This is a genomic window from Rubrivivax benzoatilyticus JA2 = ATCC BAA-35 (genome assembly GCF_000190375.1).
Lineage (GTDB): Bacteria > Pseudomonadota > Gammaproteobacteria > Burkholderiales > Burkholderiaceae_C > Rubrivivax > Rubrivivax benzoatilyticus.
In genome coordinates this window covers 1-47428 of sequence record NZ_AEWG01000021.1, presented here as the reverse complement: position 1 = coordinate 47428, position 47428 = coordinate 1, and the positions used below count along the sequence as shown (strand labels likewise).

Here is a 47428-nt window from a genome sequence, read left to right as displayed (position 1 = left end):
CGAGCCGGTCGGCTGACACGCCGCGGGCCGGCAGGCCCGGGGCCGGCACGCTGACCGGCAGCGCGGCGCGGCCGGCACCGTCGCCGCCCGGCGGCGTCTTCCTACAGGCGCACGGCGCCCGGCTGCCGACACTGGGGCAGCCCCGTTGCCGCTGCCCCTCATGAACCGTCCGCCGCCGATCCGCGTCCTGACCGTCAACACCCACAAGGGGTTCACCGCGCTGAACCGCCGCTTCGTGCTGGACGAGCTGCGCGACGCGGTGCGCGACGTCGACGCCGACCTCGTCTTCCTGCAGGAGGTTCACGGCACGCACTGTCGCCAGTCCGACCACGTCGCACGCTGGCCGCAGGCACCGCACTACGAGTTCATCGCCGACGCGCTGTGGCCGCAGTTCGCCTACGGCCGCAACGCCGTCTATCCGCACGGCGACCACGGCAACGCGCTGCTGTCCAAGTACCCGATCGTCGCCCACGCCAATCACGACGTCTCGGTCGACGGCCACGAGGCCCGCGGCCTGCTGCACTGCACGCTGCATCGGCCGGCCGACGGCATGCGCGTGCACGCGGTCTGCGTGCATCTGGGTCTGGCCGAGGCCCACCGCCGCCGCCAGCTGGAACAGCTGTGCGAGCTGGTGCGGCGCGAGGTGCCCGACGACGCGCCGCTGGTCGTCGCTGGCGACTTCAACGACTGGCGCGACCGCGCCCACCCGGTGCTCGAACGCGGCCTGGGGCTGAGCGAGGTCTTCGTGCAGGCGCACGGACGTTCGGCGCGCACCTTCCCGGCACGCTGGCCGCTGCTGCGCCTGGACCGCATCTACGTGCGCAACACACGCGGCCACCGGCCGCTGCCGCTGCCGCGCCGGCCCTGGGCGCATCTGTCGGACCACGCGCCGCTGGCTGCGGAGATCGCGCTGTGAGACGCCGCCCGCGCTGGACCGACGGCAACGCCGTCGAGCTGCTCGAAAACGGCGAGGCCTTCTTCCCCGCCGTCTTCGACGCCATCCGCAACGCCCGCCACGAGGTGCTGCTGGAGACCTTCATCCTGTTCGAGGACCAGGTCGGGCTGGCGCTGCACGCGGCGCTGCTGGAAGCCGCGCAGCGCGGCGTGCAGGTCGACGTGATGGTCGATGGCTACGGTTCGCCCGATCTGTCGGCGGAGTTCACCGGCTCGCTGCGCGCCGCCGGCGTGCGCCTGCGCAGCTTCGACCCGAGCTGGCGGCTGTTCGGGCGGCGCTTCAACGTGCTGCGCCGCATGCACCGCAAGATCGTCGTCGTCGACGGCGAGACGGCTTTCGTCGGCGGCATCAACTACTCGGCCGACCACCTGGCCGACTTCGGCCCGCAGGCCAAGCAGGACTTCGCGGTGCGTCTGCGCGGGCCGGTCGTCGAGACCATCCGCCGCTTCGCGATCGCGGCGATCCGCGGCGGCGCACGCGGCGAGCGCCCGGTGCCGCGGCCCCGGCTGCCGCCGCCACGCACCGAAGGCCCGGTGCGGGCGATGCTCGTCACGCGCGACAACCTGGAACACCGCGCCGACATCGAACGCCAGTACCGCGTCGCGCTGCGCGCCGCGCGCCACAGCGTGATCATCGCCAACGCCTACTTCTTCCCCGGCTGGCGCCTGCTGAAGGAGCTCCGCCGCGCGGCCCGGCGCGGCGTCGACGTGCGCCTGATCCTGCAGGGCACACCCGACATGCCGATCGTGAAGACCGCCGCCAGCCTGCTCTACGACCACCTGCTGCGCGACGGCGTGCACATCCACGAGTACTGCGACCGGCCGATGCACGGCAAGGTGGCGGTGGTCGACGACGACTGGGCGACCGTCGGCTCGAGCAACCTCGACCCGCTGAGCCTGGCGCTGAACCTGGAGGCCAACGTCGTGCTGCGCGACCGCGGCTTCGCGGCGCAGCTGCGCGAGCGGCTGCAGCACCTGATCCGTCACAGCTGCGAGGAGGTGCAGCCCGAGCCGGCGCCGCGCTGGCGGCTGTGGGTGCGCATGCGCAGCTACTTCGTGCTGCGTTTCGTGCAGCGCTTTCCGCTCTGGGCGCGGGGGCTGCCGGTGCATCGGCCGACGCTGCAACGGGTGGACACGCCGCCGAGCGATCCGCCCGGTGCTGCGGCGGTCCGCCCGTCACGCTGAGGGCGGCGGCCGGCAGATCCCGACCATCGCACTGCGGCAGTTGCCGCAGGGCCACAGCACGGGGTCGCTCTGCCCAGGGAAAAGAAATTGTGATTTGTTCAATTCGTCCGAACTTGCGTTGTGTCAGATCGTGACCATCGCCCCAGGCATGGAATGCATCCGTCATCTGGACTGATTCCAGATCGCCCCGGTGCCCGATGGGCCGTCCCGGCCACCGGCAACAGATTCGGACGGATAGAGGAGATTCCATGAACATTCGTTGGACCCCGGTCGCCCTGGCCGCTGCCAGCGTCCTGGTCGTCGGCGCGGCCGTCGCGCAGAGCCAGGAGCCGATCCAGCCGATCGTGCCCCCGCAGCAGGTCAACCTGGGCATGGTCGAGCTCGGCAAGAAGCTCTACTTCGACCCGCGCCTGTCGAAGTCCGGCTTCATCTCGTGCAACTCGTGCCACAACCTGTCGATGGGCGGCACCGACAACATCCCGACCTCGATCGGCGACAAGTGGCAGCAAGGCCCGATCAACGCCCCGACGGTGCTGAACTCGAGCCTGAACGTCGCCCAGTTCTGGGACGGCCGTGCGGCCGACCTGCAGGCCCAGGCCGGCGGCCCGATCGCCAACCCGGGCGAGATGGCGTTCACGCACACGCTGGCGCTCGGCGTGCTGGAGTCGATCCCCGCCTACCAGCGTGAGTTCAAGCAGGTCTTCGGCAAGGACAAGATCGACATCGAGCAGGTCACGGCCGCGATCGCCGAGTTCGAGAAGACGCTGGTGACGCCGAACTCGCGTTTCGACCAGTGGCTGCTGGGCAAGAAGGACGCGCTGAACGCCGACGAGCTCGCCGGCTACAAGCTGTTCAAGGAAAGCGGCTGCGTCGGCTGCCACAACGGCCCGGCCGTCGGCGGCAACTCGTTCCAGAAGATGGGGGTCGTCGCGCCGTACAAGGCCAGCAGCCCCGCCGAAGGCCGCGTCGCGGTGACCGGCAAGGACGCCGACCGCTTCAACTTCAAGGTGCCGACGCTGCGCAACGTCGAGATGACCTACCCGTACTTCCACGACGGCGCCGCGAACACGCTGACCGAGGCCGTGGACATCATGGGCCGGCTGCAGTTGGGCAAGAAGTTCACGCCCGACGAGAACGCCAAGATCGTCTCCTTCCTGAAGACGCTGACCGGCGACCAGCCGAGCTTCACGCTGCCGATCCTGCCGCCGTCGACCGACAAGACGCCGCGCCCGAGCCCGTTCAAGTAAACACCGGCCACGCCGGCGCCACCCGAGCCCCGCTGCCGCTCCGGCACGGGGCTTTTCTTTCGGTCTGACGTCTCGCCGGCGGCGGACATCGCCGCGCTTATCGGCGGATCGAGGCCGCCGCCGGCGCCCGATACTCGACTCGCCGGCCGACGGGGCCGCGCCCAGGAGAAGCACGATGTCGGAAGCCGGCCATCCAGGCCACGGTGAGCGCTGCGCGATCTGTCGCGACGGGGAGGCCTTCGGCGCCCCGCTGGCTTTCGCGTACCAGCCGATCGTCGACGTGCCGGCCCGCAGCGTCTTCGCCCACGAAGCCCTGGTGCGCGGGCCGAACGGCGAGTCGGCGGCCAGCGTGCTGGCCCAGGTGGACGACCGCAACCGCTACGCCTTCGACCAGCGTTGCCGCCGCGACGCCATCGCGGGCGCGGCGCGCCTGGGCATGCGCGAGCGGCTGTCGATCAACTTCATGCCCAACGCGATCTACCGCCCGTCGGCCTGCATCCAGGCGACGCTGCGGGCCGCCCACGACTGCGGCTTCGCGCTGGACCGCATCATGTTCGAGATCACCGAGACCGAGCGCGTGCACGACGTCGGCCACCTGGTGGAGATCGTCACCGAGTACCGCCGGCTCGGTTTCCTGACCGCGCTCGACGACTTCGGCGCGGGCTACTCGGGCTTGAACCTGCTGGCCGCGTTCGAACCCGACATCGTCAAGCTGGACATGGACCTCAGCCGCGCGCTGGACCGCCGGCCGCGTTCACGCGCGATCGTGCGCTCGCTGGTGCGGCTGTGCGACGAACTGGGCATCACCGTCGTCGCCGAAGGCGTCGAGACCGCCGGCGAGCGTGACGCGCTGCTCGACGCGGGCATCACGCTGATGCAGGGCTGGCTGTTCGCGCGCCCGGCGTTCGACGCCCTGGCCACCCCCGCGCCCGGCGCCTGGGCCTGAAGGTCAGCGGCGCGCGGGCGCGCCCGGCACCGGGCCGGGCGTCAGGCGGGCGAGCACCGCCTCGAACAGCCGTGCCGGGTCCACCGGCTTGGTGATGAAGTCATCCATGCCGGCCGCCAGGCAGCGGCCACGGTCCTCGGCGAAGGCATTGGCCGTCAGCGCCACCACCGGCACGTCATGGCCACGCGGCAGCTGGCGCAGCCGCCGGGTGGCCTCCAGCCCGTCCAGGCCGGGCATCTGCATGTCCATCAGCACCAGGTCGTAGGACCGGCGCGCGACGCACTCCAGCGCCTGCAGGCCGTCTTCGGCGAGCTCGACGGCCAGGCCGGCTTCGGCGAGCAGGCAGCTGGTGACCTCGCGGTTCACCGCGTCGTCCTCGACCAGCAGCACGGTCCGGCCGGCGTGATGGCAGCGCAGCATCGCTTCGGCGTCCGCGACCGCCGCCACCGGCGCCGGTGCAGCGGCGGCACCGGGTGCACGCGACAGGCAGGCGGTGAACCAGAAGACGCTGCCCTCGCCCGGGAGGCTGCGCGCCCCCGCCTCGCCGCCCATGCGCCGGGCCAGGCGCCGCGTCAGCGCCAGGCCGAGCCCGGTGCCGCCATAGCGCCGGGTGATCGAGCCGTCGGCCTGCTCGAAGGCGTTGAACAGCCGCGGCAGCACGTCCGCCGGGATGCCGATGCCGGTGTCCTCGACCTCGAAGCGCAGCAGCACGGCGTCGGGGGGCTCGGACTGCAGCGCCACGCGCAGCGTGACGCTGCCGGCGTCGGTGAACTTGATCGCGTTGGCGACGTAGTTGGTCAGCGCCTGGCGCAGGCGCGTCGGGTCGCCGAGCAGCGGGCCGGGCAGCGGCGCAAGCTCGGTGCGCAGTTCCAGACGCTTGGCGCGGGCGCCGTCGGCGAGCATCGCGGCGACGTCGGCGACGACATCGGCGGCCTGCAGCGGCACGTGGTCGAGCGCCAGCATGTCGGCCTCGATCTTGGACAGGTCCAGCAGCGTGCTGATGGTGTCCAGCAGGTGCGCGCCGGCGGCGTCGATGCGCGCCAGCCGTTCCGCCTGCTGCGGCGTCACGCCCGAGCGCCGGATCAGGTGCGCCATGCCGAGGATGGCGTTGAGCGGCGTGCGGCTCTCGTGCGACATGTTCGCCAGGAAGGTGCTCTTGGCGAGGTTGGCCGCCTCGGCGGCCTCCTTGGCCTGGGCGAGTTCACGCGTGCGCTCGGCCACCAGGCGCTCCAGATGGCGCCGGTGGTGGGCGAGTTCGGCGTCGGCGTTCTGCTGGTCGGTGACGTCGACACAGTGGCCGATGTAGCCGACGAAGCGACCCAGGCTGTCGTGGCGCGGCGCGCCGTCGTCGCGCAGCCAGCGGTACTCGCCGTCGGCACGGCGCAGGCGGTAGACCATGCGAAAGCTCTCGCGCCGGTCGAAGGCCTGCTCGTAGCGGCGCACCACCCAGTCGCGGTCGTCGGGGTGCACACCCTCGAGCCACCCGGCCCCCGTCTCCTGCGCCGTCGTGCGGCCGGTGAAACGCAGCCAGACGTCGTTGAAGTAGGTGCAGCGCTTGTCGAGTTCGGCCGTCCAGATCAAGGCCGAGCCGCCGTTGGCGACGTTGCGGAAGTGCTGTTCGCTCTCGCGCAGCGCGGCCTGGGCTTCGTGCTGTGCCAGGCGGGAGCCGACGTGCGAGGCCACCGCCCGCAGCAGCCGGCAGGCTTCCCCGGCGCAGACCGAAGCCGCCGCCTCGACGCCGGCCGAACCGTGGAACTGCACGCCGATGCAGCCGACCGCGACGCCGGCGCGCTGGATCTCGGCGGCGTGGGCGTCAGGCCGGTCGAGATGTCCGCGGCTGGCGTAGCGCACACCGTCCACCTCGACGCAGGCGCTGACGCCCGGCGGGCCACCCCAGACGGCGGCCAGCCGATCGGCGAGCGACGGCCATTGCGCCGACGGCGCACGACCTTCGTCCTCGGTGATCCGGAAGACGTCGTAAAGGCAGTCGAGCACGCGGGCAGCCGAGGAGGCCGAGGGCCCGTCGGGCGGGCCGGCTTGTGCGGGCGCCGGCGTGGTCGATGCGGGAGCGGCCGACCACAGCCCGCAGCCGGGACCGGCGCTCACGCCTTCAGGGCCGGACGGCGCTGTCATCGGGCGCCCATCGCGCGACGCGCAGACGGAAACATGCCACACGCGGCGATGCGGGCGCTGGGCCCGGCGCGGCGCCTCGGCACGACTGCGCGGCCAGGGCGGCTCGACGCGGCACGGCATCCCGGGAACTTCGGCTTCATCACCTTCGACCCAGCCCGACCAGCGCACAACGTAGCACGCCACGCCGGACTCGCCGGGCTTTCCGCCTGAAGGGGTGGGGTATGGAGCGCCCGCACTTCACGCCAACTGGGGACGCGCACGTGTCGCGCCGTGACGCCACCGGGGAGGGCGTGTGTTCGCGAGCGCCGCAAACGACGAAGCCCGCACGAGGCGGGCTTCTGTATTTGGTTGCGGGGGCAGGATTTGAACCTGCGACCTGGGTTATGAGGCTTCCACTTTTGATGGGGGGCCACAGCAGACCGGGTGCAGCTCGCTTGGCTCGAAAAGTGCTCGCTCGAGAGAACATGGGGGAAATCAACTAGAGCCGCTCTCGAGTGAGGTGTTCGGTCATGCAGCGCATCCCCCGGGTCCGCAACAGTGGCAATGTTGCGGCTGACTGCCACGCCGCGGTTCCTCATCGAGCTCTTGACGAGTCCTGTCACGTTGCGATGATCGCGACTAGGAGGCTTCTCATGACCGAGACGACTGCAGTGATCGTCTACGAGCACGGCGGGCGGAAAACGGTTTCGTTCACCACACCTGAAGGCATCCACGCGCTCTTCCCCGCCGACCTGACGCCCCAGGTCGCGGGCGACTTCGCTCGCCAGTTGGAGCGGAGCCTGCGCCGCCGGGAGCGGCGCGTCGCCAAACGGTCCCGAACCAACCCCAAGCTCACGGGCACGTATTGACCCGACCACTCGTCAGGCAACCGCGCGGTCGACCTCAGAACCTCGAGCTCAATATCGAACGAGGGAGCGAGCGCTGAGACACCGAGCGACTCCCCTTCTCATGCCCGATCAGCGCACCGTCAGCGGGTCCTCTTTCAGGCGAGACCCTCGAATCCAGTTTCGGCATCCCCGCTTGGCCAGGTTGGCGTTCTCCGCCAGACGGGTTTGGCGTGCCCTGCGGGTCGTCAAAGGCACGCACTGGGTGCTCGGCCACCAGTACCGACCTTCACGAGATCAGATCGAGATCGACCTGACCTACTTGTGCAATCTGCGGTGCCACAACTGCAATCGCTCCAGCGCGCAGGCACCGGAAGCGCTGCATCTGGAACTCGGGCGCTTGCGCGCGTTCGTCGCAGACAGCCTCGTTCAGCAGCGGGCCTGGCAACGCATCCGCTTGCTGGGCGGCGAGCCGACGCTCCATCCTCAGTTCGCCGACGTCTTCGGCATCCTGGAACCCCTGCGAGCCCTCAACCCCGCGCTGATCATCGAAGTGGTCAGCAACGGACACGGTGAGAAGGTTCAGCGAGCCCTCGCGACTCTGCCGCCCCATGTGGCCGTGGAGAACTCCGAGAAGCAGGGCCGCGTGCAGGCTCACTTCGGGCCGTTCAACCTTGCGCCCCAGGACGCTTGGTGGCATCGGTGGGTCGACTACCGCCACGGCTGTTGCATCCCGCAGATGTGCGGGATCGGCCTGACGCCCACTGGCTACTACCCGTGCGCCGTGGCGGGCGGCATCGATCGCGTCGTCGGGCAAGGACGGGGGCGTGAACGTCTGCCCTCACCCCAGGACGACATGCGCGACCTGATGGACCGTGCCTGCCGCTTGTGCGGCCGTTTCAGGGACGGACACTTCGTTCCCTTCAACCTGCGCCCGCCTTTGCAGACACAGGAAACCTCCGCGAGCTGGCAACGCATTTACGCCGACTGGGCCAGCCGCCGGGGTGAAAGGCCTCAGCACACGGTCGAATGAAGATTGCAACGCTCATCGCAACGCGGCCGCGTGTGGACAGCTTGCTGTCGACCTCCCTGCCCTGTCTTCGAGCCCAGCGTCGTCGCCCCGACCGCGTGGTGATCGTGAGCGACCAGCGGTCGCTCGACGCCGAAGAGGCCGCACGCTGTCTGGCCTGCTGCGAGGGACTGCAGGTCCAGGTCCTGAGAAACACCCGGACGCCTGGCGCAGCCGGCGCATGGAACACCGGGCTGGACTTCCTGGCGGCGCAAGACGCCCCGGACTTCGTGGCCTTGCTGGACGACGATGACACCTGGGACGAGGACCATCTCCTGCGCTGCGAGGCCGAAGCACAGCCGGACGTGGACGTCGTGATCTCGGGCCTGCGCCTGCTGCGAGACGGTGTGGAGGCGCCCCGGGAGCCTCTACGCCAAGTCGCCGCGGAAGACTTCCTGGTCGGCAATCCGGGCTGGCAAGGCACGAACACCTTCGTACGGATGTCGCGCCTGCGGCAAGTCGGCGGTTTCTGCGACGGCCTTCGCAGCGCCAACGACCGTGATCTTGCGATCCGGCTTCTGGACCTTCCCGACCTCAAGGTGGCCTTCACCGGACGCATGACAGCCACCTGGCATCTCGGGCGTTGCGCAGATGCGTTGTCGGCCTGGGGCAGTCCGGACAAGCGAGAAGGGCTTCGCGTCTTCTACCAGCGGTACGCCTCTCGCCTGACCCCGACTCAGCGCCACGAGGCGAAGGTCCGCGCGCAAACCCTCTTCGGGGTTGATCTCACTATTGATTGAACGCCCTTTCTAGGGCCCACAGCACCATGAGTTTCCACGCGCGTGCGCCTCGCGCGCTCCACGTAGGTCTGTCGACGCGCGAACTGCGTTTTGTGCGCCCCCCGCAACCGGCCGCGCTGAAGGCACAAGTCGTCGTGACGATGGCTCTGAGGAATCAGGCCTCGTCGCTGCCGCACGCCATCTTCAGCGTGCTGACCCAAGTGACCGGCGATCTGCCGATGGCACTGCTGCTGCTGGACGACGGATCGACCGACGACTGGCGCCAAAGCGCTGGCGAGTTCCTCGCGGATCCCCGGGTGACGGTGATGGAGGGGAAGTGCGGCAGTGCCGCCCAGGCCCGCAATGCCCTGCTCGACATGGCCGAGCAGCACTTCCCGGAGGTGCGCTGGCTCGCACGGCTCGATGCAGACGACACATTGGCCGATCCGCATGCACTGCGAGCGCTGGTTCAGGCCGGCGACCAGGCGCAAGCGACCTTCGTGCTGGGCAGCAATCACCTGCTGCTCGATGGGCGCCAACTCGCCGACAGCAACATCGCAGATCCCGCACTGCTCTTGGATCGCGGCCGGTTGACGGCATTCATCGACGCGTTCTGCAGTGGTCGCAGCCGCCATGAGTTGCCGTCCTGCAATCTGCTGATTCGTGCACACCAGGGCCTGCGCTATCCGCTGGTGTCCAGCGCGGAAGATCATTGGCTGGTTGCCAGCCTGCTGATGTTTCGGGGCACGCAAGGTGTCGTCGTACCGGCACCGGTTTACTGCCGCTATCGATTGCAGGGCGCTACCACCTCGGAGAACCGACGATCGGAGCGTTGGCAGCACTCCCGTAGTCACTTGGCGGAGGCCGCACGCCTGTGGTCCGAGGTGCTCGACAGCGATGTGGAAATCCTCGGCTTCGGCATGGAGGGCGTGGTGTGGGCCGAAGGCAGCAAGGTCTACAAGCGCTTTCATGCCTGGGCCATGACCCTCGATCGCCTGCGGGAGATCCAGCAGTTGGTGAACCGCTGCACGACCCATCTGGTGGCGTTCGACATCGTCGACGGGGATGACGCCAGGCTCACCATCGCCAGTCAACGACGCGCGTTCCGTCCCCTCCCCGCGCGGCTGACACCGGCATGTGCTGCCGACTTCCTGGCGACGCTTTGGCGCTCGGGGATTGTCGCCAGCAACATCAAGCGGGACAACCTCCGCCTGGATTCGCCCGGACGCCTCGTCTACATCGACATTGGCAAGGACATCTGCCCCTTGAGCGTCAGCCGCTTTCTGGACGCATCGGCTCGCTTGTATGCCACCACCGTCCTCGGCTGGTCCGACTTCGAACTTTCCAGGCGCTCCACCTTACGGCGCGAGGACGAGGTACTGCAATCGCTGCCGGGGTTTGCAGACTTCTACGGCACGCTGATCACGACACTCCATCCCGCCATCGGTCTTCCCCGGTCGGTTCTGCCTCCGCCTTTTGCCCACGAAGACGTCACGCTGCTGATCAAGGCCTGCCCACAGGACGCAGGGTGTCTGGTGGAGCAGGTGCGCCACCTGGTGGGCATGCTCACGGCCCAGACCCGCTTTGCAAAGCGCGTGCTGTTGATCGACCCCCATCTCGGGCCGTATCTGCGGCAGCACGCCTGCGGCGACTTGAACATGCTCCTCCATGAGGCCGACGCCCTTGAGCAGCAGGGCTGGATCGATGCCGTGTGGGTTGCCCCGCACACGGCGGACTGGGCTCGCGAGACCAACGACCGGTGGTTTGATGCGCCAGGTTGCGAACACAGCCATACCGCCTCGGGCGCCCCCGTCACCTCGCAGGTTTGGGCGTTTGATCAGGTGGCCACGCGCTATGTGCTGCAGATGGATGTGGACGTCTGGGTTGGCATGACCGACCCACACCACGACTACCTCGGCGACATGTGTCAGGCCATCCGCCAGGACGGGGTCTGGTGCGTGGGCTTCAACATCCCCCAGTGCGACAAGAGCTTCAAGCCTTATGCGAGCCGACCCGAGGGCTTCGCGCCGGAGGTCCGCATGGGGTTGCTGGATCTGCACCGCATCCGTGCCCATCGACCGTTCCAAAACCCTCGGGAAGGGGGGCGGCTCAGCCTCATGTGGCACCGAGCGCTCGAGCGGGCTCAGCGAGGCAGCGGCATGCGCAGCGTTCGCGGTGGTGATCCACGGACCTTCTACCTGCATCCGATGAACCGGGACAAGGGTGATGAACGGCTGCCCATGGTTCGCGAGCTGGTGGCGCAAGGGCGGTATCCCGCGGCGCAAGGGGGCCAGTGGGATCTGGACCTGTCGCTGGACTGGCGCCCTCCGTTGCGGGGCGAGGATCTGGTCTTCCTGATGCTCGGGAGGAACACCGAGCCGGCGAAGCTCGATCGTTGCCTGGCGTCCCTTCGCATGCAGTCCCGACAGGACTTCGGGGTGATCATGATCGACGACGCCAGCGACTCGCATGCCGCACCCGCATGGCACCTGCGCTTGGGCGACCTGGCACCCCGGGTCACGCTCGTCAGGCGCCATCAGCGGCAGGGCTACCTGGCCAACTTCGAGCTGGCAGTCCGACAACTTTGCGCACGCCCCGACACCTTGTTGGTGGTGCTGGACCAGGACGATGCCTTGATGTCCACCGAGGTCGCTCAGTGGCTGTGGGCAGCTTGGCGCGAGGGAGCAGACTTGGTTCAGGCCCCCATGTGGCGGCCGGACAAACCGCTGAAGCGCTACCCAGTGACCTATCCGCACGCACGCCGCCAAGGCGGCGGGAACGTCTGGTCGCATCTGCGGGCGTTTCGCAAGTCGCTGTACGCGCGGATTCCGCCGACGGAACTGGACTGGCCGATCTCGGACAGCGACCTCGTGAGTGACTACCTGACGATGCTCCCGATGAGTGAGTTGGCAGAGCATCCCGTGGCGTTGGACCTGGGCTATGCCTATCTCCATGAACGCCGCCCCTACCCACCGGAGCGCAAGTCCCGCGAGCACGTGGTGCTGCAGCAGCTCTTTGAACGTCCGTCCCTCGCGTAGCCTGCGCGGCCGGGTCCATCGCTTTCGTGCTCACGGCAGGCCGACAGCGAGAGCTGCAGGTCGGGAGTTCCCGGGTAACGGAAAGACGATCAGCGGACTTGGACGCTCCGGGACGATTGCTGTCGCGACGCCTCAAGGAACGCGCGACGCTGTGCGGCCCTGATCTCAGTTGCGATCCGCTCCACCTGCCCGGAAGCCTCGGCGTCGTAGAGCCACCAGTTGCGCGTATCGGCTCGCTGTCGATCCAGGTGAAAGCACTGCTCCAGCGCGCGGATGGGCTCGCTTGCCTCGAGGAGCATCGGGCTCGGTTGGACACTCGCGCAAGCCACCGCCTCGATGCTCGCCAGCGTCCCCGATCTCGCGGAGATGTTGAAGGCCTCGAGCACCTCCGACGGATGAACTTCACCGCCCGAAGACTGCCACTCGCCTTCGGCAGGTTGCCCCGGGTCGGTCACCAAGGACCAGACCCAGTCGGGACGCGGGTCTTCAAGCCAGCGGGCAAACGTGGTGCGCCGCTCACCGAGCCAGTTGTGAAATGCCTGGGGCAGCGGCTTGCGCATCGGCATCGTCGCCGGCCGAGCCAGGCTCGGGTCCAAGGAGACCCGAAGGACAGTCAGCGTCCGGGCGACCGTCCACAGCGCGTGAATGGTGGCGTAGCCCGTGGAGGGCCAACAGCCCAGCGCCTCACAGCGTTGCGCGAAGCCACAGTTCAACACGGTCTCGATGGCTTCCTTCAACTCAGGCGGCTGTGTCCCAAGCATGCGGACCCGGGGCGATCCATCGGGACACACCGACGTCTCCAGGCTGACCTGGATACCCGTCGAGTCGGGTGCAGGACGACCGTTAAACGTGAAGCACGGTGACGACGCCGTGAACGGTCCGATCGGCGCCTCGGCATTGCCCAGGACCGTAACTGGGGCGGTCAAGAATGAGGTGACGTTCATCTGCACTCGCGATGTCGGGGCGACAGGCCTTTCGTTCATCGTCATCGGCGCAAGGTCACAGCCAAGAGGCAGACTCGTGAAGCATGACCTCGGCTGGCGCTTCCAGCTTGCAGGCCTGAGCTGCACCCGCAAACGTACAGATCAGGTTCCGGAGACAGCAACGATGCGCTGGGCGTCCGCGGACTCGATCAGCAACTCAGACACCCGATAGCCCTCGAAACCGAGTGCACGGCGCAGCCACTCGGGCTGAGGGCCCTCACCGTCCCAGGCATCGCTCGTGACCGGATGCCGATACTTCACCCGACGGGCAGGTTCGGGCGGGAGCCCCTTCTCTTTGACACGGATGAGCTCCTGAGGCGTGATACGCCAGAACTCCACGAGTTGGCGAGCCACGTGAAGTGCCCGGCTACGCGCTCGCTGGAACTCGGCCTCCTCCGCACGCCTCGCTTCCCGGGCTTGCGCCTCCCGCTCGCGTTCGACCTCGGCAAGAAGCCGTCGCAACTGGGTATCGCTGATGCCATAGCGTTCTACCTGTGCGCGGATTTCTCCAATAGCCCGCGCGCGACCTAAGGAGGACACCTCTTCGCCGGACGCACGAAGTCCAACGAACTGTTTCGACGAGTTCATGGATCGATGATGCCATGCACTGCGTACTCAGCGTTCCAGGATCTTTGCCGACTTCACTCGCCGCCGAGGGGCAAAACCGCAGGAGAATGATTAAGACCATTCCGCGAGCGTCACCTAGATACTTGTCGCGAAAGCACGAGAAAATGGCCCACGCAGCACCAGGCACAAAAAGTAGCCGGCGGAAATCGATCATTGAGCCCGCGCTCTATCTATCGACTATCGGCGACGCCCCCACTTGGGCGGGTAGAGTATGAGGGCGACGCAACCGATAAAAAACAGCAGCAGCCCGAAGACAACCGCAACAGCGAAAAGCGACGGCGAGCGGAATAATATCGACAGACCGAACATCGCCAAAAACATGCGCCACCACATACATACCCCCTTTGTGAATCGCTGCCCGCCGGGCGCTCCGTTAAAAAAGTCGAGACACGCTCCGGGTAGCCCGCCGAATCCCGCCGAACTCCGGGCCCCCACTCCTACTGGCTCCGCAACAACCCCTCGAAGTCCACGAAGGAGAACTCCGCTCTCTGTCAACTCGTCGCGGACGACCGGTTTGATCCAGTCGGCCGCCACCGCTGGACATCGGTTCTCGACAAGCTCGCGCGGATCGTCTTCCAGGCCACCGGGTGGTACTCGCTCATCGCGAGATCGATGAGCTCGTACGGATCCACCTCGAGCGCTCGCGCAACGTCCCCCATGCGATCAAGCGGCAGCTTGGTCTTGCCTTGCTTGATCATGGTGACCACGTTTGGCTTCTCGAAGCCAATCTCTCTGCTGATCTGCAGCTGCGTCTTTCCGCACCTTTCGATGGCGTCGGTGATGTAGCGCGCGACTTGCGAATGGGCGGGTTTCCCTTCAGCGGCTTGCGACATGACGATCCTTGCTTCAGTGATGCTTGATGCGCTCGAGGCGATGGGCCGCGGTGATGACCCTGTCGCCTTCGCCCACGACCAGGTAGACGTCGAGGTGCCTCTCCAGCGTCTTGACAAAGCGGGCGCCCACGTAGCGCTCGACTTGCCTGCGCGCTCGCTGGTCGAGGAACACCTTTTCGGCTCCTCCGATGGCCCTCTCTCGACGGCCGAAGCGCATCACCAGGTCGACGACAAGCGGAGGGATGGCGCGTTGCTGGCAACGCTTGGCCGCGTGCTGGGTGAGATCGAGCGTCATGCCTGCCCCCAGATCTGCTTGCCATCGAGGTAGGCGGCGCGAACCACCCGGCCCGCCATCTTGTAGAGGCTCTTGGCGCCGCCCCGCTCGCTCGCCATCCGCACGGCATAGCCCTGCCTGACCACCAGATCGATCATCTGGCTCTCGTCTTCCACCTCCTCGGTGGCTTCCTTGGTGTTGCCGCCCGTCCCGCCGGGCGAGAGGCGAAAGGCCACCTTCTTGGTGTCGCGGTTCTTCATCCGCGTCGGGTAGAGCCGAGTGCCGTCGTGCAGAACAAAGACCAGACGCGAGCTCAGCATGTCGGGGTCGCCCACCTCGGGGTCCACGACACCCGGCGTCGGCGGCACTGCGGGCTCGCCGATGGCCTCCAGCATCAGCTCGACCTCCCGCGGGTACTTCAGTCGCATGACCTGGGCGGTGAACCAGGCAGGACTGACCAGCAGCGTCTTGGCAATGGCCTCGCAGTCACGCGGGTCCAGCAGGTGCGGATGAGCAGGCAAGGCCGTGAGGTAGTCGGCTCGCTCTCCGGTCCACGCCAGTTCGGAGGCGACGGCGGCCACGCTCTTTCCGAGGCCGCTCCATCGGGCGTCCAGGTAACGGCCGAGGTCGAGAAGATTCGCAATCGCCTCCGGATGCTCGCCGGGGACCTCACTGACGTCCGTGAACACGGTCGGCCTGAAGCCGCGCTTGCCCCGGAGCCAACGACGCGCCTCCGAGTTCTCCACCAACTCGTCGCAAGCGCGCAGGCGCTGTTGCTCGTCGGTCGAGGAGACCATGTTGCGCACGCTGCGCTCGTTCAGGTGTGCCAGCAGCGCGATCTCCTTGATGGAGACGTACGTCCCGGTGTCCAGGTTGAGTCGCGCCCGGGTGTGCTCGCACAGCGTCTGCAATGCGCCGCTGGGAGCGGCGCCTCCGTAGAGCGGGTCCGCAAAGAAGAGATCGAACTGATCCGAGGAAAACGAAAGCACGAAGTCCTCCACCAGCTCAACGTCCGCGGAGAACACGTCGGGGCTCATGCCGATGGGGTGCCGAGCTTCGAACGCGTAGTCGTACATCGCGGCCACTGTGAGCCCCACCGGCAGGACGTCAAGGTCGATCTCCTCGAGCCTAGGGTGCGAGTCGGGGCGTCGCATGACGCTTTCAAGGTCCAACGCGACCAAGCCCATCGGCTTGTGGTCCTTGTTGGCCAGCGAGAAGGCGCGCTCGCCGAAGAGGCCCGCGAGCCGCATGACGTCAGCGAGCAGTCGAGCGCGGAGTTCGGTGCGGATGTCTGCCAGGGAAGGAAGGTTCTTGGTGTCCATATTGCCTCGCAAAATGTTGTGTGCACGGCGCATGATCGAACTATAGCATCAACGTGCGCGGTGTGCGCACATTTTTTTGTCAGACTTTGCGGGAACGCGATGACCGAGGGAAGCGAGGGGCGACATGAGGACCGTTGGCTGTCCTTCAGCCTCGGGGCCTCGCGCTGCGGACGCGCGCGAATGCCCACCCTGGGAGTGGTGCTCTCTCTCGGCGCGCCGAACGAGCGCGCCCTGATCGCCGGCCGACTCGGGTCAACGGATGCGGTGTGGAACCAGCCGATGTTCAGCAAGAACCGCGACCGACTCATCGACGATCGAACTGTTCAACGCGGCGATGGAAGCGGGCGATCACGCGAGCTGCTGTCAGGCAAGCAATCCACATCGACGGCGCGCGCGCAGGCAGAAGAACCTGACGCCGCGTATCGCCCAGCACCCCGGGCTCGACACAGGCTCACACAGCCTTCGGACGGAACCTCCGGGCAGCGTCAGCGACATCATCCTCACCGACGCAGCACACGTAGCCTCGCGCCGCGAAGCCGAGCGCCGCCTCGATGAAGAACGCATCCATCGCCGCCCGCGCAGTCGCCTCAAGCTCCGACGAATGCGCAGCCCGCTGCCAGCGTCCGATCGCGTGCAGGAAGGGGTCATCCACCGGGAACTTCAACCGCCCCGGGCCTGAAGCGCCGAAGGCCTGTCGCCACACCACCACGCACACGGCGGGATCCAACCGTGGACCGGCGTCGGGGTCCTGTGAGGTCACGGCGCTGGGCTGAGATGAACGCATCCCCGAAGCATCGGGCCAGGCAGCGAGCTCGAAGCACGCCGACAACGTTGAGACGCCTCGCGACGCAACGCTCGCGACGACGCAGCGAACAGCGCCGGAGATCGCCGCCGGCGCCAGCCGCCGCTGCCACCGAGCTTGCTCAGCACCCTGCGGCCGACATCTCATCCGCACAGTTGACCGTGAAGACCTGGGCACGGCTGCAGCCGCCGAGCGACGAACGCCCACTGGCCGCTTCCGCCCACGCCAGCACCCGCCAGCCGGCCTTTCCCTGCCGGTCCTTTGCCATGCAGACCACGGCGCGAGCCGAGTCCGGCTGCGCCCGGGAGACCGGCTCCAGCAGCGCCGGCGGCACGAAGGCGCGGGTACCGTCGTCGCCCTGCAGGAAGGCGTAGCTCTGCCCGTCGCGCCGGACGAGCGTGCCGGTGACGGGGCGACAGAAGCCGGCGATCGCCTCGGCCTCGGTAGGCCGGAAGCGGATCGAGCGCACGTCACCCTGTCGGAAGGCCACCTCGACCAGCTGGCCCGGCCGCAGCCGTTCCGCGCCGGGGTGCCGGGCGTAGTGCAACGAGGTGCCCTCATCCGGAGCGAAGGCCACATGGGCCAGGGCCTTGCCGGGGTTCTGGTGATCGACGACACCGATGCGGAACACCACCGGCCGCTCGTCCAGCCGGTCGAGCACGCGGCCGGCCTCGCGCGCCGTGTCCGGCTCGGGCGGCAGCCGGCTGGCGTCCTGCCGGAGCGCGAACCACTCCGATGCGGCGAAGCGCGCCAACTCCTGCGGCAGCTTGAAGCCGCTGGCGCGCCGGAACGCCAGCGCCCGGTGCACCTGCAGCGCGGCTTCGTCGAAGCGCTGCGCCTGCACCAGCAATTCGGCCAGCCGGACCCGCGTGCCGGCCACCTCTTGCGGCTGGCCCGCGAGCGACAGCGCGTGGAAATGGCAGACGATCGCGTCGGCGGGGGCATCGAGCTCGAAGGTTCGCCCCAGCGCGTCCCAGGCCCATGCGGCCTGGCGCTGACGGCGAACCACGGCCGCCAGGCGGCCCCGCGCCTGTCCGACCTCTCCCCGCGCCATCAGCCAGCGGCTCAGCGGCAGGTTCAGCCAGGGATCGTCGGGATGCCGGCGCAGCGCGTCGTGCAGCTGTCGCTCGGCCCAGTCCCGCAGCGCCGGCTCGAGCACCAGCCCGCGCTCGGCCAGTTCGCGCCCGACCGCGTAGAACCAGCGCGACTCGAGGCCAGGCATCCGCTTGCCGTTCGGCATCGCGTAGGGCTGCCGGTCCTCGGGCCGGAAGTGGCAGGGGTCCCAGCCGCGCGCGAACTCGAGGAAGCCATCCCACTGGCGATGCGTCCTGACCGCCAGGTTCGTCATCAGCGAATGCAGCAGGTCGGGGCGCTCCACCGCATCGAGCGTCCGGTACTCGGCCAGCCACAGCGGCATGCGCTCGGTGAACTGCGCGGGCGCGATGCGCTGCTGCTCCAGGTCGTCCACCTCGCGCTTGACGATGTCGTAGAGCACCCAGCCGTAGGCGCGCTGGATGTAGACGTCGCCCGGGGAAGACTCGTGAGCGCCACGCGCCCGTTCCAGCGCCTCGGCCAGCTCGCCCGCCTTGCGCAGGCGCGAGATGTCGGCGGCGCCGATCAAGACGCCATCTCCAGGGCCTTCCGAACCTGCTCGAAGATGCCGAGGCTGCTGCCCGGGGCGCCCACCTCCGTCGCCCGCGTCCAGCGCTTCCTGCCGTCGTGGTGGAAGTCGACGCGGCCCCGTCGCCCGTCGCCCTCGATCGTGCAGCGCAGGCGGTAGCTGCCCGGCTCGGTGGCGACGATGCGCAGCCCGATGCCGGCCAGCGCCGCCTGCAACTCCGATCGGAAGTCGTCGTGGAACGGGTCTGCGTCGGCCGGCGCCGCCGCGCCGGGCAGCAGCGCCTCGCTGCAGCGGGCGAGGCAGGTCTGCAGCAGCACCGCGTCGGCGCGGCTGCCGGGGACCGCCTTCACGCTGGAGACCCGCATGTCGCCCTTGTAGTAGTACTGCAGCGCGGCCTGCGCCCCGTCGCGTCCCAGCAGGTAGCGCTCGAAATACTGGCCGTGCTGCACACGCAGCACCTGGACGCCGACGCCGGCCAGCGCATCCCGCAAGCGCCGGTGGTGCGCGAACAGCGGCTCCTGCCCGGCCTGGAAGCCGAACCGGGCCCAGTCCGGGTCCGCGGCGGGCTCGTTCGAAGCCGCGACGCTCGCCGTGCAGCCGGCCACGCGCGGTTCGCCGACGATGCCGACAGCCGCGCTGGGCTCGGGTGCGGTGCGCGCCGGCGTGGCGGCCACGGGCAGCGCGGCAACGGCCGGCGCGCCGACGAAGCGCAGCGCCGACACCGCCCGGAACGACGGCGGGCTGACCAGCAGCAGCCGTCGCCGCGCCCGCGTCACCGCGGTGTAGGCCCAGCGGAAGAACCCCTCGCTGCGGCGGCCGCTGCCGACGCCGCCGAAGTCGACGATCGCCGTGTCCCACTCGCCGCCCTGGGCCTTGTGGCAGGTCAGCGCGTAGCCGTACTTCACCTGCAACGCGTTGAACCACGGATCCTGGCGCAGAGCGGCGCCGAACTCGGCGGTGTTCGGGCGCAAGTGAGGGTGGCGCTGGCGGAAGTCGACCAGCAACGCACGCTGCTCGACCGGGCTCAACTCGCGCTCCGGCGAGTCGAGCAGGTTCTCGAGGATGCGCGCGTCGACCTCGCGCGCGCTGCCGTCCGGGTGCTCGCAGAGCAGCGTCACCTCGCGGAAGGCCAGTCGCACCGCTTGCTCGACGCCGCGGATCGGCACGTGGCGCACCTCGGGCGCGGCGGCCAGCCGCAGCAGCCCGACGATGTCGCCGTTGCGCACATCGTGCAGCGGCGCGTTCTTGTTGACCAGCAGGCGGTCGCCGACGCGCGGCGCCCGGTCCTCGTCGCCCCAGCGGCGCTCGCGGACGGCACGGTTCAGGTCGCGCGCCGCCGCGTTCGCCTGCGTGACCAGCACGACCGAAGACCCGGCGTCCAGCCCCTGGACCACCTCGCCGATCGCCGAGCCGACGGCGACATGCTCGATCTCGCCCGGCGCCGGCGGCAGCGCGAAGCTGTTGAAGTCGCGGCGCGCGATCGCCCCGCGCAGCGTCGTGGCGCGGTCGAGCACCGCGCTGTCGCCGGCCTGGCGCATCACCTCGGTCAGCTCGTGCTCCTCGCAGCGCAGGCCGAAGGTCTGCTCGATGTAGCGGGCCGACAGCGCCGGCGATTGCCGGTCGCCCACCGGCGGCAGCTGCGCCGGGTCGCCGACCAGGACGATGCGCGGGTCGCGCGGCTCCCGGCGCTCGCGTCCGTGGCGGGCGAGCCGGGCGTAGGTCACCAGGTCCAGCAGCACCCGCCCCGAGCCGAACTGGTACAGGTCCTCGCGCGTCTCCTTGTCACCCACCATCGAGGCCTCGTCGACGATGAAGACGGTGTCGGTCGATTCGCTGTCCTTGAGCGGGAAGACGAAGCGCAGACCCGGGTCGTTGCGGTCGCGCGCCTGCTCGTGCACATGGATCGTCTTCAGCGCGTAGAGCTCGCCGTGGACGGTGCCGGCGGAGTGGCCGCTGGCCTCGATCTTCGCGTTCAGGATCCGCGCCGCGCGTCCGGTCGGCGCCAACGTGCGGGCGGAGCGGCCGGTCGCGTCGAGGTGCGCGAGCATCGCCCGGATCAGCGTCGTCTTGCCGGTGCCGGCGCTGCCCTTCAGCAGGAAGCACTCGGCGTCGCCGTCGAGAAACGCCCTGAAGGCGGCCATCGCCCGGGACTGCGAAGGGGTCAGCGTGATGTCGTTCATGCGCGGATCGTCTTTCGGATGAAGGTCGTTCGGGTACGGGGGGCGTGCGCGACTCGTCAGAACGGGATCAAGTCGTCGTCCTCCGAAAGCACCGGCGGCCGCGGCGCGCTACCGCGTGCGGTCGGCCCAGCGGTGCTGCCCTTCGGCACGACCGCTCCCCCGACGGCAGGCGCCACATCTCCGGATCGCGGCCGCAGTGGCGGACCAAAGTCACCTTGTTCACCGAAACCAATGCCGCGCACCTCCCGCACATCGACTCGTCTTGCCGCGCCACCTGCGTCGACACCCGGGCGGGCGCCACAGGGGCTCCTTTTCTCGATGCGCCGGCCGTTCGGGGGCGGCTCATCGAGGGGCCGGAGTGTCTGGTGGCAGTAGCGGCTGCAGCCCGGATCGGCAACGTTGCCGCGAGGGGGCCGTGAAGGCTCGTTCGGCCGCCGGGCGCACGGCCGCCGCGAGGGCGCCGCCGAGGGCGGCGTGCAGCGGCTGCGTGGCGCAGGCCGCGATGAGGCACGAGATGGCGAAGATGGCGCGGGCGGCGTCGCGCCCGGCGCTGGCGGTCAGGACGAGCGTCAGCCCGCGGGCTCTCGAGCGCTCGGCGAGCCCCCGAGTCGCGTCAAGACGCGGTTGAAATGCGATGGGGGCTGATGGCGTCGCTCGGCAATTTCACGCCACGCGATTTGCAGTCGCTGATGCACCGCGGCGTATGAAAAGCTCGCCGATTTTTTGCATCAAATCCCCTTCGGAATTCGGGGTGCGCTGACCGTATCTTTGGTGACAGCGCTTCTTCGGCGTCTCAATCCCCTTCGGAATTCGGGGTGCGCTGACAATGAAAGTACACGCACTCCTTTGGCAAGAGTCTCAATCCCCTTCGGAATTCGGGGTGCGCTGACAAATACGTGGAGGCTCAAAAAGAAATATCCCGTCTCAATCCCCTTCGGAATTCGGGGTGCGCTGACCATGGAACGAGATCGGCGTGGCACTGGTGAGTCTCAATCCCCTTCGGAATTCGGGGTGCGCTGACCTCATCAACGAACTTTACGCTCTCGCCGGTCTCAATCCCCTTCGGAATTCGGGGTGCGCTGACTCAAATGAGCGCCAAGCAAAAACAAGCCTCGTCTCAATCCCCTTCGGAATTCGGGGTGCGCTGACGCACCTCTTGCAAGTGCCTGTCGCGAAACGAGATTCTAGCCCTCTTGCGGGCAAGAACCGGCCGGACGCCGTCTCGGAGGCCCGAAACGGCCTCCAGACCAGGGCAAGAAGCCAAAAACCCTTTGAAATCAATGTGCTGCCAGACATGGCGGTCATTTCGGCAACGGCAGGCCAGTCATCGTTCGTCCTGCAGCCGGCCGTCGGCGCCGAGCCAGACGCCGTCCGACAGGTAGGCCGGCTCACCGTCGCCAGGGGGTAACCTCGTCGTAGAGCGCCTGCATCTCCCTGCGCGCCCGGACGTCGAGCGGAGCGCGACTGCAGGCGTATTCGCGTTTCCGGACGAACCACGGCGTGCCCTGGCCGGCGAGCAGGGACTCATCGATCGGCTCGTCGGCAACGAAACGCTGCGCGATTTCCAGAACCAGCCGGTGGACGTCGGCGGCGTCGTCGCTGTAGTAGTTGCGGACCATACGTCCGCCGGCGGTGGCGAGGCGTCCGGCCGCGTCGAACTCGAAATCGGTCGCCACGTCATAGAGCTTCAGGTCGATGCCGCGCTTGCCAAACAACACGATGATCGACCGCGACTCGCTTCGCGCGACGAACGCGCGGTGCCAAGAACAGGTTCTCGGGATGCAGGCCTCGAACCCGAGTTGGTCGAGGGCGCCCATCAGATCGGCCTGCGTTCGCGGCCAGACGGTGCCGCTCATCGCGCGTCCCCGGCCGTGTCCGGCGTGGCGGGCACGGCACCGCCGGTGCCGAGGTCACGGCCGTCATCGACGATCTCGCGCCAGGTCCGATAGCCGGGTGGAAGATCGACGCCGGCCCACTCGGCGATCCGTTCGGGCAAGCGCTGCAGCTGGGCGACGCCGCTGACGATCTCCACACGGGTCAGCGAGTTCAGGTCGGCACGGTCGAGCACGTCGCTCGGAATGTCCGCTTCGCGGGCGTTCGTGACGATCCAGCTGGTGGCCAGCAGCCCGCCCACGCTCAGCTTCAGGCTCGCCGACTTGTTCAGCGTGCCCTGTGCTTCACGCACCAGCGCCCGGCCGGCCTTGGTCTCCAGCGTCAGCAGCTTGTTGCGCCAGACGAGCGCGACGTCGAGCTCGTTCATCTCGCCGTGCTTGCGCCCTTCGCGCCGGCCCAGCCGGTCCAGCCCGACGTTGGCGCCGAAGTGCGCGGCCGGCAGCCCGACTGCGGCAACGCTGAGCAGCGCGAACTCCTCCATGTAACCGCCGGCCAGGTAGCTGGCCGCGTCGAGGTCCGCGAACACCAGACGCAACCGGCCATCGGCCGCCGGCCCCGGATCGCGCAGCAGGCCGTGGACCGACAGCTGGTCCAGCAGTTCCCGGCTGGGGCCGTCCAGAAAGCCGCCCCTCAGCAGCTGTGTCTCCTGCCCGGGCTGGAATCGCTGCCGGTCTTTGCGCGCGCTCTCGACGGCCGCGTTGGCCAACGCATGCAGCGTCGCCGCGAGGCCGTACGAAGTCCAGGAAGTGTCGCCGTCGCGCCGCGTCTGCAGCCCCGTCCCGGTGGTCGGCAGCCGCAGCACGAGCCGGGCGGTCAAGGCCTCGCGCTGCTTCATCGTCGCGAACGCGGGGGAGTCGACCCGGGTGACACGCGTCGTCTTGTAGCCCTGCACCGCCAGCAAGGTGTCGAGATCGATCAGTCGCGGTTGGAGCGGCGCGTGAGCAGTCCCCGGCGAGTCGATCGTTTCGAGGACCCCGCGCTCGGTGTCGCAATAGATGATTCGAGCCTGCGAACGCAGCGCGTCGGTGAACGCCAGCGTCATCAGCTTCGTGCCGCCCGTGACGTTGAGAACGAGACGATGCGAAGGGAAACTGCAACGCAGCGAAGCCACCGCACGCTCAACCGCCCGCTTCAGCGCCGGATAGTCGGCGTCGCCCGGCAGGTCCACGACGATCGGCTCGCCGTCGCGGCCCGACTGCTGCGCCAGCACCTCGACCATCGACTTCAGCCGCTCGGCCTCCGGCAGCATTTTCGGGCTGGCGAAGATCACGACCCGGTCCCAGCGCTCCATCAGCATCGGCAGCAGGTTCGGTTGCGTCTGGCCGCTGGCGATGCACAGATGCAGCGTCGGCGCGTTGTCGCCGAGCGGCGCTGCACCGCCGGTCGTCATCGCCGCGCTGCGCGTCCCGGTGCCGACGACACGGAACTCGTCGAGCCGTGCGCCGCAGGCCTCCATGTCGTCGGCGCTCAGTTCGCGACCGCGCCACTCGGCCGGGACGTTCATCGTCAGGTGCCAGTAATGCGCGCCGCGCCGGTTCAGTTCGGCGATCAGGTGCACCGGCAGCGTGCCGATGACCACGTCGCCGGGCTCGACGGTGGCAACGTCGAGGTTGCTCTCGACGCGGGCGGCCTGCACCCCGTGGCGCTGGGCCCAGTCGAGCGCTCCGGGGTGGCGGGTGACGAAAAGGTGTCGGGGCATGGTGTCGGGTTACGGTGGGTCAGCGGCGCTGGCTGTGGGGCTGGAGGGCGAGCCGGTTGTCGCGACTCTTGGCCTCCACGAACTCGTTGCGCGCACCGACCGTCAGCTCCAGCGGCGTGAGATTCGCCGCGGTGGACTGAGGCAGATCGGGGTTCGCCATCGCGAGCAGTTCGCACATCGTCGCGGTGCGCTCCCAGCCGGGAATCTGACGCTGCATGTAGGCGACGAAGGCGCGCATGCAGTCTCCCAGCCCGGGTGCGGGGGCGGCGGGGTCGTTCGCCCGGACGGCGTCGGGCGCGTCGGCATTGGCGATCCGCACCCGGACACAGCCGAACCCGAAGGACTTGCCGAGTCCGAGCGCGTGGCGCAGCCGGTCGTCGCCGCCCCAGGTCAGCGCCCAGGCCACCGCGCCCAACTCCTCGGGCGTCACGTTGTGCAGGCGGATGCGGCCCGTGAAGCGGTTGTCGGGCGCGAGCGCCTGCAGCCGCGTCTGCACCGTCGCTTGCGACTTGGCCGGGGGCTCGGGCACCCGGATCTCGGGAAACGGCCGCACCGGGTAGCGCTTCCAGCCGCGCAGCCGCGCGTCGGGAGACAACACGGTGCGGTAGTCGGGCGACTTCAGCACGCCGCCTTGCTGCTGTTGCTCCAGATAAGCCGGATAGAAGCTCGGCTTCGGCTGGCCCAGCACGGTCGGTTGTGCGTACGCGGCGTCGGCCGGGACAGGCCGGCCCTGCGGCGACCCCGACCAGCGCAGGTCGCCGACGAACACCCGGCCCTTCAGCGCCGCGTCGCCGCCGACGTGGCCGAACAGCGTCTCGACGAAGTCGAGCCGGCGCGCCACGCCGGCTCGCGGCCGGTGCTCGTCGGGCACCATCTGGCCCAGGGAACGCGGGCCGGGCAGCCGGAACATCTGCGACAACCCGATCTGCAACTCGCCGTGGCTCTCGATCCAGAACACCGGGACCGGCGTGCCCTCGGCCGCGCGCCGCGACCAGTGGGTGCTCCAGTCGCTGTCGTCGTGGCCGTAGACCTGGCGGAACCGCGTCATGGCCCCCGGATCGATGACGCGCGACTCGGGCTTGCGGCCACAGAGCCCGAAGACGAACTCCATGTGCTTGTTCGGCACGCCCTGGCCGGTGACGACGAGGGCTCCGACGGTCGAGGACGGACTCGTGTCGTCGACCGGCAGCAGCCGCGGGATCCGCCGGTAGCGCAACTGCTTGCCGCGGCTGTGTTCGTGAACCGCTTCCTCGACCCGGGGGTGCCGCACCTGCACGTGTCCGGTCTTGGTCAGCTTGCCGGCACGGCTCGCCGCCTGCAGCGCGGTCCGCAGCACCTCGTACTTCTGCGCGGCCGTGGTCCGCTTGCCGGGCCAGACCTCGCGCGACAAGCCGAAGTGCCGCGCGATCTGGTCGTGCTCGACACGGGCGACGGATGTCGGCTCGAGCCGCCAGTCCTGACCGTCGAACCACAACCAGCCCCCCTGCGCCAGCGGCCGGGCGCCGACCGCGGACGATCGAATGTCGCCGCCGACCATCGCCCGCATGTACTCGCTGCCCGAGGTCGTCAGGTCCCGAATCGACAGCGCCCGGTCGTCGATCAGCTGCATCCGGCTGAAGCTGGCGATCTCCAGCACGTTGCGCAGCATCCCGCGCAGCGAGGAGCCGGGGATCGCCGGCGTGCCGTCGGGGTGGGTGTGGAAGCCGACGACCGGCACCTGACCCTTCTGCCGCGGAGCGTCGTCGCGCTCGGCACCGACGAGCAACGGCGTCTCGGCGACGAGTTCGATCTGCAGGTCGGCGCACAGCCCTTCGCGCAACGGCAGGTCGTGCGAGACGCGGTCCTGCCACTCGGGGCAGACCACCTGCTGCGCCAACGGCGCGAAGTTGTAGGCCGAGGTGATGCCGCGCGGCAGCGTGGACCCGCCGCGCCAGGCGCCGTTGCCGTTGCCGCCATTGCGGCCGTTGGAGTGTCCGGGGTGTGCCATGTCTCGTCCGTTCGCGATCTCGTCAACGGGCCGCGGGCGGCAGCAGCCGCGCCGCGACCTCGCGCAGCGCGCCGCCAGCCTCGGCGACCAGCAGCACCTCGTGGCGCCACGGCTCGCCGGTGTCCACCGCGCAGTGCTCGCGCACCAGCGTCCAGCCGCGCAGCGGCGCGTCGGGCCCCGGCTCGGCTTCGGTTTTCGGCTCCAGCGCGTGCCAGGTCGTGCACAGCCACTCGCCGTCGGCTTCGCGGACGTGCAGGCTGCGCCGGTCGGCGGCCAGCTCGGCGTTCAGCACGGTGCCGGCGGGCCAGGGCTGGCCGGCGTGCCAGCGTTGCGCGGTGGCGGTCGTCTCGACCCAGCCGGCGGCCTCGGCGTCGAAGCGCTGCAGCGCGGCGGCCACGGCCGACGCGTCGCGCAGCCGCTCGGTGCGGCAGGCCCAGCGCGCGGGCGCCAGCTCCGGCGCCCGCCAGGGCGTCCCGGCCAGGCGGCGCACCAGCTCGATCAGGTCGCGCGGAAAGATCTCGTCGTTCATCTCGTCGTGCCTCGCGTTCTCAGTCGGCCGTCGCCATATCGGGTTGCGGCAGCCGGCGCTCGCCGTCGCAGGTCCAGCGGCCCACGAAGAAGCCCAGCCCCGAGGCCGAGTCGGCGCCGAGCGCCAGCCGGCCCGCGCACAAGTCGTCCAGCGCCAGCGCCAGCGCCTGCAGGTCGGTCGCGGTGACGCCGACCCGCGCGGCGCGCTCGCGGTCCAGCCCCAGCGCCAGCTTCAGCAGCGGTCCGGCCCCGGCGGCATGCAGGTTCTCCTCGCTGAACAGCAGACCGTCGCGCACGCCGCCGGTGAAGCGGTCGATGCTGTTGTGCATCCGCGTCTGCGCGACGACGTGCTCGCGCTCGATCCGCGCGTCAGCCACCCAGAGCACGCCGGCCTGGCCTCGCGCGGGACCGCGGTCGGCCGCGTGGCCGAACAGCCGCCGCACCGTGTCGCAGTCGCGGCTCTTGTCGTGCTCGCGCGCCGACTCGGCGTCGGCCCAGCGGCCGTTGAGCCGGTGCGCGTGGAAGGCGACGCGGTGCGCGAGCGCGCCCTTGACGCTGGAGGCCGGCACCAGCACCGTTTCCTCGTCGGCGCGCTGCAGCCGGCCGCGGCCGCCGGTCCAGGCGACACGCGCCTCGGTCCGCGGCAGGTCGTCGGGCAGCTTGGCCGGCGGCTTCGCCTGCAGGCTGTGGTGGCCCGAGCCGAAGCGGAACCCTGCCTCCGGCGCGAGTTCGACCTCGATGCGGTGGACGCCGGCGCGCGTGGCCGGCACGCCGCCGACGGCCAACGGCGCCATCCCGTCGGTCTCGCCGAGGTGCGGGGACAGCCGCGCCCAGCGGCCCAGGTCCGCCGGACGGCGCAGGTCCAGCGCGAGCCGGTGCGCGCGGACTGCGGCGATCTCGCCGAGCCCGCTGCGGGTCTGCGCGCCGACGCGCAGCCCTTCGACGCACAACAGCGTCTGCAGCCAGCCGGCCTCGCGCGGCTCGCCGCTGGCCGGGTCGACGTCGCCGTCGCCGCTCCACAGCGCGAGCTCGACGCTGAAGCGGTGGCCGGCCGGCAGCACGGTGCGGTCGAACAGCCCCTGGTCGGCCGCGACGCCGCGGTGGTCGATGCGCACGCGCTGGCGCGTCGTGCCGCTGCGCTGCGTCAGCGGCCGCAGCAGCGGGTCGTCGACCTGAGGCAGCAGGCCGGCGACCGGCCGGTCGCGGCTGTCGTGGATGCGGCCGTGGCTCAGCGTCACCCGTGAGACCTGGCCGCGATCGCCTTCGGCACAGCCGAACAGCGCGCGCGCGGCGGCTTCGCCATGCCAGCCGGCGACGGCCGCACGCAGCACGCCGGCCAGCGCGCTGGCCGGCAGCATCGGCAGGCCGTTGGCGTCGGCGGCCAGCACGACGTCGCGGACGCCGTCGCCGCGGCCGGTGCCGATCGACAGCGGGCTGCGCGCTTCGACGACGACGCGCCAGAGTGTCAGCAGCGGCATCGAGGTTCGGGTCATGCTTGCTCCTTCGCGGCCACGCGGCCCGACGCGCGCTGGGCGTCGTCGAGCGCGGCCTGGCCGGTGTGCAGCGCCAGGCGGCGCGCGTCGGCGCACAGCCGCTGCCAGGCGTCGAGACGCGCGTCGTCGCCGGCGAACCGGGTGTCGGCGGAAAGCGCGTCCAGGGTTTCGGCGATCCAGTCGCGCAGCGACAGGCGGCGGGCGCCGCCGTCGGCGCCGCGCTCGTGGGCCTTCATCGCGTCCCAGTGGCCGTCGCCGGCCGGGACGGCGCCGCGTGGCGCGCCGTTGCCCTCGGCGGCGCCCAGCAACGCGATGCGCAGCGCGTCGACGCTTGCGCACCGCATCGCGGCGCTGGCGACCGCGCCCCACTGACTGGGGCCGGGGCCCATCGGCGTCTCGGGCGCCAGCGCCTGGTAACGGCGTATCGCGCTCCAGCGCCGCAGCAGCGCGCGCCGCGCGTCGGCGACGAACCCGGCGGCCGCATCGGCATGCGAAGACCGCCTGCTGCGCGCGGCCAGGAATGCCAGCAGCGGGCTGCCGGCCGGCGCGGCAGGAGCGGCGGCCGGTTCGGCGGGGCGGATAGGCGCCTGCGCGGCATCGAAGCTCGGGTGCAGGCCGCGCAGCAGCGGCGGGTCGACGAGCACCTCGCCGAGGCCGAGTGCGCGCCCGAAGCCGATGCCGTGCGTGGCCAGCCGTTGAAGCTCGTCGGCGACATAGCCGCCGTCGCGCTGCAGCGTGATCACGCTGCCGGCCTGCAGCAGCTGGCGCTCCACCTCGGGCAGCGCCCGGTGCGCGTTCCAGGCGCTGACGCGGCGCGTGCGGATGAAGCTGCGCGCGAGGTCCAGGCGCGCGCCGGGCAGACCCAGCAGCTCGCCTTCGGGGCACAGCGTCGGCTGGCCGCTGGCGTCGCGCAGCCAGGCGTCGCTGAGCAGCCACAGCCGCAGCGTCGGTCCCGCAAGCGCCGGCGTCGCCGGTGGCGTTCTCGCCGGGCCGACCTGGGCGCGCACGCGGCCGTAACCGCTGGCGCGGCTGCGGCCGATGCGGATGGTGCCGTCGAAGGCGCCGAGCACGCGCTCGGCGACGGCGCGCGGCACGGTGCGGTCGATCGCGATGTACCCCTCGAAGCGCTGGTCGCGCGCCAGGCTCTGGTACGAGAACAGCTGACCGTCGGCAACGACACCGTCGCCGTCGATCGCGGTCATCGTCCGCTCGCGATGCACGGGACGCACGCAGCGGCCATCCGCGGTGACGTAGCCGTCGCGCAGGCCCCGCGGCTGGGCGACGACGCGCGCCAGCTCGGCCGGGTCCGGGGCCTCGGCGAGGTTGAACAGATGCTCCGCCAGCCACGCGCCGCCCACCTGCGGCGGCCGGTCGGGCCGGCCCTTGTCGGCGTGCCAGCACAGCGGCACCGGCCAGCTCGGCTGGCCGCCCGGCCCCGTCGGCCGGGCGTCGCCGAAACGGACGGCGCCGGAGTGGAAAACCGCCCAGGCATCCTCGCCGAGCGCGTCGTACAGCCGCGCAGCGGCCCAACCGCGCAGAGCGCTGCCGGGGATGCGGTCCAGGCAGCGATGGCCACCGGTTGTCGCGCTGCGTTCGCTGAGGACGAGGTCGTCGACCAGGGTCAGGGTCACAGGATGGATCTGCGTCACGCGTGCTTCTCCCAGTCGAGCGCCACGCGGCCGTGGCCACGGGTCTTCATCGCGCCGATCGCCCGCACCAGCGGCAGCGCCCGGTCCAGCAGTGCCCACGGCGCGTCGGCGTCGACGCCCGTGATGCCGACCTCCGCCTGCAGCGTCAGCGGCACGACGAGTTCGACACCGCGCAGCGAGCCGTCCAGCGCCGTGCCACTGTCGAGGTCGATCGCGGTCTGGAACGACGGCACGAACAGCGCCGCGCGCAGCGCGGCCTGCGGGTCGGGCTCGCCGGGCGCGGGAGCGGCGAGCACCGCGCGTTCGGCCGCAGGCAGCCGCGCGTCGCTGACGGTCAGGCATCCGGCCTGCGACAGCGACCGCCCCGGCGCGTCGCTGCGCTCGGCCAGTCCGCCGAACAGCTGCAGCACCGCGGCCGGGTCGGCGTGGCCCCAGGCCGCCAGCGCCTCGGCCGCGTCGCGCAGCACGCCGCGCAGCATCCGGCCCGGGACGTAGGGCAGCGCGTCGGCGTCGCGGGCGACGACAGCGTCGAGGTTGGAGCCGTCGCCGCGGCCGCAGCCGACGTGCCAGGTGTCGAGGAACTCGAGTCTCAGCGTGCGCACGCTCATGCCGCGCCTCCTGTGGTGTCGGGGTCGTCGCGGGTCAGGTCGCGCAGCAGCACCGCGTCGGGCCACGGCGATCCGTCACGCCCCAGCGGCAGCCAGGACGGATCGTCGACGCCGAGCCGGCGCAGCAGCGCGTCGATCTCCGCGACCCGTGCCGGCTCCAGGTTCTCGCGCCATCGACGCCAGCGCTCCAGCGCCTGCGTCGGGTCCTGGTGGAAATCGGTGAGCAGCCGGCGCACCGGACCGCGCGGCATCGCGTCGGTGGCCAGCGCCTGCGCCAGCGTCTGAAGGTCGGCGAGCCGCGGCACCCCGGCGCCCTCCTCCCCGATGACGTAGGCCGCGTGGCCCAGCGTCCAGTGCCGTCCGTCGACCTGCACCCGCGGGAGCGCGTCGTCGGGCACCGAGGTCGTCACCCTTTGCACCGCCAGCGCCGACAGCGGCATCGCCCGTGCGCTGGCCTGCGCCTCGCGCTTGATGACCGACTTCGCGCGCTGGCACAGCGCTTCGGCGAGCGCGGCGGCCTGCGCGAACGGGAAGCGCGCCTTCACGATCGCGATGCCGCATGCGGCGGTCAGCCCGGGCAGATCCAGGCCAAGACCGCGCAGGGCCGCCAGGCACTCGGTCGACTGGCACTCGAAGGCTTGCAGGTAGGCCTCGGCGAACGGCAGCGCCAGATCGGCGCGGACGACGAGGCTCAGATCGTCGCCGCCGAGGATCAGCGGACGCGCCGGGACGACGCCGTCGACGGCCGCGGGCAGCAGCACCTCCGCGGCGGCCTGCCGGGCGGCAGCGACCGTCGCCTGGGTGACGGCACGCGAGAACGCCGCGTAACGCTCGACGTAGGCGCCGTCGTCGCCGGTTTCGAGCCGGCGCAGCAGCACGCCCAGACCGTTGCCGTCGGCGTGCAGGAAAGCCAGTTCGCGGGCGCCGCCGACGAACGGGAAGCCGTCGCCGTCGTCGCGGACCGACCCGTCCGACGGCTCGGTGTGCCGCGGCCAGCGCAGACCGTCGGGAGCGCCGAAGCGCTGGAGCAGCGTGTCGGCGACGGCCGTGCGCCGGGCGTGGCGGCGCCGCAGTTCGGTTGCGGCATCGATCGCTTCGACCTGGCCGGCCAGCGATCGGACGGTCACGGCCGGCTGCCCGGTGCGGGCAACCCGCAGGGTCAGCGGGCCGGCTTCGGGCAGACGCGGGCGGTCGACGCGGCCGGCCTGCTGGCAGGCGCGCAGCGCGTCCCGCGCCGCGGCCAGGGCGCTCGGTGCGTCGGCCACCGCATCGGCCCAGCGCAGGCCCGTCGCGTTGGCCGCCAACGCCGCGTGCCACAGCGTGCGGACGCGGCGGCGGGCCTCATCGGAGTCGAGGAACGCGATGAACGAGCCGCCGCCGCGGCGCGAGAACCGCACCGTCGTCGCGCAGCCGGCGGTCTGCATCACCTGCTGCAACAGGCTGGTCGCCGCGGCGTCGGCCGTCTCGTCCAGGTCGCCGGTCAGCCGGTCGACCAGCAGGCTCGCGCCGACGGCGTCGGCCAGGCGGCCGGTCTCGAAGATGAAGGACTGGATCGAGCCGCACTCGAATGTCCAGCAGTGATACGTCGGCATCTTGGTTCCGAGGCTCGTGTGAAGTGAATGCGCGCGGGGCTCAACGCGGGGACGATGGAGCGACGGCAGTGTCGGCGCGAGCGCCTCGTTCGGCGGCCGGCGCCAACGTTGGCGCGCCGACGGCATCGCTCGCGCCGAGGGCGGTGATGACGGGCCGCAGCCGGGCCTCGACGACGCCGAGGCCGAAAGTCGTCTTGCCGCCGAGCTGCCACCATTCGGCCAGGGCCAGCCACGGATACGCTGCGGCGGCGCCGGGCCCGAACACGAGCGTGCCGAGCAGCCCTTCGAACGGCATCACCCGGCGCTGGCGGGCCGAACGCCGCAGCCACTGGACGCCGTCGACGCGGTGCGCGACGAGCGGCACCGCGGCCGCGGCCTCCATCAGCGCGGCGTGTTCGCCCGGCGCGAACAGGCCGACATCGCCTTCAGGCAGGTTCATCACGAGCCGGGCGACGCTGCGCCGGACCAGCAGTCGATAGTCGGGCAGTTCGCGGAGCAGTTCGTTGCCCGCCTTCAGCCTCAGCGGCGACAGCAGGCGCAGTTCGAGCTCCGCGCTCGTCGCGGCCGGCGCGACCGTGAGCTCGCGCGCCTGCTCGTAAACGTCCAGGGCCGTGACGGGCGCCTCCGCGCCGGACAGCGGTACCGGGCGGCCGGCGGCGTCGACGCCCCAGACGGCCTCCAGCGGCGCCGGGACACGGGACGGCCCGAAGCCCCGGCGCCCCATCTCGTCGGCTGCCGCCACACAGGCGGGCGCATGGGCGGCGGCATCACCGATCAGCAACAGCTCGCTGTCCAGGGCCGCGCCCGCCGGGATCCAGCCGTCCAGTTGCAGCGGTGGACGCAGCGCCCAGCGGCGCTGCTGGACCTCGGCGCGCATCAGCGCGTCGAAAGCGCCCGGCGCCAGGTCGTGCAGGCAGGCGCCGAACACGCCGTGCCACAGCGCGCCCTTGAACGGCTCGGTCTGCAGATCGCCGGCGAGACGGTGCCGCAGGCCGATGCGCAGCATCGGCAGGCCCTGCAGCGCCGACTGCAGCGTTTCGGAGGGCGGTAGCGGATCGACCGGCGGTCGCGGTCCTCGTGGGAAATGGTCCTGGGCAGACAAGCGGCGTCGCGACCCGTCACGGGATTTGTTACGTGGCGGTGGATTGTTCCATCGGTCAGCGCCTCAGTCGGCGGCGACCAAGCGCCCCCAACGTTGGTTCCATGCCGCGGCATCCTGCAACGGAAGGACACTGCCCGCATGGACACGATCGAGACGGCACGAAGTCTGGACGGCGGTGGCCCGCAATGTCGGAGCGAGTGGCCGACGCCGGGGACGGACGCCGAGGACCCGCGGCAGCGAGACGCTGGCGCCACGCTCGACGAGGTGCTCGACGAGCGCAACCTGCTCGATGCCTGGGAACGTGTCCGCGCCAACCGCGGTGCACCGGGCTGCGACGGCGAGGAGGTCGAGCAGTTCGCACAGGGCCTGCTGGGCCGGCTGCACACGTTGCAGGCCGAAGTGGCCGACGGACGCTACGTCGCCCGGCCGCTGCGGGTCGTGGCGCTGCCCAAGCCATCCGGCGGCCAGCGCCTGCTGGCAATACCCGGCGTGCGCGACCGCGTGCTCCAGGCCGCCATGGCCCACGCGCTCGGGCGGCGGATCGAGCCGACGCTGGACGAGGCCAGCCACGCCTATCGGCCGGGCCGCTCTGTCCTGGGCGCGCTGGCCGCCCTGCTCGCACTGCGCGACCAGGGCCGCAGCACGGTTTTGAAGGCCGATGTGGCGTCGTTCTTCGACCGCATCCACCAGCCGACGCTGTTGGCGCAGCTGCGCCGGTTCAGCGCCGACCCGGGGCTGCTGGCGCTGGTCGGCCAGGTGCTGGCGGCGGTTCTGGACGACGACGGCGAACGACGGCTGATGACGCGTGGCGTGCCGCAAGGCTCGCCGCTGTCGCCGCTGCTCGCCAACCTGTACCTGCACCCGTTCGACGTCGGCATGCGCGCACAAGGCTTCCAGCTGATCCGCTATGCCGACGACCTGGTGCTGGCCTGTCTCGACGCCGATGAGGCGGCCCGGGCGCAGGATGCCGCGGCACGGGCACTGCGCGAACTGCATCTGGAACTGAACCCGGCCAAGACCCGCATCGCGAGCTTCGTCAGCGGCTTCGACTTCCTCGGCGTGCGCTTCAAGGACGGGGCGCTGCACCCGCTGACCGCCGGCATGGCGGCCCTGCTGCCGCACCTCGGCCACGGCGAACTCGCCCGAGCCGGTGCGCCGGACGGCGCGCTGGCCGAGGCGGACGAGGCTTCCAGCGAGCAGGCCGAGGCCGAGTTGCCGCTGGCGGCCGGCGTCCTCGTCGACGAGACGCCGGCAGGGCAGCGCAGCGCACCGCTGCTGCAGAGCGTCTACGTCGGCGAACCCGGCAGCGTGTTGCGGCTGGACGGCGAGCGCCTGCTCGTCAGCCGCGGGCGCGAGCTGCTGGCCAGCGTCCCGCTCGGACAGGTCGACCAGCTGGCGGTCAGCGCCAACGTGCTCGTCTCCAGCGCGCTGCTGCGGCATTGCGCGCATCGCCGCATCAACGTCCACCTGTCCGACCCGGGCGGCGGCGAGGCCGTCGCCAGCCTGGACCGCGGCGGCTGGCCCGAGATGGCGCTGCTCGATGCCCAGCGGCGGGCTTGCGGCAGCCCCGCGGCGGGGCTGCCGATCGCGCGGGCGATCCTCGAAGGCAAGCTGCACAACGCAAAGGCGGTTCTGCGGCGCTTCGGCCGACGCGAGGCGCCCGAGGTGCGCGCCGTCGTCGACGAGGCCGTGGCCGCAGCCGACCACGCGATCGCGCGGCTGGCGCTGTGCGCCAACGCTGCCGCGCTGCGCGGGCACGAGGGAACCGCTGCGCGCGCCCACTTCCAGGCGCTGGCCGCGCTGTTGCCGCCGGCGCTCGGATTCGGCGGGCGCCGCCGCAGGCCGCCGCCGGACCCGGTGAACGTGCTGCTGTCGTTCGGCTACTCGGTGCTGCACGCGAACATGGCGTCGCTGCTGCGGCTCGCCGGGTTGAACGCGCACCTGGGCGTTCTGCACGCCGCCGCGCCGGGCACGCTGGCGCTGGCCAGCGACCTGATCGAGGAGTTCCGTGCCCCGGTCGTCGATGCGGTGGTGCTGACCGTGCTGCGCGAGGGCCAGATCGGCATCGGCGACTTCGACTTCGACGACGCGAGCGAGACACCTTGCCGGTTGCGGCGCGAGGGACGCCAGCGTTTCGTCCGCGCGCTCGAGTGCAAGCTGGAGTCGCGCTTCGTGCATCCGAGGCTGAAGGCTCCGACCGACATGCGTCGCGCGATGCAGCAGCAGGTGCGCGAACTCGTCCTCGTGATGCAAGGCCGGGTGCCCCGCTACCTGCCGCTGAAGTTCCGGTGAAGCGTTTCGGGAGACCGCCATGTCAAGACTCTGGCTCGTCAGCTACGACGTCGCGTGCCCGCGCCGCCGCTACCGGCTCGATCGGACGCTGGGGCGGCTCGGCGACCGCGTGCTCGCGAGCCTGTGGACCTGCCGTCTGCGCGCCGACCAACTGCCCGTACTGCAGCGGCGGCTGCAGCAACTGATCCGTCCGCCCGAGGATCGGCTGAGCCTGCTGCCCGTGTGCGCCGACTGCGAGCGACGCATAGTCTTCCTCGGCCAGGCGCCGCGAACGGCGTTCGGCAGCGGGCACTTCGTCGTGCTCTGAAGCGATTCCGGGAGGCCCGCCGATGCTGTACTTCGTCGCCTACGACATCAGCTCCGACCGCCGCCGGCGGCGCGTCGCCCGAGTCCTCGAAGGCTACGGGTCGCGACTGCACGAGAGCGCCTTCCAGTGCGAACTGCGCGCCGGCCAGCTCGCGCGGCTGCGCCGGCAGGTGGAGCGGGTGCTGGACCCGGACGAGGACCGTCTGCACCTCTATCCGCTGTGCGAGCGCGACCGGCCCGACCGCTGGCACCTGGCCGCCAGCAAGCCGCAGGACCCGCCGAGCGCCTACGTCGTCTGAGAGCCGACCATGTCTGCCAGCACGTTGATTTCAAAGGGTTTTCCGGCTTCTCGCGGGTCGTGGCACCGATTTCTGGCTGCCGAGACGGCAAATGGCCGGATGCTGCCCGCAACGGGGCTAGAATCTCGTTTCCTGACAGGCACTTGCAAGAGGTGCTGTCAGCGCACCCCGAATTCCGAAGGGGATTGAGACGCTGTTCCTGCTGATGTCCTTCAGAGTTGGTCAGCGCACCCCGAATTCCGAAGGGGATTGAGACTTCCGGGAACTCCTCCAGGAGTTCCTGCACGTCAGCGCACCCCGAATTCCGAAGGGGATTGAGACTCGTATGCCGATTGATCCGTGAGCCGATAGTGTCAGCGCACCCCGAATTCCGAAGGGATTGAGACTGCTTGGCGCTCATTTGAACTCCCTTAAGAGGTCAGCGCACCCCGAATTCCGAAGGGGATTGAGACAAGATCTCGCCGGCGTCCATGCTCACCGAGTGTCAGCGCACCCCGAATTCCGAAGGGGATTGAGACAAGGTGTGCTCATTGAGCATCGAGATGAATTTGTCAGCGCACCCCGAATTCCGAAGGGGATTGAGACTACGGCAGCGCGACTGCGAGCTTTTGCTCGGTCAGCGCACCCCGAATTCCGAAGGGGATTGAGACCTTGCTGTTACGGCCCGCGCTGTTGCCGGCGTCAGCGCACCCCGAATTCCGAAGGGGATTGAGACTGCAGCATCTGCAGGGCTTCGGTGGTGAAAGTCAGCGCACCCCGAATTCCGAAGGGGATTGAGACCACGTTGTATGGGTCGTCGGTGTGGTCTGGAGGTCAGCGCACCCCGAATTCCGAAGGGGATTGAGACTCCCGTGATGGCGGCCCACAGCGCTTGAAAGTCAGCACCCCGAGTTCCGAAGGGGATTGAGACAATCCTGCTGCGGCCAGGGCCGCTAATAAGTCAGCGCACCCCGACTCGCGGAGCGCATTCGGAGGACGAGCGGCGAAGACGGACCGCCAGGCCAATGGCCCGGCACGCCACGTCAAGCCACGTGGATCTGCCCGGGCTCGATGCCCAACAGCCCGTACTGGCCATCTCTGGCGCCGCGGTCCGCCGGACCGGCGATGGCCAGCCGCGTCCCGAGTTCGGGGCCGAAGGCGCGCACCAGCGCCTTGCGGATCACCGACAACCGCGGCCGCAGGTCGGCGGGCTGCAGCGCGACCGACTGCCGCTCGACACCGACGCGCCGGCAGGCCTGGTCCATCAGCGGCTGCAGCATCCCGACGCTGGCGGCGACGTCCTTGCGCAGCAGCACCGCGCCCGGCGCGACGAGCGCCGCGCTCTCGCGCAGCGCCTGCTGACGCCGCAGCGCGAAGAACACGTACCAGGCCATCAGCGAGGGTTCCAGCAGCGCCTCGCCGATGCCGGCGACGCGGACCCGGCGCGCGGCCGGCAGCACGTCCAGGCGAACGCTGCCCAGCGAGCGCTGCGCGCGCTGCACCAGCGCGTCGAAGCCGACGGGCTCGTGCAGCAGACGCTCGGGCAGGCCGTCGGACATCCGGACGAAGGCGACCGGCGCCAGCGAGACGCGGGCTGCAGCGGTGTCGACCTCGCGACCGTCGGGCAGCCGCAAACGGGCCGGCTCGGCCGGCGGGAAGAAGAAGCCCGGGTGCGACTCGAACGGCGAATTGACGAGCACGTGCGACAGCCGGTCCTGCGCCCGGCCGAGCAGCGACATCACGTAACCGAGATAGAAGCCCATCGACTTGCGCCCGCCGGCGAGCGAGGCGTGGATGGCGCAGGCGGGATCGAGCGCGAGCGGACGCACGACACCCAGGATCGCGTCGGCGACCGCGGTGTTGTCCTCGGCGCTCTCGACGTCGGCCAGCGGCACGCCGTCGCGCGCGACGACGTGCAGGTGGCGTGCGGGGTCGAACTCGGGGCCGTTGCCGCCCAGGTGCGCTGCGGCCAGCGCCCGCAGCTGGCCGCCTTCCAGCAGGTGCTCGTGCACGCGCTGCGCGCCGGCGGCCGTCGCGACGACGTGCAGCTCGGTCGGAACGAAGGGCGTCGGCGCAGTGGCCAGCGCGTACAGCGTCTCGGTGACGACCTGCGGCGACAGCCCGACCATGCAGACCAGCGCGCGGCGGGGGTAGCTCTCGGGGCGTGAGGGGTCGGGCTGGCTCATCGGTTCGTCTCGCGTGCGTCGGGCGCTGCATCGTGTGGCCGCCCGTCAGGCCGCCATTGTCTTGCGGAGGACCGGGCCAACTGGACGGGGCAGCGCAACCCGTCCGCGCGGACCCGGACGGTCATCAGGAGGACCGCCCCGCGACCATGCCGGTCGGCTTCACCTCGTAGCGGACGAGCCGGGCACCCGCCGCCCGCAGTTCCGCCGCATCGAGCTCGCGGCCTCGCTGCTCGGGAGCCAGATCCAGATCCAGCGACAGCGCGGTGGCACCCGCCCCGCAGGCCCGCGCGGCCAGCCACAGCGGCAGGACCCCGGCGACCACGTCTCCGGACTCGAATCGCTGGGCGCCGACGTGCGACAACACGCGGGCGTCGGGCGCAGCCAGCTCGGTGCGCATCCAGTCGATGGCGCCGGGATGACGGGAGACGAGGTAGACGGTCACCGGAGACGTCAAGCCGCGCTCACGCTTGCCCTGCGGAAGCGGCCTTCGAGTTCCTGCGCCAGCGTCCAGCCGGCGGCCTCGAGCATGACGATCGAGATGCCCGGCGCGACGATCGAGCCCAGCCCGGGCACGAGCTTGGAGAGCTCCTTGGCGAGCATCCGGATCGGCTGCTTGAGCATCGTGTTCTTGATCGCGCTGATGGCCAGCACCTTGGCGGCTTCCTGCGTCATCTCGCCACCGAAGACGCCGCACAGGCTCATCGCCATCGACGTCATCGCGACGGTATCGGTCGCGACGCCGAGCCCCGGAACGGGGACCGCGTTGCCGGCCGCAGCGGCCGCTGCGTGCGCGTGGATGATCGCGTGGCACTTGCGCTTCTGTTCGTCGTTCATGACGACTTCCTCCTCGTTGCGTCCGTGGGATGCCCCGGTTGCGGTCGGACTGCCTGCATGGGCAGTTGCTCCGGAGCACGTTTGCGATGCCGCGCATGATCCAGGCCTGGCGTCCCGGCTCGTGCGGTCGGTAACGTTGGTGCAGGTCGGGGAGGTATGCGGGTGCTGATCACCCGCATGGGCGACGCCCCTCGGTCCCGGTCAGCCATACCCCCCGTTGAGCGCCGACCCAAGGCAGGTCAGGACCGCATCGATGCCGCCCGGCGCGGACACCATGTCGACCGGCCGAGCACCGCCGAGCGCCGGAATCCGCTCTCCGCACCACCCGCGAAGCCAGGGCTCGAACCTCGGGTCGTCGTGGAGCGACACCAGTTCCTGGAACGCCTCCGATCGATAGAACTCCACCAGCCGTCGGGCGCGCTCTTCGAGGATGCGATGCACGCGCCGCAGTGCCAGCGCCTCCGCCAGCGCATGAAGCCCCGGCAGACCCCGCGCACGGCTGGCTTCGAGGCTCTCTGCGCGCAGGGCGCAGGCTTCCAGCGAGACCACCAGCGTGGTGAGATCGACCTGCGTCATCTGCGCCATCAGCTCGTTGCAGAAGGCCGTAGGCCGCAGGCACCGGAGCAGCGCCTCCCAATCGCGGGGCGAGCCGAAACAGACTTTGACGCCCTCCCCTTCACTTCCGAGCCGGTGCAACCAGTTCGCCGTGGCCTCGGCCATCTGCTGGGCGGTCCGGGCGGAGCCCGCCGCCGCCCGTTGCGCCACGATGCGCTCGCGAACGAGCGGCGAGGCCGCCTCGATCCAGTCGTCGTCGCTGGCGCCGGCATCGAGTTCGACGAAGTGCTCGTCCCCTTCCTCGCTCACCAGAGCGAGGCTGAGCGGCGGCCCGTCGTCCGGCCCCCAGAACGCCGTTGCGAGATAGCAGGTTGGCATGGGTCCGTCTCCAGGCTGATGGGCGCACCGCACCCAGGTTTCGACCGTGGCGCCGTTTGCAGTGCCAGTCTGGGGTATCAACCCACCGCGCGGCAGCCCTGCAGTGGTCGTTGCCGCGAACGCGGCGATCCCGGAGGGCCGCGTCCGCAGCCGGCGCGGTCATCCCGCCCGGCGCTGCGCGAGGCGCTGCTCGTGGAACGCATGGTCCTGGCAGACCAGTTGCCCCAGCGCCCCGACGTTCAACGGCGCGGCGCCAGGCAGCGGCCGAAGCAGGTTCTGGAACTGCTCGCGAAACCCCTCGCTCTGCAGCACACCGAGGAAGTCCACGCCAGGCCGCTCGATGACACCGAGGCGGGAGTTCTCGTGTGCAAGGACGACGGCACGTCGCACGGCGACGGGCTGGCCGCGACGCAGCAGGAAACCCTGCAGTTCATCGGCCACCGCGTTGACCTGTTGGCTCGGTGCCCGCCCCTTGGCGTCGCGCACCGGCACGCCCTCCTGGACGAGATTGCCGTAGCGGTCGTACTTGTCGCGGCTCCACTCGGTGCCCTGCACGTGGACGACGCCGTTGAGCGTCTTCACCTCGATCGCGACGATGGCCGTCGGGCCCAGCAACAGCAGGTCGGTCTCTCCGCCCCGGTTGCGATAGCCCTTGAAGAGCATCCAACGGTCATCGAGCCAGGTCGACAGGTCCGCCTGCACGCGCTCCTCGCCTTCCCGACCGCCGGCGAACCGCCCTTCGTCCTCGCCCGCGGGCGGCATCTCCGGCTCGCTGGGCCGACGCGACAGGCTGGATGCGAGCCAGCTCAGCGCGTGCCCGAGGGCGGCAAAGATGCGCCGAGCTCGCATCGCAGAGCCGATGGCGGCCTTGCGGCCGGCAATCGCCGCTTCGCGTCGCTCGACCTCCGCACGCCAGGCCTCGCGTTGCTGGCGGTACGCCGCTTCGCGCGAGTCTTGCGCCTGGCGAATCTGGTCGGCGGCGTGGTCGGACAAGGTCTGCACTCTCATGCTTCTTTCCTTCTCTTGCTTGTGGTTCTCGGTGTGCGACGCGGGCCGGGCCTCGCGTCGCGGTTGGGTTCAGTGGGTCGGACGGATCGGCGATCGGCGCCTGAGTCGCGCGAGGAAGCCGCTGACCTGCCAGGCGATCTCGTGTCCGCCTTCCCAGCCGGCGATGACGGTCGCCGGTGTCATGCGCAGGACCAGGTCATCGCCCTCCCAGCGCAGCGTCTGCACGAACGCCAGAGGGCGCCCGTCGCACCAGCACTGATAGGTGTCGGCGTCCAGGGCCGCGCGGCGAAGGTCGTCTGGATCGCAGGGGTCGCGGATCCGGAAGCCGTGGACGACGACCGCCGCCGGCTCCTCGCTCACCGAAACGGGCCAATGCAGGGCAAGCCTCGACAGCACGTCCTCGATGCGCCACCAGGTGTCCTGAGGTCCGGTCTCGATGCTCACGGCGTCGGACGGCGGCGCCGGGACGGTCAACGGCAGCAAGCGCGCGGTCGCGTTGCTGCTCTCCTGCAGCGGCATCTGCGCCAGCATGCGCAAAGCGGTGTCTTGGGCGGTGCCGGCGAACCATTCCGCGGCGCCGTCGCCGCGGTGCTCCGCAGGGACCCGGTAAGGCGCGAGGCTCTTGTGCATCGATCGCTCGACCTGCTCCGCCCGCTGGCGGCTGGGCAGCCAGATGGCGCGCGAGTGCTCGAGGTCGAGCTCGCCGCGCCGGAACTCGGGAAGCCTGCGCGCGCGGTGTAGCGGTCGGCGAGCCCATCCGAGTTTGAAGCGGCGCCGGTCGCGCCGCATCAACACGTAGACCGAAGCGCGGTCGGTGGTCATGGCGTTGGACATGTGCCGGCCCTCAATGCAAGACCACCGCGCGGACGTAGCCGCCGAGCACCTGCAGGTACAGCTCGGGGCCGATGCGTCCGCTGCGATAAAGCATCGCCAGGCCGAGCAACGAGACGTCGCTGGTGTGCAGCTGAACGAAGCCCTCCTCCGCTGCGTGGGTCGTCAAGGCCGAGAAGTCGTCCTCCCCGTCGCGGGACGGGCGGACGGGGCCGACCCGCGCGATGGCGATCGCCGGGTGGTGGTGCAACCAGTCGAGCAACGCCACCTGATCGGCCGCACTCGCGGGCGTGTCCTGGCGGCTGATCCAGTACCGCATGCGGTGGCCGCTCAGTGACAGGCCGCGCGAGTCGACGTAGTCCTCGAGGTCGCGCTCGAACTGGACGAGGTGCCTCTGCGGCATTCCCGGCCGGGCCTCGAGTTGCAGCACGAAGCCGGTGGGCTCGTCGTCCAGGGGCTGTGCGCCTGATGCAGCGCAGCGGTCAGTGAAGGCGGTCATGCAGCCTCCGGGTCACAGGAAACTCGCGGGCGACGAAGACCACCTCCGGCTGCACCAGCAGCCAGCCGATGAACGCCGTGCGGGCGGAGACGGTGATCTGCGCGTCGCGGTTGAGGACGACGAGACAGTTGTCGCCAAGCCACCAGCTGAGCGCCGGGTGGCGCAGCCGACGCGCCAGGAGGCGAGACAGCTGCTCGCGCGACGCCGGCAACGGGCCGGCGAACGCGACACGGACGACGAGGACATGGCCCGGCATCTCGGCGATGAGCTGGGCCGGTCGCGATGGGTCTTCGTGGAGGTTCATGAGGCTCCTCTGCGTCGGATGCGGCATCCGCGGGCGTGGCTCGCCCCTGCCGTCATGCCAAGGCATCCGCTGAAACTCGGTGGGACGATTCCGGGCAGTGCTCCGCCAGCGCGGCCCTCAGCGGGCCACGCGGCAGGTCACGTCATGAGGTGGCGCGTGTGCGGGTCAGGCCACTCGGCGCCAGGACGCAGGCGGCGGCTGGGCCTGGTGTCCGGCTTCGTTGGCCGCTTCGGCGACGGCGCTGCCGGAGGCGAAGCGCGTGGCAAGCAACCGGTCGATCGCCGAGCCGTCGCGGCGCGTCATGTTGGGCACGAAGTGGCCGTAGACCGTGAACAGCATCTGGCTGTTGGCGTGGCCCAGCTGGTTGGCAATCCACTGCGGCGACTCGCCGGAGGCCAGCCAGAGCGTGGCCGCCGTGTGCCGCATCTGGTACGGGCGCCGGGGCGCCAGCTCCAGGTGGCGCAGCAGCGGATACCAGACGCGCTCGCTGAAGTTCTTGTTGTCCAGCGGGTGGCCTTCGCGGTTGCAGAACACGTACTCGCTTAGCTTGCCGGTGGCCGCGTGCTGGCGCTTCAGCGCTTCGTAGACCGGCTGAGACATCTGGATGTCACGCTGCGAGCTGTCGGTCTTCGTGTACTCGTCCTCGCCCAGCACGAAGGTCTCGCGCACGAGGATGAGCCGGCGCTCGAAGTCGACGTACTTCCACTTCAGGCCGTGGGCCTCACCCGTGCGCATGCCGGTGAAGAAGCGCACGGTGAAGTAGTCCCGGTAGTCCGGTCGGACGACGGCCAGGATCTGCTGGACCTGGTCCAGCGAGAACGGCTGCACGTCGGACTTGCGGACTTTCAGCGGGCGGACGTTGGCCGACGGCGAGATGAAGCCGTGGCGGTCCGCCGCGTCGGCCATGATCTGCCGCAGCACGCCCAGGATGTTGTTGATCCGCTTGCTGCTGAGCTTGTCGCCCGTGCGGCCCGGCTTGTCGGCCAGCTTGGCGCGGAAGGCCAGGATGTCGGACTTCGTGATCTCGCCGACCGGCTTGTCGCCGAAGGCGGGCAGCAGGTGGGCGTCGAGCGTGGACTTCAGCACCTTCAGGTGCGAACGGCGCCATTCGATCTGGTGTTCGGCGAGCCAGGTGGTGACGAACTCTCGAAAGTTCGGCGACGCCGGCTTCGGAACTGCAGCAGCGGGCGACGCGAGCTGGGGTATCGACGCGCCTGTGTCGGTACCGGCGTGCACCACTGGCGCGGACGCGAATCGCGATGCCAGTGCACTCCCAGGGAAGAACTCCCCGTAGACGAACGCCCCCGCAGCGATCGCCTCGCGCAGGCGCTTCAGCACCGCCTCGACGCGCTTGCGGTTCGCCGGAGTGTCGCCAAGCGCCGTCTGCTCACGACAGCGCACACCTCGGTAGGTGAAGTCGATGACGAGCTTGCCCGTCTCCTTGCGCACGCTGACCTTAGCCATGGAGCACCGTGCCGTTGGCCATGGGGAGTCCGATCGGGCTGTCGGCAGAGGCCAGGCGCATGTCGCGCTCGATCGCCTCCCAGACGAAGAGGATCTTGCGGCCGCCGAAGGGACGAACGTAGTGCGTACCCTCCAGCAGGACACTGTCCTTCAGCCGTTCGCGGATCGTGCGGACGTCGTACTTGATCTTGGCCGACAGCTCGTCTGTCGTGAGATAGGTCGTGCTCATGCCACTCTCCCGTCGAGTAAACTCCACAAACATCGCCACTGCGCGACGCTTGGTGAGAATATTAATCGACGCTTGGCGACTGTCAAGCACGTTTGTGGATTTTGCTCCACGTTCGGCGAGTTGAGGTGACTCGGTGATCCGGTTCAAGCTGGGTGAACAGCTAGAGAAAAAGCAGTTCCGCGACTCGCGGCGCATCACGCTGCAAGAGGTCTCGGACGCGACCGGGATCAACCGTTCCACGCTCTCCAAGATCCTCAACCAACGGGGTTACAGCACCGGCACGGACGTCCTGGATCGCCTGTGCACGTACTTCGGCTGTCCGGTTGCCGACTTGGTCGAGCACTTGCCGGACTGAGTGGCCCCACGTAGGCAACTGCCGCCTCATCTCCGCTGACGGCCTCACGACCGCCCAACGCCCGGCGGCGTCCGCACGTCAAACGTTTTCGCTTCGTAAGCCTGAGAGCGCGCAGGAGGGCTAAGCTCGCATTCCGCTAGCGTTCTACGTGCAGGAGTGCGATGGCTATCAACAAGTCCGAAGTCTTCAGCGTGCGCGTGGAGCCGCGCATCAAGGCGGCCGTCCAGACTGCGGCCGAGCGCGAGATGCGGAGCCTCGCCAACATGTTCGAGGTCATGGTCGTCGCCTACTGCCGGGATCACGGGTATCCGCTACCCGGCGTACCCGAGGATGCGCTTCGCCACTTGCAGACGCGGAAGAACCCATCGTGACATCAACCAAGAATGACGGGTTGCAAGCACTCGGCTTCCGATTCGGGCTCAACGGCCCCCACGCAGCGCGAACCATGATGCTGACAGACCTGCGGCAGCTGCTGGCGCACACCGAGCGTGATGCCACCCGAGCCGACTACGCGCGGGCGGTCGTCGAGGAGAACGCGCTGGGGAAGCCCACGCGCAAGGCTCGGCAACTCGCGTTGCGGCACCTGGTCACCTTGTACGGACTGAACCCCGCCAACCCCATCTTTCGCGCGTTGCGGCGGCTATGGCCTCTGGACGAGGGCGCGCAGCCCTTGCTTGCCCTCGCGGTTGCCTTGGCACGCGACCCGCTGTTGCGAGTCACCATGCCCTTCATCCTCGCGCGAAGCGTCGGAACTCCAATGCCGCGGGAGGCCGTTGAGAGCTTCTTGGCAAGCGCCTGCCCCGATCGTTTCAGCGCCTCGTCGTTGAAGTCCTTCGCGCAGAACGTCGCCGGCACCTGGACTTCCGCCGGTTTCCTTCAAGGGCACTCCCGCAAGACGAGGAGCCAGGTGCACGCGCGCCCAGAAGCCGTCGCCCTGCTTCTATTTCTCGGCTACCTGGAAGGCCGCACTGGCCAGCGCTTGTTTTCGTCTGAGTGGACGAACTTGATCAATGGCTCACCCGATGAACTAGAGGCACTTGCAAACTCGGCGTCACATCGGGGCTTGCTCGTGTTCATGAACGCCGGTGGCGTCAAGGAAGTGCGTTTCCCCGGCTATCTCACGCCCGAAGAAGAACGAATCCGCCAGGAGGTCTCGCATGTCGTCTAAGGTCGCCAAGCTGGTTTCAGCCTATCGCCGGCACCTCACCGTTCCCTGGCAGGCGGGGCTAGCGGCCATCCAGCGCGTCATCTTCGCGGTCTACGACAAAACTGACGAACTGCGGCTGCGCGCGAACGTCGAGGAGTTCGCTCTGGTCACCCAGCAGGCCGGCAAGCGCTGGCTGCTGCTGGACGTGACCCACGCCTTTCCCGAATGGATGGCCGGCCAGGAGTACCGCGATGCCTACTTCGAGTGCCCGGAAGACCTGGCGGGCTACCAAACAGGCGAACTGACCGAATTCGTCTCCGACCTCAACGCCAAGCTCAGGGCCCGCATCGCGGCTGAAGCCGGGCCCGATACCGTGGTCGCGCTGCTGGGTGTCGGAACGCTGTTCGGGCTGGCCCGAGTCTCGTCGGTCGTCGAAGGCATCAAGGAGGCCGTCGAAGGGCGCCTGCTGGTGTTCTTCCCCGGTGAGCATCACCCAGAGAACCATACCTACCGTCTTCTGGATGCTCGAGACGGCTGGAACTACCTGGCCGTGCCGCTGCTGGCCCAGGACTGACCCGACACGACGTTTCCAAGAACCAAAGCAAGGACCACCATGCTGAACAGGGACATCTACAACAAGACCCCGAAGGAAAACCGCCTCGTCAACAACGGCGTGGCCGAGGTCTCCGAAGACCACTCCGAGGCCGCACAGGCCATCCTGCGATACGAGCTTGAGACCTTCGTCTGCGATGGTCAGTACGAGAAGGGTCTGGAGACCATCCTCGACAAGTTCCTGCTCAACCTCGACTCCAAGACCGAGCAGCCGGGGGTGTGGATTTCTGGCTTCTACGGCAGCGGCAAGTCGCACCTGGCCAAGATGCTGCGCACGCTGTGGACCGACTACCAGTTTGCCGACGGTGCTACCGCCCGCAGCATCGCCAAGCTGCCCATGGGTGTGTTCGAGCACCTGAAGGAGCTCTCGACCCAGGGCAAGCGCCACGGTGGCCTGCACGCTGCAGCGGGCAAGCTGGGCGCCGGCGCCGGTGACAAGGTGCGGCTCGCGCTGCTGGGCATCGTGTTCAAGTCCAAGGGGCTGCCCGAGCAGTACAACCAGGCGCAACTCGTGCTGTGGATGAGCCGCGAAGGCATCCTGGCTGCGGTCGAGGCGGAGCTCAAAGCCGCTGGCCGCTCGCTGGCCCAGGAACTGCCCCACATGTACGTCTCAGGCCACCTGGCCAAGGCGCTGCTGAAGGCCCGTTCTGACCTGGCGCATACCGAGGCGGATGCCCGCAAGTTGCTCAAGGAACAATTCCCGCAGGTCACCGACGTCAGCAGCGAGCAGATGACCACCGCCATCGCCGACGCGTTGATGGTGGACGGCAAGTTCCCGCTGACACTAGTGGTGCTGGATGAGGTCCAGCAGTTCGTTGGCAACGACGTGGAGAAGGCGTTCC

The 47428-nt window shown here is 69.8% G+C and carries 43 protein-coding genes, 1 pseudogene and 2 CRISPR repeat arrays; of the genes and pseudogenes, 16 read left to right on the top strand and 28 right to left on the bottom strand.

From position 1 onward, the window contains the following. Positions 1 to 160: 160 nt before the first annotated feature. The 4 genes from RBXJA2T_RS01970 to RBXJA2T_RS01955 all read left to right on the top strand — a co-directional run bounded on the left by RBXJA2T_RS01970 (position 161) and on the right by RBXJA2T_RS01955 (position 4332). The gene (locus RBXJA2T_RS01970) at positions 161 to 916 is read left to right on the top strand and encodes an endonuclease/exonuclease/phosphatase family protein (RefSeq protein WP_009855637.1); all 756 of its coding nucleotides are present in this window, start codon (positions 161 to 163) and stop codon (positions 914 to 916) included. Next, the gene (gene clsB / locus RBXJA2T_RS01965; RefSeq protein WP_009855636.1) at positions 913 to 2139 is read left to right on the top strand and encodes a cardiolipin synthase ClsB; all 1227 of its coding nucleotides are present in this window, start codon (positions 913 to 915) and stop codon (positions 2137 to 2139) included. The genes RBXJA2T_RS01970 and clsB overlap by 4 nt, the downstream gene beginning before the upstream one ends. 248 nt (positions 2140 to 2387) lie before the next feature. Next, positions 2388 to 3386 carry a cytochrome-c peroxidase gene (locus RBXJA2T_RS01960; RefSeq protein ID WP_009855635.1) on the top strand — a complete coding sequence of 333 codons (999 nt, stop codon included), beginning with the start codon at positions 2388 to 2390 and terminating at the stop codon, positions 3384 to 3386. A 175-nt stretch (positions 3387 to 3561) separates the two neighbouring features. Continuing rightward, positions 3562 to 4332: an EAL domain-containing protein gene (locus RBXJA2T_RS01955; protein WP_009855634.1), complete on the top strand. Its 771-nt coding sequence runs from the start codon at positions 3562 to 3564 to the stop codon at positions 4330 to 4332. A 3-nt stretch (positions 4333 to 4335) separates the two neighbouring features. On the opposite strand, the gene RBXJA2T_RS01950 is transcribed toward RBXJA2T_RS01955, so the two are convergent. After that, positions 4336 to 6327, bottom strand: a complete 1992-nt coding sequence (locus RBXJA2T_RS01950; protein WP_009855633.1) for a PAS domain-containing hybrid sensor histidine kinase/response regulator — start codon at positions 6325 to 6327, stop codon at positions 4336 to 4338. A gap of 770 nt (positions 6328 to 7097) precedes the next feature. On the opposite strand from RBXJA2T_RS01950, the gene RBXJA2T_RS01945 reads away from it, so the two are divergent. The 4 genes from RBXJA2T_RS01945 to RBXJA2T_RS01930 all read left to right on the top strand — a co-directional run bounded on the left by RBXJA2T_RS01945 (position 7098) and on the right by RBXJA2T_RS01930 (position 12115). Then, the gene (locus RBXJA2T_RS01945; protein WP_138938752.1) at positions 7098 to 7313 is read left to right on the top strand and encodes a hypothetical protein; all 216 of its coding nucleotides are present in this window, start codon (positions 7098 to 7100) and stop codon (positions 7311 to 7313) included. 181 nt (positions 7314 to 7494) lie between these two features. Then, entirely contained in the window at positions 7495 to 8322 is an 828-nt protein-coding gene (locus tag RBXJA2T_RS01940; protein WP_138938751.1) for a radical SAM family protein, read from the top strand. Further along, entirely contained in the window at positions 8319 to 9098 is a 780-nt protein-coding gene (locus RBXJA2T_RS01935; protein WP_009855630.1) for a glycosyltransferase family 2 protein, read from the top strand. The genes RBXJA2T_RS01940 and RBXJA2T_RS01935 overlap by 4 nt, the downstream gene beginning before the upstream one ends. 26 nt (positions 9099 to 9124) lie before the next feature. Further along, a complete protein-coding gene (locus tag RBXJA2T_RS01930) occupies positions 9125 to 12115 on the top strand; it encodes a glycosyltransferase family 2 protein (protein WP_081467577.1) in 2991 nt (996 codons plus the stop codon). Between the two features lie 89 nt (positions 12116 to 12204). Here the strand turns inward: RBXJA2T_RS01930 and RBXJA2T_RS01925 are convergent, their stop codons facing one another. The 17 genes from RBXJA2T_RS01925 to cas6 form a co-directional block, all read right to left on the bottom strand. Next, on the bottom strand, positions 12205 to 13104 hold the full coding sequence (locus RBXJA2T_RS01925; protein ID WP_138938750.1) for a hypothetical protein: 900 nt from the start codon (positions 13102 to 13104) through the stop codon (positions 12205 to 12207). A 96-nt stretch (positions 13105 to 13200) separates the two neighbouring features. After that, positions 13201 to 13686, bottom strand: a complete 486-nt coding sequence (locus RBXJA2T_RS19660) for an H-NS family nucleoid-associated regulatory protein (protein ID WP_081467576.1) — start codon at positions 13684 to 13686, stop codon at positions 13201 to 13203. Positions 13687 to 14216: 530 nt separating this feature from the next. Next, the gene (locus RBXJA2T_RS01915) at positions 14217 to 14558 is read right to left on the bottom strand and encodes a helix-turn-helix domain-containing protein (RefSeq protein WP_009855625.1); all 342 of its coding nucleotides are present in this window, start codon (positions 14556 to 14558) and stop codon (positions 14217 to 14219) included. Between the two features lie 13 nt (positions 14559 to 14571). Next, positions 14572 to 14853 carry a hypothetical protein gene (locus RBXJA2T_RS01910; RefSeq protein ID WP_009855624.1) on the bottom strand — a complete coding sequence of 94 codons (282 nt, stop codon included), beginning with the start codon at positions 14851 to 14853 and terminating at the stop codon, positions 14572 to 14574. Then, on the bottom strand, positions 14850 to 16154 hold the full coding sequence (locus tag RBXJA2T_RS01905) for a hypothetical protein (RefSeq protein ID WP_009855623.1): 1305 nt from the start codon (positions 16152 to 16154) through the stop codon (positions 14850 to 14852). The genes RBXJA2T_RS01910 and RBXJA2T_RS01905 overlap by 4 nt, the downstream gene beginning before the upstream one ends. Before the next feature lie 451 nt (positions 16155 to 16605). Beyond that, a complete protein-coding gene (locus RBXJA2T_RS01900; RefSeq protein ID WP_138938749.1) occupies positions 16606 to 16881 on the bottom strand; it encodes a hypothetical protein in 276 nt (91 codons plus the stop codon). A 196-nt stretch (positions 16882 to 17077) separates the two neighbouring features. Beyond that, entirely contained in the window at positions 17078 to 18577 is a 1500-nt protein-coding gene (locus RBXJA2T_RS01895) for a tetratricopeptide repeat protein (RefSeq protein ID WP_009855621.1), read from the bottom strand. Further along, positions 18574 to 20757: an ATP-dependent DNA helicase gene (locus RBXJA2T_RS01890; RefSeq protein WP_009855620.1), complete on the bottom strand. Its 2184-nt coding sequence runs from the start codon at positions 20755 to 20757 to the stop codon at positions 18574 to 18576. The genes RBXJA2T_RS01895 and RBXJA2T_RS01890 overlap by 4 nt, the downstream gene beginning before the upstream one ends. A 726-nt stretch (positions 20758 to 21483) precedes the next feature. Beyond that, a CRISPR array of direct repeats spans positions 21484 to 21906; the repeat unit is 35 nt; unit sequence GTCTCAATCCCCTTCGGAATTCGGGGTGCGCTGAC. 239 nt (positions 21907 to 22145) lie between these two features. After that, positions 22146 to 22613 carry a hypothetical protein gene (locus tag RBXJA2T_RS01885; RefSeq protein WP_009855619.1) on the bottom strand — a complete coding sequence of 156 codons (468 nt, stop codon included), beginning with the start codon at positions 22611 to 22613 and terminating at the stop codon, positions 22146 to 22148. Next, a complete protein-coding gene (gene csx16 / locus RBXJA2T_RS20300) occupies positions 22610 to 24349 on the bottom strand; it encodes a CRISPR-associated protein Csx16 (protein WP_081666910.1) in 1740 nt (579 codons plus the stop codon). Before csx16 (RBXJA2T_RS20300) ends, RBXJA2T_RS01885 begins: the two co-directional genes overlap by 4 nt. A 19-nt stretch (positions 24350 to 24368) precedes the next feature. After that, entirely contained in the window at positions 24369 to 26336 is a 1968-nt protein-coding gene (locus RBXJA2T_RS01875; RefSeq protein ID WP_009855617.1) for a TIGR03986 family type III CRISPR-associated RAMP protein, read from the bottom strand. A 22-nt stretch (positions 26337 to 26358) separates the two neighbouring features. Continuing rightward, the gene (locus RBXJA2T_RS01870) at positions 26359 to 26865 is read right to left on the bottom strand and encodes a hypothetical protein (protein WP_009855616.1); all 507 of its coding nucleotides are present in this window, start codon (positions 26863 to 26865) and stop codon (positions 26359 to 26361) included. Between the two features lie 19 nt (positions 26866 to 26884). Beyond that, a complete protein-coding gene (locus tag RBXJA2T_RS01865; RefSeq protein ID WP_081467575.1) occupies positions 26885 to 28357 on the bottom strand; it encodes an RAMP superfamily CRISPR-associated protein in 1473 nt (490 codons plus the stop codon). Further along, complete coding sequence (locus tag RBXJA2T_RS19400; protein ID WP_138938748.1) at positions 28354 to 29988, bottom strand: type III-B CRISPR module-associated Cmr3 family protein; 1635 nt, start codon at positions 29986 to 29988, stop codon at positions 28354 to 28356. Before RBXJA2T_RS19400 ends, RBXJA2T_RS01865 begins: the two co-directional genes overlap by 4 nt. Positions 29989 to 30002: 14 nt before the next feature. Further along, positions 30003 to 30614: an RAMP superfamily CRISPR-associated protein gene (locus RBXJA2T_RS01855; protein ID WP_009855613.1), complete on the bottom strand. Its 612-nt coding sequence runs from the start codon at positions 30612 to 30614 to the stop codon at positions 30003 to 30005. Continuing rightward, positions 30611 to 32206, bottom strand: coding sequence for a Cas10/Cmr2 second palm domain-containing protein (locus RBXJA2T_RS01850; protein WP_009855612.1), 1596 nt, complete (start codon positions 32204 to 32206; stop codon positions 30611 to 30613). The genes RBXJA2T_RS01855 and RBXJA2T_RS01850 overlap by 4 nt, the downstream gene beginning before the upstream one ends. A 40-nt stretch (positions 32207 to 32246) precedes the next feature. Continuing rightward, the gene (cas6, locus tag RBXJA2T_RS01845) at positions 32247 to 33212 is read right to left on the bottom strand and encodes a CRISPR system precrRNA processing endoribonuclease RAMP protein Cas6 (RefSeq protein WP_009855611.1); all 966 of its coding nucleotides are present in this window, start codon (positions 33210 to 33212) and stop codon (positions 32247 to 32249) included. Positions 33213 to 33446: 234 nt separating this feature from the next. Here cas6 and cas1 point away from each other — a divergent pair, with 234 nt between their 5' ends. From cas1 to cas2 (RBXJA2T_RS01830), 3 genes are read left to right on the top strand one after another with little or no spacing between them, the layout of a single operon-like run. Then, a complete protein-coding gene (gene cas1, locus RBXJA2T_RS01840) occupies positions 33447 to 35600 on the top strand; it encodes a CRISPR-associated endonuclease Cas1 (protein WP_157998572.1) in 2154 nt (717 codons plus the stop codon). 19 nt (positions 35601 to 35619) lie between these two features. Beyond that, positions 35620 to 35907 carry a CRISPR-associated endonuclease Cas2 gene (gene cas2, locus RBXJA2T_RS01835; RefSeq protein WP_009855609.1) on the top strand — a complete coding sequence of 96 codons (288 nt, stop codon included), beginning with the start codon at positions 35620 to 35622 and terminating at the stop codon, positions 35905 to 35907. 22 nt (positions 35908 to 35929) lie between these two features. Beyond that, positions 35930 to 36205: a CRISPR-associated endonuclease Cas2 gene (gene cas2, locus RBXJA2T_RS01830; RefSeq protein WP_009855608.1), complete on the top strand. Its 276-nt coding sequence runs from the start codon at positions 35930 to 35932 to the stop codon at positions 36203 to 36205. Positions 36206 to 36621: 416 nt separating this feature from the next. Next, positions 36622 to 37115: direct repeats of the CRISPR family, unit length 35 nt; unit sequence GTCAGCGCACCCCGAATTCCGAAGGGGATTGAGAC. A gap of 112 nt (positions 37116 to 37227) precedes the next feature. Here the strand turns inward: cas2 (RBXJA2T_RS01830) and csm6 are convergent. The 10 genes from csm6 to RBXJA2T_RS01780 form a co-directional block, all read right to left on the bottom strand. Further along, positions 37228 to 38370, bottom strand: a complete 1143-nt coding sequence (csm6, locus tag RBXJA2T_RS01825; RefSeq protein WP_009855607.1) for a CRISPR-associated ring nuclease Csm6 — start codon at positions 38368 to 38370, stop codon at positions 37228 to 37230. Between the two features lie 124 nt (positions 38371 to 38494). Continuing rightward, positions 38495 to 38812 (bottom strand): CRISPR-associated protein Csx16, encoded by a 318-nt coding sequence (csx16, locus tag RBXJA2T_RS01820; RefSeq protein WP_009855606.1) that lies wholly within the window; start codon positions 38810 to 38812, stop codon positions 38495 to 38497. A gap of 8 nt (positions 38813 to 38820) precedes the next feature. Then, on the bottom strand, positions 38821 to 39204 hold the full coding sequence (locus RBXJA2T_RS01815; RefSeq protein ID WP_009855605.1) for a hypothetical protein: 384 nt from the start codon (positions 39202 to 39204) through the stop codon (positions 38821 to 38823). A gap of 201 nt (positions 39205 to 39405) precedes the next feature. Next, entirely contained in the window at positions 39406 to 40137 is a 732-nt protein-coding gene (locus RBXJA2T_RS01810) for a DUF2384 domain-containing protein (RefSeq protein WP_009855604.1), read from the bottom strand. Between the two features lie 159 nt (positions 40138 to 40296). Further along, a complete protein-coding gene (locus RBXJA2T_RS01805) occupies positions 40297 to 41145 on the bottom strand; it encodes a nuclease-related domain-containing protein (protein ID WP_081467573.1) in 849 nt (282 codons plus the stop codon). A 69-nt stretch (positions 41146 to 41214) separates the two neighbouring features. Then, positions 41215 to 41979, bottom strand: coding sequence for a GIY-YIG nuclease family protein (locus RBXJA2T_RS01800; RefSeq protein WP_009855602.1), 765 nt, complete (start codon positions 41977 to 41979; stop codon positions 41215 to 41217). 10 nt (positions 41980 to 41989) lie between these two features. Next, positions 41990 to 42475 (bottom strand): hypothetical protein, encoded by a 486-nt coding sequence (locus RBXJA2T_RS01795; RefSeq protein ID WP_009855601.1) that lies wholly within the window; start codon positions 42473 to 42475, stop codon positions 41990 to 41992. Beyond that, positions 42459 to 42779, bottom strand: coding sequence for a hypothetical protein (locus RBXJA2T_RS01790; RefSeq protein WP_009855600.1), 321 nt, complete (start codon positions 42777 to 42779; stop codon positions 42459 to 42461). The genes RBXJA2T_RS01795 and RBXJA2T_RS01790 overlap by 17 nt, the downstream gene beginning before the upstream one ends. A 165-nt stretch (positions 42780 to 42944) precedes the next feature. After that, entirely contained in the window at positions 42945 to 44243 is a 1299-nt protein-coding gene (locus RBXJA2T_RS01785) for a site-specific integrase (protein WP_029719000.1), read from the bottom strand. After that, positions 44236 to 44472 carry a hypothetical protein gene (locus RBXJA2T_RS01780; RefSeq protein WP_009855598.1) on the bottom strand — a complete coding sequence of 79 codons (237 nt, stop codon included), beginning with the start codon at positions 44470 to 44472 and terminating at the stop codon, positions 44236 to 44238. The genes RBXJA2T_RS01785 and RBXJA2T_RS01780 overlap by 8 nt, the downstream gene beginning before the upstream one ends. A gap of 133 nt (positions 44473 to 44605) precedes the next feature. Between RBXJA2T_RS01780 and RBXJA2T_RS01775 the strand changes: the two genes are divergently transcribed. The 5 genes and pseudogenes from RBXJA2T_RS01775 to RBXJA2T_RS01755 form a co-directional block, all read left to right on the top strand. Beyond that, entirely contained in the window at positions 44606 to 44827 is a 222-nt protein-coding gene (locus RBXJA2T_RS01775) for a helix-turn-helix domain-containing protein (RefSeq protein ID WP_009855597.1), read from the top strand. Positions 44828 to 44988: 161 nt separating this feature from the next. Then, a complete protein-coding gene (locus RBXJA2T_RS01770; RefSeq protein WP_009855596.1) occupies positions 44989 to 45198 on the top strand; it encodes a hypothetical protein in 210 nt (69 codons plus the stop codon). Further along, positions 45195 to 45995, top strand: a complete 801-nt coding sequence (locus RBXJA2T_RS01765) for a hypothetical protein (RefSeq protein WP_029719001.1) — start codon at positions 45195 to 45197, stop codon at positions 45993 to 45995. Before RBXJA2T_RS01770 ends, RBXJA2T_RS01765 begins: the two co-directional genes overlap by 4 nt. Further along, the gene (locus tag RBXJA2T_RS01760; protein ID WP_009855594.1) at positions 45985 to 46548 is read left to right on the top strand and encodes a DUF1788 domain-containing protein; all 564 of its coding nucleotides are present in this window, start codon (positions 45985 to 45987) and stop codon (positions 46546 to 46548) included. Before RBXJA2T_RS01765 ends, RBXJA2T_RS01760 begins: the two co-directional genes overlap by 11 nt. A gap of 39 nt (positions 46549 to 46587) precedes the next feature. Then, positions 46588 to 47428, top strand: a pseudogene (locus tag RBXJA2T_RS01755) (BREX system P-loop protein BrxC); the annotation flags it as partial.

Coding starts and splice junctions, on each gene's coding strand:
- RBXJA2T_RS01970 (WP_009855637.1), top strand. CDS start 161: ATGAACCGTCCGCCGCCGATCCGCGTCCTGACCGTCAACACCCACAAG.
- RBXJA2T_RS01960 (WP_009855635.1), top strand. CDS start 2,388: ATGAACATTCGTTGGACCCCGGTCGCCCTGGCCGCTGCCAGCGTCCTG.
- RBXJA2T_RS01955 (WP_009855634.1), top strand. CDS start 3,562: ATGTCGGAAGCCGGCCATCCAGGCCACGGTGAGCGCTGCGCGATCTGT.
- RBXJA2T_RS01945 (WP_138938752.1), top strand. CDS start 7,098: ATGACCGAGACGACTGCAGTGATCGTCTACGAGCACGGCGGGCGGAAA.
- RBXJA2T_RS01935 (WP_009855630.1), top strand. CDS start 8,319: ATGAAGATTGCAACGCTCATCGCAACGCGGCCGCGTGTGGACAGCTTG.
- RBXJA2T_RS01930 (WP_081467577.1), top strand. CDS start 9,125: ATGAGTTTCCACGCGCGTGCGCCTCGCGCGCTCCACGTAGGTCTGTCG.
- RBXJA2T_RS01925 (WP_138938750.1), bottom strand. CDS start 13,104: ATGACGATGAACGAAAGGCCTGTCGCCCCGACATCGCGAGTGCAGATG.
- RBXJA2T_RS19660 (WP_081467576.1), bottom strand. CDS start 13,686: ATGAACTCGTCGAAACAGTTCGTTGGACTTCGTGCGTCCGGCGAAGAG.
- RBXJA2T_RS01915 (WP_009855625.1), bottom strand. CDS start 14,558: ATGTCGCAAGCCGCTGAAGGGAAACCCGCCCATTCGCAAGTCGCGCGC.
- RBXJA2T_RS01910 (WP_009855624.1), bottom strand. CDS start 14,853: ATGACGCTCGATCTCACCCAGCACGCGGCCAAGCGTTGCCAGCAACGC.
- RBXJA2T_RS01905 (WP_009855623.1), bottom strand. CDS start 16,154: ATGGACACCAAGAACCTTCCTTCCCTGGCAGACATCCGCACCGAACTC.
- RBXJA2T_RS01890 (WP_009855620.1), bottom strand. CDS start 20,757: ATGAACGACATCACGCTGACCCCTTCGCAGTCCCGGGCGATGGCCGCC.
- RBXJA2T_RS01885 (WP_009855619.1), bottom strand. CDS start 22,613: ATGAGCGGCACCGTCTGGCCGCGAACGCAGGCCGATCTGATGGGCGCC.
- csx16 (WP_081666910.1), bottom strand. CDS start 24,349: ATGCCCCGACACCTTTTCGTCACCCGCCACCCCGGAGCGCTCGACTGG.
- RBXJA2T_RS01875 (WP_009855617.1), bottom strand. CDS start 26,336: ATGGCACACCCCGGACACTCCAACGGCCGCAATGGCGGCAACGGCAAC.
- RBXJA2T_RS01870 (WP_009855616.1), bottom strand. CDS start 26,865: ATGAACGACGAGATCTTTCCGCGCGACCTGATCGAGCTGGTGCGCCGC.
- RBXJA2T_RS01865 (WP_081467575.1), bottom strand. CDS start 28,357: ATGACCCGAACCTCGATGCCGCTGCTGACACTCTGGCGCGTCGTCGTC.
- RBXJA2T_RS01855 (WP_009855613.1), bottom strand. CDS start 30,614: ATGAGCGTGCGCACGCTGAGACTCGAGTTCCTCGACACCTGGCACGTC.
- RBXJA2T_RS01850 (WP_009855612.1), bottom strand. CDS start 32,206: ATGCCGACGTATCACTGCTGGACATTCGAGTGCGGCTCGATCCAGTCC.
- cas6 (WP_009855611.1), bottom strand. CDS start 33,212: ATGCTGCGCATCGGCCTGCGGCACCGTCTCGCCGGCGATCTGCAGACC.
- cas1 (WP_157998572.1), top strand. CDS start 33,447: ATGGACACGATCGAGACGGCACGAAGTCTGGACGGCGGTGGCCCGCAA.
- cas2 (WP_009855609.1), top strand. CDS start 35,620: ATGTCAAGACTCTGGCTCGTCAGCTACGACGTCGCGTGCCCGCGCCGC.
- cas2 (WP_009855608.1), top strand. CDS start 35,930: ATGCTGTACTTCGTCGCCTACGACATCAGCTCCGACCGCCGCCGGCGG.
- csm6 (WP_009855607.1), bottom strand. CDS start 38,370: ATGAGCCAGCCCGACCCCTCACGCCCCGAGAGCTACCCCCGCCGCGCG.
- RBXJA2T_RS01815 (WP_009855605.1), bottom strand. CDS start 39,204: ATGAACGACGAACAGAAGCGCAAGTGCCACGCGATCATCCACGCGCAC.
- RBXJA2T_RS01810 (WP_009855604.1), bottom strand. CDS start 40,137: ATGCCAACCTGCTATCTCGCAACGGCGTTCTGGGGGCCGGACGACGGG.
- RBXJA2T_RS01805 (WP_081467573.1), bottom strand. CDS start 41,145: ATGAGAGTGCAGACCTTGTCCGACCACGCCGCCGACCAGATTCGCCAG.
- RBXJA2T_RS01800 (WP_009855602.1), bottom strand. CDS start 41,979: ATGTCCAACGCCATGACCACCGACCGCGCTTCGGTCTACGTGTTGATG.
- RBXJA2T_RS01795 (WP_009855601.1), bottom strand. CDS start 42,475: ATGACCGCCTTCACTGACCGCTGCGCTGCATCAGGCGCACAGCCCCTG.
- RBXJA2T_RS01790 (WP_009855600.1), bottom strand. CDS start 42,779: ATGAACCTCCACGAAGACCCATCGCGACCGGCCCAGCTCATCGCCGAG.
- RBXJA2T_RS01785 (WP_029719000.1), bottom strand. CDS start 44,243: ATGGCTAAGGTCAGCGTGCGCAAGGAGACGGGCAAGCTCGTCATCGAC.
- RBXJA2T_RS01780 (WP_009855598.1), bottom strand. CDS start 44,472: ATGAGCACGACCTATCTCACGACAGACGAGCTGTCGGCCAAGATCAAG.
- RBXJA2T_RS01770 (WP_009855596.1), top strand. CDS start 44,989: ATGGCTATCAACAAGTCCGAAGTCTTCAGCGTGCGCGTGGAGCCGCGC.
- RBXJA2T_RS01760 (WP_009855594.1), top strand. CDS start 45,985: ATGTCGTCTAAGGTCGCCAAGCTGGTTTCAGCCTATCGCCGGCACCTC.